The sequence below is a fragment of the Flavitalea antarctica genome, assembly GCF_054461535.1.
Genome location: NZ_JBTLQG010000015.1, coordinates 57672 through 115342 on the forward strand (window position 1 = coordinate 57672; position 57671 = coordinate 115342).

Sequence of the window (57671 nt, forward strand, 5' to 3'; positions counted from 1 at the left end):
TCTCCTCTTGAAATCCCAAATCCCGGAGGGAAGAAGCTTCGGCGGGTTCCCCGTAAGCGGACAGTGGCTGCGATGCACGAATGAGGAGGTTATCATGGGTCACTATGCAAAAGTTTATGGCAAGGCTTCTTTAGGCACCCCGCCAATGTCGGTTCCGCATCTTGACACCCGGATCATCAACGGCGAGCGGGCGTTACTTTTTGGCCCTTATGCCGGCTTTTCAACCAAATTTTTGAAAAACGGTTCTTTCCTGGATCTTTTCCGTTCATTGCGATGGAGTAACATCGTGCCAATGCTATCCGCCGGATTAGCCAATATCCCCTTAACCCGCTACCTGGTTAACCAGGTGACGCAAACGGAAGCGGAACGCCTGGAAGCATTGAGGGCTTTTGTACCAACAGCAAAAGAAGAAGACTGGCAGCTGGAAATAGCAGGACAAAGGGTGCAGGTAATAAAAAAAGATGAAGAGCAGGGCGGGATTCTTGAATTTGGAACCGAGGTGGTAAGTGCTGCTGACGGATCGCTGGCTGCACTACTGGGGGCCTCGCCCGGCGCTTCAACCGCCGTATCAATAATGCTGAATGTGATGAACGTCTGCTTCAGAGAAAAGATGCAAGACGATGCGTGGACCAGGAAAATACAGGAAATGATTCCTTCTTATGGCAAGCATTTGTCTGACGACGCCAGGCTTTGCAGAGAAACAAGATCGGCCACGGCGAGAATATTAAAACTCGAAAAACAAGAGTTCGCCGAACATCAGGCTTGAAAGATCATCCCATAAATCAAAAACATCACTCCATAGCTGATATGATATCAACTATGAAATGATGCTTTATTATCCCGGTTCCCGGGCGAGGACGTATTTGGATTATACGGTTACTTGAATTATACGGTTATCTTACCCTGGATGCCATCGTCCATAGTTTTACCGGTTACTGCACCAGCCAGGATTTTGAGCAAAGACACTGTTTTATTGTTCTTGGTATCCCAGTAATAGGCATCCGAAGGAACAACCTTAATAATGGTCAGTTCCGGATCATCGACTCCTTCCGGGAACCATGTTTTAACGATCGGGTTCCAAAGCTCTTTTGCAATGTCCCGGTCAACCATGATAGTGGCTTCTCCGTACACGCTTAAATATTCTGAACTTCCTTTATGTGAGTAAAATAACTGTACTCGTTTATCCATCTTGATTTCTTCATTATGAGCGCTTGATTTGCTGCTAAGAAACCAAAGGTTTCCTTCATCGTCCACTTTTTGCGTTGACATCGGACGGGCTGAGATAGGAAGATGGGTAAGGTTAGTTGCAAATAAACAGATATCAGCATCCCTGGCTATATCCTGGATCTTTTCTATCGCTTCTGTATTAGACAGGTCTTTTGTGTCTCCCATGATTAGTAAATTTAATTTTTGGCAATTTGATTTGAGATAAATGAATATCAATTGGTGTGCCTCCCGCAATTAAACCCTTAGCAAATTTTTAAGAAGCGGCAGAATGAAAACCATATTTTGATATCCGGTTTTTTACTAAATTTGTCACTCATCAAAGAAAAGGAGGTATTCATGAAATCTACAGATCATTCATGGAAACCTTCGGTTGGTATCGCCTAACCGGGTTTCTCCATCAAAATATCTGCTGACAAGAGTCAGGAACCATCCCGTATGTACGGGATGGTTTTTTTTTGATCGAACCAAACACCATGCTGTGATTCAATTTTTATCCTTCAACCTCCATTATACTGATCTTTTGATCCTTGGCCTTGTCGCGATGCTTACCGGCATGGCAAAAACAGGAGTTCATGGTGCAGGAATGCTGGCGGTACCCTTGCTCGTATTTGTATTTGGTGGGCAGGTTTCCAGTGGTGTTATGCTACCGATCCTTATTCTAGCGGATATCTTTGGAGTCTGGTATTACCATCGCCATGCGGAATGGAAGGTTCTGAAAATCCTGTTCCCATGGGCCGCCATTGGGGTACTGATCGGCACATTTACCGGTAATTATATTGATGATAAAATGTTCCGGTTCATAATGGCCTTTGTTATTGTGACCAGTATTATCATCATGCTTTGGCTGGAAAAAGCGAAACCAAAGGATATTTCGGCAAGCGTTGGATTCACCATAGCCATTGGGATAGCCGGGGGATTCACTTCCATGGTTGGTAACCTTGCGGGTACAGTGATGGCAGTGTACTTTCTCTCCATGCGCCTGCCAAAAAACAGCTATGTCGGCACCACTGCCTGGTTTTTTGCTGTGGTCAATTTCTTCAAAATACCATTTCACATTTTTGTCTGGAAGACGGTAAAGCCGGATGTTCTGTTGCTGGACCTGATGACGCTGCCGGCAATATTGCTCGGAGCTTATCTTGGCATTGTGATTGTCCGCAATCTATCGGAGAAGGTCTATCGAACATTCATTATTGCGACTACGCTACTCGCAGCATTAGTTATGTTATTGTGATGATTTTTCTATAAGGCTAGCGGTCTGCGAATCTGTTAGTTTGTACTACAGCGATCTATAGCCGCTTTGACTGTAAGGGTAGAATAATGGTAAAGGTCGCTCCCTGGTGCAGTTCCCCCCTTGCTGAAATTACGCCGCCATGATGGCCCACTATTTCGCGGCAAATGGCGAGGCCAATCCCGGTTCCTTTGTAAGTCGATTTATCGTGAAGTCTCTGAAAAATAGCAAAGATCTTCTCCGCATAATCGTTTTGGAACCCAATCCCATTATCGGTAAACCGGATCCGCAAATAGCGGCTTGAATTATCGAGCCCCGCTTCTGTAGTCTCGTTAATTGAAGGGAAATCAGAAGTTATAGATATGACGGGTGGAACATTGGGGCGTACAAATTTCAGGGAATTTGAGATAAGGTTTATAAATAGCTGGCGGATTTGTATAGGGTTTACAAACGCCTCTGGTAAGGGATCGTAACGTATCACAGCAGCACGCTCTTCAATCTGTGGTTCGATACTGGAAATCACATCCCGGAGTATATCAGTGAGGTTGGTCTGTTCAAAGTTCTCATCCGTATTTATCTTCGAAACCGAAAGTATTTCATCGATCATCTGTTGTAAGCGCAGAGATGATTGAATAATGGTTTTGAGTATGTTGCTGCTTTGCTCGTCAAGTTTGGATTCGTTTAACATGCGCAACCTGTCCCCGAATAAAGAGATCTTCCGCAGCGGCTCTTTGAGATCGTGACTGCTTATATAAGCGAATACCTTCAGGCTGGCGTTTGACTTCTGAAGTTGAATTGTGCGATCGTAAAGTGTTTTCTCCAGGGTCTTCTGAGCAGTTACATCCTGGCAGGTTCCGATCATTTTGTACGGCAAACCTTCTTCATTCCGGATCACCTCACTTTGACCATACAGAATTTTTTCCGCACCATCGGGTGTTTTGATCCGAAAATAATACTCCCGGTGCCCCGGGTTGCTGATCTGCTCCTGTATTCCAGCCTTTCGGGTTTCCCTGTCATCAGGATGAAGAAATGATAAATATCTGTCGAAGGTGATTTGCTCCGATTGAGCCGGTAAGCCATATATGTTGAACAACTCATCTGACCATTGTACCCTGTCTGAGTGGATGTTCCATGCCCAGTTGCCTATCCTGTTCAATGCCTGTGCCTGCTTGTATAACTCTTCACTATGCTGAAGTTTCCTGATCATGTGATGTTTCTCGGTAACATCCATAATCGTTGCGTTTAACTGCGACGCGTGGCCATCATTATATTTTACCTTGCCTTTTGACCAAAGAATTCTTTCGCGGTTTTTAATGGTACACCGGTATTCGCATTCATATTGGCGCACGCTGTTGATTGCTTTGTCGAACATTTGCATAACCTGCGTTTTATCCGCAGGGTGCACATTAGCCATGATTTCTGCGAATGAGTTTCCTGGTTGCAGGCCCAGGCGCTCAAGATCTTTAGAATAGGCTGTGATCCTGTTTTCCGTCAGATCCCAGGTAAAGGTTCCGAGGTTCGCGAGGTTCTGTGCTTCCAGCAGAGCCTCTTCTTTGGCCTGCAGTTGTTCGGCGTATAAACGTTCCTGTGTAATATCAAAGGCAACTCCAAGTAGTTGAGTGGGGTAACCGTTTGCATCCCTTTTATATGCCGTCTCGTAGTTTCGCATCCAGCGATAGTCACCTTTGCTGTTCCTCAGGCGATATTCAAAAAAGCGTACTTCGCCTTCCTGCATATTTGAAAGCGATTGAATGTAGCTGTCTGCATTCAAGAGATCCTCCGGATGGACGATCTGCCGGAAAAACTTGTTATTCCCCGCGAAATCATAGTGGTTATAACCAAGCTCAAGAAATAATTTTTCTGCCGGCAGAATCTGTGTGTCACCGGGTATGTCATGCACATAATAGTAGCCGGGAGACGTGGTGAACAGTTTATCCTTTATGGATTTCTCCTCAAGCATTTTTTCATTCAACAAGTCGATATAATTGTCTGCAGCAAGTACGTTGTACCTTGCGAAGATCAGATCAAGTTCATCAATAATTTGTAGAATAAGCGAAGTATCAGGGGTGTAACCAGGTAAAAAAGAGAGTAATGTTTTTTTTCGCGCCGCATGGGTCAACAGGATATCTTCCGGGGTAATCTGTGCGCTGTTTATATGAGTTAACAAATCCTGCCGGTATTGCCTGACCCACTTTGTCATATTATCCAGGATCGAATTATTTGCGACTCCTTCAAGAAATTCCGTATAATAATTTCTTGAATTCGTCACCACATCTTCAATCGGGGCATCTTTGAAATGTTCCCAAACCGGGATGTTCATCGACTTTGAAAAGGTAACTTCCCGGCGAAGATATTCTTCCAGGTGATTATCCAGTATGTACTTCGCAAATCCCGGGGCAACTGAAAAAATCATGTCACCTTTTTCATTTGCCATGTGTATATGTTTAAGGGGTTCTTACAATACTTAAACAAAAATAGAAATATTCTTCAACAATAGGTCATGGCTTAAATGATTTAAATGCCCTATGGTTGCGGATTTTATAGCTGGTTGCTGATTTTATAGCGTATACTTTATCGGTTTTTCCTGATGGTTTCTAAATACATAAAGCCGGGCATGCCCGGCTTTATAACATTTATGTCTCTTCGAATTTAAAGAAGGTGGAGTATTATGTTCTATTACAGTTCTATTACATTGGCCTGGTTGGCGCAGGCGTACTTGGCAGTATTTCGGGTTCCGGTTCATAAGGAAGATCCGGATCAATTTCAGGTTCTTCTTCCGGCTCGATGTCCGGGGTTTCCAATGGGCTTATTTCAGGCTCATCCAACGGATCATCTTCAATTTCTGATGGCTCTACCGGATCTATTTCTGCGGGTTGCCTGGTGTTTGGTATTTCTGCCGGCCCTGACGGGCGTTGTTTTTTTGACATAAGTTTTTTTATTAGACTGTTAGTTAAATACTAAAAAATGATGCCATCCGTCATAAACGGACAATATTAAAGATTGTGACCGGTGGATTGAAGTACTGATCTTCTTCACGCATATTATAAATCTTTCTGACAATGTCCAGGCCCTTAACTACACGGCCGAAGGCAGCATACCCCTGGCCATCAGGATTGTTTTCACCACCAAAATCGAAACCGGGCTGCTCTCCCACACAAATAAAAAATTCTGTATTTGCAGTCCCTGGTGTAAACCTGGCAAGGGAGATTGTTCCATCTTTATGCTGCAGGCCTGTTTTAGCTGTGGATTCGTGAGGTATACCTGGTGGATTTATCCCTCTCTTTGCCCTTGACCGGTATAAGCCGCCCTGGATCAGTTCTGCCTTTGGCGCATTTGAAGGTTGATTATATACATTTAATACGCGGTAAAAAGTTGAGTTCCTGTAGTATCCTGAATCTACATATGATAAAAAAGCAGTAGCAGTAGCCGGAGCCTTATCAGGATACAATTCGAGCTCGATGTTCCCAAAGTTTGTCCTGATTTCAATATGTGGTGTCTGATTTACAGGACCAGAACAAGCAACGGCTATAAAAAACCATAGTAAAGTCAAAAGTCTGAATGCAGTTTTCATCGCTCTTTTTTTATGGCTCACTCATTTTGCGATCAAGTTACAACTAGTATTTTATTGATCATGTTTGCCAGATTATCTATATCAGCCAGAGGTCTCAGCACTGTGGTCGTTCGTCTGAGATATAAGCCGTTTAACAATTATCATAGGCATTAAGGCACACGGGCATTATCTTGTATGCCTTTTATGAGACACGGACTTACTTTATTTTTCAGCTTTTGTTTCATGTTTATGAGCCTGTGTGCACAGGATACAAATGTGGGCCAGTTAAGCATTACCGTCACAACTGCTGATAACAAAAACCTGGAGGGGGCGAGCGTTGAATTGCATCGATCCGGAGATTCTGTACTGGTAAAAACAGATCTGACCGATAAAGATGGAAAGGTTGTTTTCCGCGGAATTGCACCCGACAAATATTTCGTGGCAATTTCTGCCGTCGGCTTTCTTACATATTACTCTGAAACGACCGGGGTTTTTAATAAAGAGGTAACAATGAAACCAGTTACTCTCAGGCAGGCGACAACAATCCTGGCAGAGGTAACAATTACCGGAAAGAAGCCATTTATTCAGTTGATGCCAGACAAAACTATTGTAAACGTGGAGGCTGGTATCTCCAACAGTGGTGCGACCATCCTGGAGGTGCTCGAGAAATCACCCGGGATCACCATTGATAAGGACGGAAATATTTCACTTAAAGGAAAACAAAACGTGCTTATCCTTATTGACGGAAAGCCGACTTATTTGCCTGCTTCAGAGATTGCTCAATTACTGGCAGGAATGAACGCTTCACAGGTTGAGCAACTCGAAATAATGGATAACCCGCCGGCAAAATATGATGCTTCGGGAAATGCCGGGGTAATTAATCTCCGCACCAAAAAATTAAAACAACGTGGATTCAACGGTAACCTGAGCACCTCATATGGGCAAGGACATTATTATAAAAACACAAATAGTCTTTCTCTCAACTACCGCCATGACAAATTCAACATCTTTTTCACCTACAGTTCGGGATTCAATAAAGGGTTTACAGATCTATATGCACTGAGAACATATTATGAAACCAATACTGATAAACCGGTTGCAGTGCTGAACCAGGATAACTGGTTAACATCAAGGCTACAAAATCATACAATGAGAATGGGTGCGGATTATTACCTGAACAAGTCGACCACTATCGGCTTTGCTGTCAACGGGATAAGAATGAATCGCAACAGCACGGGAGACGCACAAAGTTCCTGGTTGAACCCGGGAGGCCTTATTGATTCATTGGTAATAACAAAAAGTTCAGGTAGTAACGTTTTTCGCAATGCCGCCGGGAACCTTAATTTCAGACATGAATTTGCAAAAGGTAAGGAGCTCACAGCTGACCTGGACTACCTGGACTACACTATTCAAGGCAACCAGTATTTCGACAACGTCGTTAGCAAACCAACCGAATACACGGAATCCATAAAAGGAAACCTGCCTTCCACAATAAACATATTTTCAGCCAAGGCAGACTATCATCAGCAGGTAGGCAACACCGTTACCCTGGACGCAGGTTATAAATCCTCTTTTGTAAATACTGACAACCTGGCCCAGTACTACATCCTCGATAGCATTGGATGGATACCAGACTATGAAAAGACCAGTCATTTTCTTTACCGTGAAAGGATACATGCCCTTTACGTTTCTTCCGAAAAGAAATTTGAAGGGTTTACTGTTCAGGCGGGTCTGAGATATGAACACACTGAATACGATGCAGAACAAAAAGGAAACATTCAGCGCAAGGATTCTTTATTCAGCAGGAAATATAACGGATTGTTCCCTACTCTTTTCGCCCAGTACAAGGCAGACTCAAATCACAGCTTTTCAGTAACGGCCGGAAGGCGAATCGACAGACCCGCATATCAAAAGCTTAACCCTTTTGTTTTTGTAATAAATAAGTACACCTACCAGCAGGGCAATCCATTTTTCAGACCTCAATACACCTGGAACTTCCAGCTAAGTCACCAGTTTAAGCAGGTGCTGGTCACTACGCTTAATTATAGTGTCACAACTGACTATTTCTCGCAGATCTTTTTGTCTTTACCAGATGGTATTCTTGTTTATTCTGAGGGAAATCTTGGCAGGATGCGCAACGTCGGGATCTCGGTCAGCAGCCAGGTCGATGCAGCAAGTTGGTGGTCGATCAGTGCCGAGGCAAATCTTTACAACAAAAAGATTGAAGGTGTTGTATGGGACGAAAGACAAACTGCACTCACTCAATTCAACATGAACATTAATAACCAGTTTCGACTGGGTAAAGGGTGGTCCGGCGAGCTTTCAGGATTTTTTGTCACAAAGGAGCAGGAGCTCCAGGAAATAACCGATCCGACCGGCCAGGTTACGGCAGGCATTGCGAAACAGGTTTTGAAAAATAAGGGTTCCGTTAAGGTCACTCTCCGTGATATATTCTATACCCAGGCGATGAAAGGTGATACCGACTTTGAACAAGCGTCTGAATATTTCAAACTAACAAGGGATACGCGCGTGCTGACTGTGGCATTCTCGTACCGTTTTGGAAAATCATTCAAGGGACCAGCTAAGCGTACTGGCGCAACCGAAGAAGTGGAGCGCGTTGGTACAGGCGGATAAAAAAAACTGTGGGTAACCACAGTTTCAGTTTGATTCGTTATTGTAGTTCTGTTATTCCACAACAAGGATGCCCTTTGCAGTAAAGCGGATTTCTTTCTGTGGTTTTGTAATGGCCGCAATTTCTTCCTTAGATTTTTTTGCATCTTCTGCGTAATGCTGCAGTTCTTCAACCGAAGCAGTTTTCATCACCGCTTCGCCATCCAGTATCACTGTCTTTCCAATCAGATCTAGGGGTACAAAGAAGCCATAGTCTTTCATTTTCACAAATACCTTAGTACTGTCAGGCATTGCCAGCGATATCCAACAACCTTTTTTAGGGCAGACATCGGTTACTTTAGCTTTGATTTTCGTAGGGACAGCTTCTTCATTCACCAGCTTGCGTGGAAGTTCCGCTATCGCTATGGCGCCCTCCGGTTTAATAGCTTCACCGTAAGTATTGCCAACTTTGGCTTTCCCGGCAGGGGGTTGGGCCATTGCCAGAAAACCGGCAGATAATACTGTAATAAGAAGGAATATTTTCTTCATGGAATTTTATTGAGTGTAAATCAAAATTAACCTAAGTATTCAGAAATACAACCTATTTCGCGATATCGATTTTAACCTTTTTATTTTTGATTTTTTCGTTTTTTATAGCCATCAGGGTTCTGCCCACTTTAGATTTCCGGACCGCCACAAATGAAAAGAAATCTTTTACTTCTATGAGGCCGATATCCTCTTTCTTCAGCTCTCCCTTGTTGGCCAGGAAACCCACGATATCGACTTTGTTGACCTTGTCTTTTTTGCCGGCAGCAATAAACAGGGTGGACCACTTTGGTTTGTCCGGGATCACGGTTTGCTCGGGGAGTTCAAGCCTTTCCGGGACGCTATCAAGATATCCGGGCAATTTTTCCTCGGGACCCAGGATAAAAACGGCTGTACCACTCGCATCCATGCGCGCCGTGCGCCCGTTCCTGTGTGTAAACGTTTCTTCGTTGTTCGGTAAATGGTAATGAATGATGTACCTGATATTTGGTATGTCCAGGCCCCGTGAAGCCAGATCAGTGGTGACTAAAATGTCGGAAGTGCCGTTTCTGAATTTACATAAAGCGCTGTCACGCTCCTGTTGTTCCATCGCTCCGTGGTAAAATACATTCACTATACCCTTGTCGCTGAGCATAGCGGAGGTTCTTTCCACAGATTCACGGTGATTACAGAATATGACAGAAGAACGACTGCCATGAAAGCAGAGAAGCCGGAACAATGTATCCAGCTTGTCCTTATCCTCACTTTCTACATACTGCACGGCAAGTGCTTCTGTTTGCCCGGGTGTCAGGAAATTTATCTTCAACGGATCTGTAAGGCCAAGAAAAGCCGGTATCTCACTGGTATCTGTAGCCGAAGTTAATATTCGTTGTTTAACGCCTGGAAGAGAGCCGATAATAAAAGACATTTCTTCCTGGAAGCCAAGTTCCAGACTTTTGTCAAATTCATCCAGGATCAATATTTCTATACCTTTTGTTTGAATATTGCCGCGCCGGATATGATCAGCCAGTCGGCCCGGTGTGCCCACAATAAGCACCGGTGCCTCCAAAAGGTTGTTTTCCTCGGTCTCACGCTTGTGTCCCCCATAACAGCAGGTTATTTTCAAGCCTGTACCCATAGATTTGAAAACCTGCTCGATCTGTAATGCAAGTTCCCTTGAAGGCACGATTATCAACGCCTGGGTCGCGCTGGAGTTTGGATCAAGTTTTTCAATAATGGGCATCAGGAACGCCAGGGTTTTTCCGGAACCGGTTGCCGAGAGCAATATCACATCTTTGTTCTGCGCTATTGACTGGCTCGCAGCAATTTGCATGTCATTGAAGCTGTCAATGCCAAGGTTTGAAAGGATGGATTTATGAGAAATTACGTTTTTTTGCATTGCCGCAAATTTAAGATAGTTTCAGCCATTGCCCGGATTGATTTTGAACGGGTCCTCAGCTTAGAAACCAGCAACAATAAAGGGTCCGAATGATGGAAGATGAAAAACTCAAATTCAAAAGCACGCTGAAAGCATACTGTGTTCGTTTGTTGGAAGAACGCCTGGAGAATGTTGAGCAACTTATTCTTTCTGCGCAGGAATCCGCGAATAATGAAAGCAAGAGTTCTGCCGGGGATAAATATGAAACTAGCCGGGCGATGGGGCACCTGCAGAAGGAAATGTACCAGCAACAAGCACTGAAGATCCGGCATGAATTGCTAAAGGCGAACGCTACCGAACTCAAACTCCACCCGAACGTCGTAAAAAAAGGCACACTCATTATTGCAGGTGAACGTGGAGAACTCCGGATCTTTATTTGTGCAGGGCTTGGCAAAAAAGTGGTGGATGATCTGACAGTGCTGTTTGTATCGGACGAAGCTCCTTTATATAATCTCCTCTGTAAAAAAGCCGTTGGCGAATTACTGGTCATCGACAAACATGAAGAGCCGATCCGGGAAATATGGTAGTACCGTGTTATTGCTGCACTGAGCTTTTGTTATGAGCCGGAAAAGACTAAGTTTGACAATAAATTGGTGAGCTCAACTATTCACTTAAAGACAAAAAAATCAATCAATTAAGCAAAGATAATTATGAAAGTGAGGTCCAAAGTCCCGTTGAGATTAGGTTTAGCTGGCGGGGGAACAGATGTTAGTCCGTATTGTGATGTGTACGGGGGCTGCATATTGAATGCGACAATCGATCTTTTCGCATACTGCACGCTTGTTCCGGCTGACAATGGAATGATCAGGTTTCATGCACTGGACCGGGACGAGGTCTTTGAAGCACCTGTGACTGATCACCTGGTTACCGACGGGCTGCTTGATCTGCATAAAGGAGTTTACAACCGGGTCATCAAAGAATTCAGGATAGAGCCTTTTGCTTTTGATCTGAAGACTCATAGTGATGCACCTTCCGGATCGGGGTTGGGCTCGTCTTCTACTATGGTGGTATCGATATTACAGGCATTTGTGGAGTATCTGAATCTCCCCCTGGGTGAATATGATATCGCCCAACTGGCATATTCGATCGAACGAGAAGACCTGGCTTTAAGTGGTGGAAAACAGGACCAGTATGCGGCAACTTTCGGGGGTTTTAACTTCATGGAATTTTATGCTGAAAACAGGGTGATTGTTAACCCCCTCCGGATCCGTGAACAACATATTGAAGAACTGGAAGCTTCGATGATGTTATATTATACAGGGATGTCAAGGTCCTCAGCCAGGATCATAGAAGACCAGAAAAACAGCCTGCAAAGTTCAAATGAAAACAGGCTTAAGGCGATGCACCAGATAAAAAGTGATGCCTACCTGTTAAAAGAGTACCTGTTGAAAGGCGAATTCAATAAAATGTTTCTCGCAATGCAGGATTCATGGGCGGCCAAAAAAAGTACTTCTGATTCAATCTCAAATCCACATATTGATACTATTTATAACACCGCCCTGAGCGCTGGCGCGTACAGCGGGAAGATTTCGGGAGCAGGCGGCGGGGGGTTTATGATGTTTTTTGTGGATCCTTTGAAACGCCTGAGTATAAAGACAGCATTGGCCCCGTTTGAAGGAGAATTTGTGAATTTTCATTTCTTTAACAGGGGTGCTAATAGTTGGAAACTGTTGTAATAAGCCTCAATTCTGTAAGGGAGGAAGCCAATACTTCTGTGTTTTTGAAAGAGGACATTACAAGCGGATTCAACAACCAAGACATAAACATCTAAACACAGCCGCATAGATTTGCAGGGGCGTCCCCTGCGCTTCAAAATATCTTTATCCATAAAGTCTTGTTGTCCAATGGGATATGAGGTGGCGGCTGGTATTGTGGACAGTCAAAGCGGGAAATTTGGATGTTTACCCTGCTAAATGCTGTACATTCACTGTTTATCCGTCCCCGGAAAAAAAATGGTTGTCCTCATAGACGCCAGGCGACGGACTTCGTATTCTCTGGTTAACGTCTTCCTTTCAAGTTGGTAATGGTTAGTAGCAAGTATGCATTTGCCGGATTGGTTAACGCCACCCCGGAAAAGTGGCATGTATTTAGAATTAGGATATCACCCGGATCCGACCCCTGATACTATTGCTATTATTCGAATGAAAATTGGTCGTGGCAGTGGACTACAGATGGGGTTGAAAATTTTCACAGCAAAACAATCATTACAATTTCAGAGCATCAAAGATGACCAATGTTGCGTAAACTCAGAATTCATATTGCACTTCTGGACACTATTGTCCTGAATGTTGCAATTATTACCACTGAACAGATTTTTCAAAACAAGCTATCGCCGCTTACGGAATCGGTTTACCTGAGGTTTTACCTTTTCATGAACATTGCCTGGGTTACCATCAGCCTGATATTTTCTCTTTATAAAGATGCTTACAACTCGATTTTCGAGCAGTTTTGCCGGCGATCCATGAATGTTTATATCGCCTGGTCGATAACCATATTTGTTTACCTGTTTTTCTGGCGGCAGCTGGAACTTTCAAGATTATTTATCACCGTCAATATGGTTGGATTCGGATTGCTTGTTTTGTTCAACCGGTTTATCTTTCTCACCACCACGTACCCCAATGCAAACAGGCGACCGGTAAAAAATGTTATGATTCTCGGTTACAACGATGTCGCTAAAAAGCTGGCGGGTTATCTTGAACAGGAGGCGACGAATAAAGTGGTTGGTTTTTGTGATAAACAGGAGAATGTTAAAGAACTAAGCCATTATCCGATACTCAGCGATGTTTCAGGCGCTATGAAAATGTCAAGGCAGTATGACGTGAACGAAATTTATTCAACCATTGCTCCGGAGCATAATGACCATGTTTACCAGATCATGCAACAGGCCGACCGGGAATGTATTCGTTTTAAACTCATCCCGGACATGACTTTGTTCCGGAAAGAGCACGGACATCTGAACTATGTAAAGGACATGCCGGTACTTTCTTTCAGGAGCGAACCATTGGAAAGCTCACGGAGCCAATACCGCAAGAGAATCTTTGACGTATCGGTCAGTCTCCTGGTAACTATTTTTATACTTTCCTGGCTTATCCCTATAATAACATTACTTATATGGCTGGAATCCAGGGGTCCCATATTTTTTGTGCAGATGCGTAGTGGAAAAAATAATAAAGCCTTCCCTTGTATCAAGTTCCGCAGCATGAAGGTGGACAACGAACATGAATCCCGCCAGGTCACAAAGAATGATGACCGCCTGACGAGGGTTGGTAAAATTTTAAGGAAAACTAATCTGGATGAATTTCCGCAATTTATTAATGTGCTGCGTGGAGAGATGAGTATCGTAGGTCCGAGGCCCCATATGCTTGAGCACACCGAGAGTTATTCTAAAAAAATTGAGCAATACATGGTGCGGCAGTTTATGAAGCCGGGCATAACCGGATGGGCCCAGGTTAACGGATTCAGGGGAGAAACAAAATCGCTCGACCAGATGGAGAAAAGGGTTGAGCATGATCTCTGGTACATGGAGAATTGGAGTCTTTGGTTAGATGTCCGGATCATCTTCATGACCATATTTAATGCCATCCGCGGCGAAGAAAATGCTTTTTGAAATGGCTCAGACAGCGTCCCTGTCTTCTGTAAGCCGGAACCAGTTTCCGGAATCATCAGTAAAAGCTGCCTCATATTGACCTAGAAATCCTTCCCCGGGTTTCATCAAAAATTTTACGCCTTTTTTCCGCAGCTCCAGGTAAGTTTCATTAAGGTTACTGCACCGGAACACCCCGTAGCTGAACACCTCGTGCCTTATCAGGTCCTGTAAGTTTTCAACTTGCTGCTTTGTAAATATCGAACCTTCTTCAACGGGTATAAGCATCAGCTGGTTGCCGGGCTGATCAGGCATGCAGACAGAGGCCCATCGCTTGTCCGAATCGATCGCGATATCTGTATGTACCTGGAATCCAAGCTGATCAACGTAAAATCTCAGCGCGTTTTCGAGGTTTAGTACATAGATTGTTACACTAGCGAGGCCAGTTAGCATTATCGGATTTTGTTCTGAAAGCCGCTTTCCAAAACCATGGGCCAAAAATCAGGCAGCTGATTTTTGGGTTTTTCTTATATTCACTTTTGGTTTCGTTAATACCTTCAGCTTTTTGATGAACACAAATTTACTTTGCGTTCTGGTAAATGCATATGGGTGGTTACGACATTAAGCGGGGTTAATTCCGACGATTGTTTTTGGAGAAATTAGAAGCACCAATGAAACATATTTCCATATTGATACCGGAGGGGGATTGCAGCATCACCCATATAGAAGCAAGTCACCAGATTCTTTCTGAGGTCAATGTCTTTCTTGCCAGCCTGGACCGCGATCCGCTTTTTAACATTGAGTTGGTTGGTCTGAACAAAGAGGCAGCATTGAAGAAGCGCTTTTACAGCGTGCATCACGATAAGACAATTTCAGATGTTCATAAAACTGACCTCATAATTATTCCGGCCCTCCAGGGTGCTGACATGGAAAGGGCCGTAAGCATTAATCAGGGTTTCGTAAACTGGATGCTGGAGCAACACAAGGCAGGTGCAGAAATCGCCAGTCTTTGTCTTGGCTCGTTTTTACTTGCGTCAACCGGATTATTAAAACATAAACAGTGCACAACCCATTGGAGTGCAGCTAACGATTTCCGTAAAATGTTTCCCGACGTTGAGCTTGTACCCGAGAAAATACTTATAGATGTAAATGGGATCTACTCAAGCGGAGGTGCATTGTCATTTACAAACCTGCTGCTTTACCTGATCGAAAAGTATGCCGGCCGTGACATTGCAGTGCTGGCCTCAAAGACTTTCATGATAGATATTGACAGGGACAGGCAATCGCCTTTCATCATATTCAAAGCGCAAAAGGATCATGAAGATGAACCGATTCTGAAAGCGCAGAACTTCATCGAAAAAAACTATGCAGAAAAACTCACTGTAGATGAACTTGCTTCCATGTTCGCACTGGGCAGAAGGAACCTCGAAAGAAGATTTAAGAAAGCTACTTCCAATACAGTCGTCGAATATATTCAAAGGGTGAAAATAGAGGCCGCTAAATTCAGCCTTGAATCATCCTATGATAACGTGAACGAAGTGATGTACAAAGTTGGCTACAACGATACAAAGGCTTTCCGCACCACTTTCCGAAAAATAACCGGCTTATCACCTATACAATACCGCACAAAGTTCAAGCAGAAGGTAGGTTGATGTTACCTGCTTCTTCCCTCGGAACCCGGATAATAGCCAGGTATAGTATCGCTCTGCCATAACTCACCCGTAGTTACTTCCAGTGCACTCAGCTTGCCATCGAATCCTGCACCAGTGTCTACATTAACGATGTTCAGTGCCCTGATGGGAACACTCACATCATAAAATATCGTAGGGGTATGGCCGATATATATTTCTTCAAATAGTCTAAAGACAGGTGGATAATCCTCTGCTTTGGATCCAACTTTATCATGAAGTCTCAGGGCTTTCTGCCACAGGGAACGATCCCAGTTGTATTTGCCATCACGAAACTCAAAATCCGGCCCCTCCAATGTCGAGTAACCGGCGTGAATAAAAAGACGGTTTGAATCATGAACAAGGTAATTCTCCAGTTTCGCGAAAAATTCAATATGGTCATGTCTGTCTTTGTCCACGATCTCCTTATAGCTGTCGATGGTCGCATAACCACCATGCCGGAGCCAGATGGAATCTGGTTTGTTTCCTTCGAGCCAAAGCTGACACCATACATCGTGATTGCCTTTAATGAAGGTGCAATGATGATCCTTCGAAAAGTTTATGAGGAAAGTTATTACCTGTGCAGATTCCGGCCATCCATCAACATAGTCGCCAAGAAAAATAAATCTGTCATCGCGCGCCGGCCTGATAATTGTCAATAATTGGTGCAGGGCTTGTAAGGCGCCGTGTATATCCCCGATTGCGATTGTTCTTGCCATTACTAAAATTAAGATTGCACCAACACTGCTACAGGGAACTTCTGAAAGATCTTGTGCACATCTATGTTGCTGCCGGTAACTTCCTCATGGGTAAAAAGGTTTTTCCAGTTTGTTGGCGCTTCCGGTGGCAATTGGAGATGAAGTTCTTTTCCGGTATCATTTACTATCCCCATTGGCAGCACCACTAAAACGAATTGGTCTTCGTGTCTTCTCATAAAAGCCAGCACTTTGCGCTCGGAGCCATCTCCATACACAGGAATGTATGCTGCTTTGGTAAACAGATCCGGGTTTTGTTTCCGGAACCTCAATACCTCACGGGTCACAAACATTTTCTGGGTTCCTATCTCATAATTCTTTTCAGAATAATCCAGCAAAGCATCACGGCTTATCCTGTCCCTGGTTTTCATATCATGAATCAAACGTTTGCGCAGATCATAGTTAACATAACGCCTGTTATCCGGATCAACGTAACTAAGATCCCATAACTCGCACCCGCGATAGATATCAGGAATTCCCGGTGCCGTACACTTGATAATCACCTGGACCATTGTATAAGTATTGGCAAACCTGATTATCTTTTTTACAAAAGGCATTAATGAAGGCAGGAAACTATCTTTTGAATTCAGCAGGTGTTCTATAAAAGCTGTTGCCGCTGCCTCATAACTATAGTTTGGATTGATGTACTCGGAACGAAGTTTAGATTCACGCAATACCTTGATAAAAAATATTTTGGTCCTTTCTACAAATTCCCTGGTTACGTTGAGATCTTCCGGAAAGCCTCCGATGATTGCCTGGTACAAATAATATTCATCGTTTACAATCGGCGCTTTTTCTCCTGCGACAACCTGCCTGTAGGGTTCATTGATCTTTTGCCAATACGCTACAAGATCCTTCCATTCGTCTGCCAGCTCGCTGATAATATTTATCCGGACACGTGCATCTTCACCTCTTTTTGTATCATGTGTGGACGTGCAGTTAAACGAGTAGGGATTTTTTTCCTGTCTTTCAATCATCTTGTTATGAAACTGTTGAATGTCTATGCCGAGTACTCTTGGCTGATCACCAACTTCATTATGCGAGATCAATGGATTGTAGAGATAAAAAGCGGTGTCTTCAACACCTTTAGCTGCCAGTGGGCCGGTGAACTGAAAAAGCCGTTGAATAAAATTGAGCCTGTTATTGGTTTTTGTTGTGTCTTCATGTGGTTCAAACAGTGATTGAAGAACGGTCAGTTCGTAATCAAGATCAGGGAACAATTTGCGCGCTTTATCAAAGCCGGCTTTTACGAGTTCATCATCATTAGGATCAAGCGGCATCTTTTCTACATAAGCCCTGTACACCGGGAATGCCGCCATGAAAACACCTAACGCTTTTTTCAACGCAGGCATTTTGATCTCTTCATCTTCAATCAGGCTCAAGGATAAAAGCAGGCGAAGCAGGTTATCCCATTCACCGTTAAGATATGGTTCGAGGAATGACAGCTTCTTTTCAAAAACCATTTTATCATAATCATTGAACTCGGGCACATATGAGTTATAGATCTTAAGCAATTTTTCCGAACCCTTGTTATCAGTAATTACCTGGTTGATGTACGAAAGGAATTCATAGCCGCTTGTACCCTGTATCCGCATCTCCGGTAACTCTTCCTTATCGTCCAGGATTTTTTCAACTATAATGTAACAGTCTTCGCCAAAAAGTGTGCGCAACCGGTCGACATATTCTACCGGGTTACGAAGTCCGTCCACATGGTCAATTCTTAGTCCCTGTATATGGCCGAGTTCATAGAGTTTATGGATATATGCATGATAGGCATTAAACACTGCTTCATCTTCCATCCGGAGACAGATCAATCCATTGACATTAAAAAACCTGCGGTAGTTAATGCTTGTGTTTGACTCCATGTGATAGCAGAGGATATAGTGCTGCGAGTTCACTATGCTCAGGAGTAACTCGTTATCAGTGTTGATGTCTTTGATCTTTTCTTCAATGTTAAATGCGACCGTTTCATCATGCAGCTGCGCCATCAGCTCTGCCTTCATTGCGCAATGTTGCTCGTAGCTGAGACCATTGTTGGTGATAAGGGCATTTAGCAGGGAGTTAACATTATTGAACTCATCATTCAGACAGCCAGAAATCAGCAGGGGATATGTTTCCAGGCTTATCGGATAGTACAGCTCACGATAGGCGAGAAAGAAGCCGTCTTCCCTTAATCTCACATTCAGAATGTTTTGCCTCAGGCAATCCGACACGGGCGCCTCAAGGAAAGGAACCATCAGCTTACCTGTGTAAAAGGGATGTTCCCAATCGATATCAAAATATGTGGCGTATGAGGAATTCGTTCCTCGTTCGAGCACATCCTTCAGCCAAACATTGTTTGTGTCGAATGCCAGGTGATTAGGAACTATGTCCTGGATCCAACCTATACCTTTTTTTTTGAGACCCTGGGCGAGGCGTTTCATTTCGTCCACCGTGCCCAGCTCTTCATTTATCCGGGTTACATCTATTCCATCATAGCCGTGCTCACTTCCTTTTGCAGCCTGCAATACAGGCGAAGCATAAATGGTGGTTATTCCAAGGTCTTCAAGGTAGTCAAGTATATTAAAGAGATGATTGAAAGTAAAATTCCTGTTAAACTGAATGCGGTAGGTGGATGAGGGTATAATCATTTGTAAAATATTTTCAATTCTTATTTTACCATTTATCTGCCAAGAGTGCAAAAAATGAGGGAAAACCTAAAAATTTAAATGCTTTTTCAAAGGTCCCCCTTACCCAAAAGCTACTGGAATGCTTTTTTTAGCCTCCTTTCAACAAATTGAGAAAGATGGGGACAAGTGATAAAGGGCAGGCGGTGAAAAACAAATTGCAAAACAAAACCCTCATACAGTTTTTTGAATGGTATGTACCGGCGGATGGCAACCATTGGAATCGGTTCAGAGATGCCGTACCGGAACTGATTTCGATGGGGATTACTTCAGTGTGGCTTCCCCCGGCATACAAAGGCACCAGGGGCAACGAGTCGGAAGGTTATGATGTATATGATATCTATGACCTTGGTGAATTTAATCAGAAAGGTACCATACCGACAAAGTACGGGTCAAAGCAGGATTATATAAATGCGGTTGCAAGCGCAAGGGAAGCCGGCCTGGAGGTTTATGTTGATGTGGTATTAAATCATATGGGTGGCGCAGAAGAAACTGAGAAATTCCGGGCCAGAAAAGTGGACCCTGCAAACCGGACAAAGTTCATCAGCCCGGAGCTGGAGGTTGTGGCATATACGAAATTCAAATTCCCGGGACGTAAGGGAAAATATTCTGGCTTCCAGTGGGATCATCACTGTTTTACGGGGGTCGATCATAATGTTCATGACCCTGCGCCAGCTATATACAATATCATAAATGAATATGGTGACAAGTGGGAGCCACTTGTTGACAATGAGAAAGGAAATTTCGATTACCTCATCCTTAATGATATTGAAACGCGTAACCCCGGCGTCAGGGCAGAATTTAAAAAATGGATCAGCTGGTATTATGATACTGTTCCATTCGATGGTGTGCGCCTCGATGCGGTAAAACACATCAATCCTTCTTTTTTTATTGAATGGATAGATTACCTCCGCACCGAGGTGAATCCAGATCTCTTTGTAGTTGGAGAGTATTGGCTTTCTGATGACTTACCCGTACTTCTTAAATATCTTGAAGCTATAGGAAATCGAATGCATCTGTTCGATGCGCCCCTGCAGCATAACCTGACTATTGCATCTGAAGAAAAAGAAAAATTTGATCTGAGACGTATATTCAATGAGACGCTGGTATCGGTATATCCGGACCTGGCAGTGACCTTTGTAGATAACCATGATACTCAACCCCTGCAGTCCCTGGAAGAGTACACACTTGCGTGGTTCCGTCCACATGGGTATGCGCTTATCCTCCTGAGGGAGAGCGGTTATCCATGTGTTTTTTATCCGGACATTTATGGCTCCGGTTATTCGGGCAAAAATAAGTTTGATGAAACAGTGCAGGTGGAATTACCAAAACTGGATGTGTTGCCGGCATTGTTGAAACTGCGTACCGAATATGCTTACGGAAAACAAACGGATTACTTTGATGAACCCGATTGCATAGGTTGGACCAGGTCCGGCGATGGGAATCATCCTGGTTCAGGGCTGGCAGTGCTGATAAGAAACCGTGAAGATGGTTCGGCAACAAAGGAAATGAGCGTGGGCCGGCAGTTCGCGGGCGCAACATTTATTAATTTTCTTGACCCTGATGATGCTCCTGTAATCATCAATGAAGACGGATGTGGCGAATTCAGTGTTAAGGGTGCGGGTGTGGCAGCTTATGTAAAGTCCGCCTGATCTATTTCCCTGCCACGAGCATCAACTGGCCCAGGTGATATGACAAATGATTGGTTCTGTTCAGGAGAACACTGAGTTTATTTCTACCAGGGTCGTTGATCAGGTCCTGATCCGTCATGGAGTTATGGCGGGTGAACCAGTCATCAGCAGTCATCTTTTCAAAAAAAGCAGAAAGCATGTCGTTGGATTTCCGCCATTCCCGTTTCAGGGTTGCAGCATCTGGCATTGGAAGGCCGGATTTATCCGGATTCTTTACGAATGCCTCATCAAGGTATGCATATTGCCTTTCGCCAAGTCCGAACAAACTGATCATGCCGTCGTTCACCGCAATAAGGTGCCCCAGCAGATACAGAATGGTATTTTTGCCGGGAGCTACCTCCCGGCTTAATGATGCATCGTCTATGGAATCAAAAAATGCGTTGGCATTCTTCACCTGGAGGTTCCAGGATTTCAGTGCCATGCGGACGAAGATCTCTTTAGTCATATAGCTGATTGTTCAACAAAAATACGCGTTCAGGATTTAGTTCCAATCACCTGTTCACATGGCCGGTAACACATATGGCTTTCTGTATACAGGCTTCAACAAGTCATTTGCAGCTTTATTGTTCCCGAAGTTTTGCAACTTGTCATTCCATACGAGGGATGATCCTGACCTCAAGGCGATATTACCCATATGGCAGTAAACCGCGGCGAGCCTGCCGGTTTCTATTGGGCATAAAGGCTCTTGCCCCGACCGCATACAATCAATCCAGTTTTTGAGATGAATGCCATGGGAATCAGTTCCTTTTTGAGTTGGCATCTCAGGAACCTTCAGTTTATCCTTTTCTTTCTCCGGAATGAGGTCCCATGATCCACGATCAATGACAATGGTGCCATTATTCCCTACAAATGAAAGCCCATAACTTTTTCCGTAAGGCCCGGTTTGAATGCCTGCAGAATGTTCGTAGCTTATGTTATAACCAGGCATGGCATATTGAACACTCATGGTATCAAAGGTTTCATGAGCATGGTCGGGGAAGGCAAAATTGCCGCCGACAGCAGATACTTTAAGAGGAAGTGCACTGGTGTCTTTTGCCCATAGCGCCATGTCCATAAGATGCACTCCCCAGTCGGTCATCAATCCACCACCATAGTTCCAGAACATCCGCCATGAGCCGTGAAAACGATTTTTATTGAAACTCCTTGCAGGAGCGGGCCCCAGCCATTTATCGAAATCAAGTCCGGCAGGAATGGGTGAATCCGGCATCTTCGGTTGTCCCACACCGTAATTGAAGTTTGCCCACACATTTATTTTTCTAAGATCACCTAACTTCCCTTCTTTGATAAAATCCATAGCTGTCTTCCAATGATCTCCACTTCTTTGCTGTTGACCAACCTGGACGATCTTTTTATAACGCCTGACTGCTTTAACCATCTGGTCGCATTCATAAATGCTATTGGCGATTGGTTTTTCAACATAAACATGTTTCCCGGCCATAACACTGTCTACTAACTGAAGGCAATGCCAGTGATCAGGAGTTCCAATGATGACCGCATCAATGTCTTTACTTTCAAGCATCTTGCGGTAGTCATTGTATGAAACTGGTTTTTTACCCTGTATTTTTGAGATTTCATCTATTCGCTTAGCCAGTACCGCTTCATCAATATCGCAGATGCCTGCGCATTCCACATCAGGCTGTTTGAGTGCCTGCACGAGGTTCCAGTTACCCTGGCTGTTAGCACCGATCAGCCCCACGCGGATTTTGTCGTTAACTCCCGGCACTGCGAATCCCCGTTGCGGAAAAACGTTTGCAATGGCACCTGTTGCAAGCAGCCTGGAAGAATCTGCCAAAAATTTTCTCCTTGAGTTTTTCATAATGAATGATTAAAACAATATCTATGAAGAAGACACTATGAAACTAAGGGATAATCCTCAATTTATTGTTTCCTGTTATGCGTATCCCTGTTGCTGCAGCTGTCTAAAATGCCCGCTGAGGTTGTGGTGCATTCAGCAAAAACTCTTTAGGTGGTTCCAGCCCCTTAAGGTGCTTTACAAAATAATCCCAGCGGCGACGCATCATATATGGTGAATATGGACCGAAGCCATGAGCGCTGTTAGGGAATATAACCAGGTCATAATCTTTGTTCGCTTTATTAAGCGCTTCAACTACCAGCAATGTGTTGTAAGGTGGTACATTGTTATCAAGCATGCCATGTGCAAGCATCAACTTTCCCTTAAGATTTTTTGCATAGTTCTGGTTAGCCTGCCCTTCGTAATCTGAATTCTCAACAAGGCCATTGTATCTTTCGCCCCAGTCGTCTTCATAGTTCCTGTTATCATGATTACCCGATTCAGAAATGCCCACTTTGAAAAAATCAGGATAGCGGAACATAGCCGCTGCAGTTGCAAAACCACCACCGGAGTGCCCCCAGATTCCTACCTTGTTTGTGTCAATTGGGAACTGCGCGGATAACTGCCTGATTGCAGCTATCTGGTCAGGCAAGGTGTTCTCGGCCATGTTGCCATAACTCATGTCGTGAAAACTTTTTGAACGATATGGATTGCTGGTACCTTCAATCAGGACTACAATAAAACCCAACTCGGCCAAAGCCTGCTGATCGCCCCTGGAGGCAGTAAAAGACCAGTTTCCGACACTACCGCCTTGTGGCCCCGGATAGATATAATCAATAACCGGGTATTTGGTCCCGGCTTTCATTGCTGACGGAGTGAAGACCAGTCCATATATGTCTGTTTTACCATCCCCGGCTTTTACCTTAACCGGTTTCGGAGCTTTCCATCCCTTTGCAACCAGTCTGGAGATATCCGTCTTTTCCAGTTCAACCAAAAGCTTACCGTTTAGATCTCTGAGTACGGTTACCGCAGGGGTATCCGGTTGGGAATAAGTATCAATGAGATATTTTTTTGATGGAGAAAGCGAAACGGTATGATTGCCGTTCACCGGGGTAAGATGTTTCAGATTTTTCCCGTCAAGGCCTATGCTGTATAGATGTTGGAAATAAGGATTGCCTGGTTCACGGCCCACTGCTGTGAAAATGATCTCGCGTTTCTTTTCATCAACATTCATCAGGCGGGCAACTACAAATTCACCTTTTGTAACCTGGTTTTTCAGCTTGCCTGTTTTTGCATCGTACAGGTACATATGTCCCCAGTTGTCACGCTCAGAATACCAGAGTATTTCGTCGCTTGCAGGCAGGTAACGCCAGTTGATTGCACCCCGGCCGGATTCATACTGGGTCTCCACGACTTCTTCAAACACTTCCCGCACTAGCCCGGTATTTGCGTCGGCAATTCTGAGCCGCTCGTGTTTATGGTCTCTTGACGTTGATAAAAATGCGAGCTCTGAACCGTCCTCCTTCCAATCGATATCATCGAAGGTTCCGCTGCTTGAAATATCATCGCTCAATGAAGCTCTGTGTGGATCCGGTGGGATCTGCAGCCGGATCACCTTTGGGTTCGCGACATCAATCACCACGCGGTGAATCATCACGATCTCCTTATCACCCGGTAGAGGATATTTCCAGGCCCTCAGTTTTGGCTCTCCAACATTGGTAGTAACCAGGTACATATCACTGGCTTTTCGCTGATCCTGCTGAAATGTTGCTACTTTTTTTGAATCAGGCGACCATCTGACCACTGGTCTGTCACTCATCGACCAACCTGCATTGTCAGTGGCATATCCAAAATTTTCGATACCATCGGTTGTTAGCTGAGTTTCTTTTTTTGAACTGACATCGCGTACCCATAGGTTCCAGTCTTTGATAAAAACCGCTTTCTTTCCATCAGGTGAATAAACATCATTGCCACCTGCTCGTCTTCCGGCAATCATTGTTTGTGCAGGTATGATTGTATTGGATGAATCGAGAGTGAGCTCATTTGTTTTGAGATTAAATTTCCATTTTTTGTTATCGGCGGAAAAGAGAATGCTTTTCCCATCCGCTGAAGGAACGATCACCTGGAAAGGCAATTTGTACGCACCATATGTCTTAGTAGTTGCCTTAGAAAGTGCAGCTGCTAATTTGACCTGGTCAAAGGCCGAAGCTTTTGTCTTCTTAACCGGATCTACCATTACAAATTCATTGCCTTTATCGGTTGTAACCAGGTACCAGAGTTTGTCACCGGCAATCCAGTTGGGCCGCAGGTTATTCCGGGTAACAAGAGAATCGGTTCTGTAAGCGAGAAAATTTTCGGCCTGTTGATAATCTGTTGCTGTGAGCGCTGATGATGTTTGTGCCGAAATGAAAATCGGAAGGGCGAGGATACCCGCCATAGTCAGGAATTTGTTCATCGAATATGTGACTGTTTAAATGGCGAAAAGACGCCAATAGAAATTGAAAATGCTAAGAATGAAAGGTAAGAAATAAGCGGCAAAGGGCTATATTTCTAAATTACTCCATATGACACAAAGTATTAAATAAGGCAGTACATTCATGACTCTGAATATTGCTCACCAATAATAACTCATCATTCATAACTTTTTTCATGTTTCTTTCCAAGCTTAAACTAACTGCACTATTGCTTTCAGGGATTCTTATGTCTGCTGCTGTGGCTCAACAGCAACCCGCGGAAAAAGCAAATTACCAACTGGCCTCAAGATTTTCAACAGGTAAACTGGAACGGATGGTCTTCAGTACCTCTGTTGATCCACATTGGCTGAAAGGTTCCGACCGCTTCTGGTATTCATATGAAACCACCGAAGGGAAAAAATGGTACATCGTTGACGCCGCGCTCGGTCAGAAAAAACAAATGTTCGACAACGATAAGATGGCGGCTGAACTAACAAAGATTGTCAGAGATCCATTTGATGCGCAACATCTGTTAATTGATAGTATCCTTTTTATAAAAAATGAAAACAGTATCCAGTTCCAGGTCAAAAGTTCACTTGAAGTGGAAATAAAAGATTCAACTGTAAAACAGGATACCGCATCAAAGAAAAAATCGCCAGGAAAAAAGGAAATCAAAACTTTCTATTTCGAGTATGAACTTGCCACAGGTAAATTAACTGAACTGACAGATTACAAGAAGCCCAAAAGAAACCACCGATGGGCCTCAGTATCGCCAGACAAAAAGACAATAGTATTCACAAAGAATCATAATCTATACTTCATGGATCAGGCTAATTATGAAAAGGCCATGAAAAATGAAGATGATACCACCATAGTAGAAACAAAACTTACGACAGACGGTGTGGAATTCTATTCTTATGGCGGTGGAGGTATGGGCAATGAAAACAACGTTGAAAAGATAAAGAACAGGAACAAACGTAAACCTTCCGGTATCCTGTGGTCCCCGGATTCAAAACATTTTGTGATCAATCGTGTGGATCAGCGCAGCGTGAAAGAACTATGGGTAATAAACAGTGTTGCGGAACCGAGGCCAACCCTGGAGACCTATAAATACCAGATGCCAGGTGAAAAAGAGGCTCCGGTTGAACACCTGCTGGTATTTGATGTCGCCGCGAAGACGAGCAAGGAACTCGATGTTAAACAATTCAAAGACCAGAATATTGGCCTGTGGTCAGCGCCGGCTTTAAAAAACAGCAGGGACGATGACTGGCGACCCTCGTTATGGCACGGCAACAACGAAAAACTTTATTTCAATCGTACCAGCCGTGACCTTAAGCGCATAGATATTTGCCTGGTTGATGTAAATACAGGCAGTGTCAAACCACTGATTGAAGAAAGAATGAATACCTATGTTGAATTGAGAAGATTAGGGCTGGTAAATGAAGGGTCTGAGTTGATCGAGTGGAGTGAAAGAGACGGATGGGCTCATTTTTATTTGTATGATGGTAATGGTAAACTTAAAAACCAGATCACCAGCGGACCATTTCATTGTGAAGACATACTTGGAATAGATGAAAAGAAAAGGGTCCTGTATTTTGAAGCGAATGGCAGGGAACTAAATGAGGATCCTTACTATGTACATACCTACCGGATCAACTTTGATGGTACGGATCTCCGGCTACTTGATAAAGGTGAGTTCGAACATTCAGTAAGTCTGAATGATAATAACCGGTTTTTTGTAAATAATTTTTCAAGGGTTAATACAGTACCGCAGTCAGCACTGTACAACGTAGAAGGGAAAAAGATTCTTGATCTTGAAACCGCCGACCTGAGATCGCTGATGGCTTCCGGTTATAAGTTTCCTGAAATTTTCAAGGTCAAGGCAGATGATGGTATCACTGACCTTTATGGTGTACTTTATAAACCTTTTAATTTTGACAGCACAAAAAAATACCCCGTTGTTGAATATGTTTATCCCGGTCCTCAAACGGAAGCCGTGAATAAAGCCTTTACACAGCCAGCTGCCAGGACGGACCGGATAGCGCAACTTGGAATATTGGTAGTAACGGTGGGTAACCGTGGTGGCAACCCTGGCCGTTCAAAATGGTACCACAACTATGGATATGGCAACCTGAGAGATTACGGACTCGCCGATAAAAAAGCAGCTATCGAGCAACTCGCAGACAGGCACTCTTACGTGGATATCGACCGGGTTGGAATCCACGGGCATTCCGGTGGAGGATTTATGAGTACTGCCGCAATGCTTGTGTATCCTGACTTTTTCAAGGTAGGTGTATCATCTTCCGGTAATCACGACAACAGTATTTATAATCGTTGGTGGAGTGAAAAACATCATGGCGTAAAGGAACAGATCACGGAGAATGGGGATACTTCTTTTGTATACAATATTGACAAAAATCCGGACCTCGCTAAAAATCTGAAAGGTCACCTGATGTTAACCACCGGGGATATCGATAATAACGTACACCCGGCGAACACAATTCGGGTAGCCAACGCATTGATCAAGGCAAATAAACGGTTTGATCTTGTGATCCTTCCCGGGCAGCGTCACGGTTACGCGGATATGACGGAATATTTTTTCTATGTACTTGCTGACTACTACGCAAAGTGGCTGCTTGGAGATTTTTCGCAGACCGTTGACATCAATGAAATGAACAGGGAGACACAACAAAGGGGTCAGAGAAAGTTATGAGTTTAACTCATAACTTTCTTATAGCTGACTCATGACCGATCACCAGGTTCACCATCCTCCACCCAGTGATCTGTACAATTCCACCTTTGCTCCCAGGTGTTCCCGCGTTAATGCAGCAAGTTCAAGTTCGCTTTGAAGAACATTGCCTTGTGCTGTTATCACTTCAAGGTAATTTGCCATTCCTGAACTAAAAAGCTGTCGCGCGTTGCTGGTGGCTTTTTGTAATAATAGAACCCTGTCCCTGACGATCCGTTGTTCGGCGCCAAGTTTTTCGATCCTTACCAGGGCATCAGAAACTTCTCCTACAGCGAGCAATACAGATTGGCGGAATTCGATAACCGATTGTTCACGACGAACCTTTGCAATCTCAAGATCCGTTTTGAGTTGCTTTTTCTGAATGAGCGGTTGCACTAATCCCCCGGTCACTGCGCCAAAAAGCGAGGCTGGTATATTGAACCAGTTGCTCGCTTTGAAAGCGTTGAGTCCGCCAGCTGCGGTTATTCTCAGGGCCGGATACATATTCGCCCTTGCAATGCCCACCTCTGCGTTAGCAATATTTAATTCAAGTTCCTGTCTTTTGACATCTGGTCTGCGGCTAAGCAATTCAGTGGGTACGCCGGCAGTTAAACTATCGGAAATGTTTGCCTCTGCCAATGTTGCCTGGCGCAAAACAGCTGAAGGCAACTCGGCTGATAATACACGCAGGGCGTTTTCCTGCAACACGATATCTTTCTCTATTTGCGGAAGAAGAGCCGTGGCTGTGTTTTGTTGTGCTTCTGCCTGCTGTACAGCCAGTGCCGTAACCTGTCCGGCATTGTATTGGAACCTCAAAATTCTCAAGGTGCTATCTCTTAGTGTTATGTTTTTCTTCGAAATTAACAACTGTTCATCGAGCATTAAGAGGTTATAATAAGCCTGCGATATACTTGCAACCAGGTTTGTCTGAACAGCCTTCCTCACTTCTTCGGATTGCAGATAGCCTGCGAGGGCCGCAGCTTTGCGGTTCTTGACTTTTCCCCAGATATCTGCTTCCCATGATAAAGAAACACTGGCACTGAAATCCTCGATATGCGTCGTTTTAAGAAACTGGCTGGCGCTGAGTCCGTTCAGGCTGTTATCTGAAGGCCGGTTCGATCCGGCAGCAATCTGGAGGGCGAGGTCGGGAACATAACCCCAGCGACTTTGTTTTAACAGTAACTGTGCTGTCTCGATATTTTTTATTGCCAGCTGCATGTCATAGTTCTTTGCGATCGCTGTATCGATGAGACGCTGAAGTACCGGATCGGTAAAGAAATTTTTCCAGGATAAATTCCCGATGCTCCTGTTCCGGGTAGTGTCATCAACCCTTGTTGAATTGTCCCCTACTGAAATGTCCTTTGCTGAAATCTCCCTTGCGGAACTGTCCCGTTTTGAAATGTCTCTTGCTGAGCTGTCGGCAACGATAGCCCCGGAATTATCAGCACCGGGCTTAGCTGAATCCTGATTCCTGAATTTCACAGGCAGTTCTGCATCGGGCTTCACATTGTCTTTCGACACATTACATGCAGTGACAACTGCAATTAAGATTGGCACAATAATCTGCGATATATAATTTTTCATTTCCTTGTTATTGTTAATTATCATCATTAAGCTATTACCGGCTGATGGTTCTTTTCGTGTTCTCTCAGTTTGCTGTCAGATCTTATTACCGGTTTACCTGTCACTTTTTCCTGCAGGTGTTGGAACACTATGAATAGTACTGGTATAATCAGAACACCCAATATCACCCCGGTAATCATTCCTCCCGCTGCCCCTATACTGATCGAGTGATTACCCTGCGCTGAAGGCCCGGAAGCTGTCATCATTGGAACCAGGCCCGCAACGAATGCAAGAGAGGTCATGACAATGGGACGTAACCTTAGTTTAGCAGCTTCGAGTGCTGAAGCAAGCAGTGTTTTTCCTGCCCTTCTTCTTTGAACCGCATATTCTACAATCAGTATCGCGTTTTTTGCAAGCAGACCGATTAGCATCACCAATGCCACCTGCACATAAATATTATTCTCGATCCCGGTCAATCCAATCGCAGCAAACACACCGAATACACCTACAGGTATTGACAGAATAACTGATAGCGGCAGGATGTAACTCTCATATTGTGCAGACAACAAAAAGTAAACAAACAGCAGACAGAGTGCAAATATGATAACTGATTGCCCGCCTGATGAAATCTCCTCGCGGGTAAGACCCGAAAATTCGAAAGCATAACCTTCAGGCAATTTCTCTGCTGCCACTTCTTCAACAGCCCTGATGGCATCACCAGAGCTATAGCCTGGTTTTGTAATAGCATTGATGCCGATCGAATTGAAAAGATTATAACGTGAAACCGTCTCCGGTCCGAAAACTCTTTTCAGTTTCACCAGGGTATTGATTGGAACCATTTCTCCATTCCTGTTTTTTACAAACACGCCTTCTACAGAAGATGGCTCAGCCCTCGAAACCGTTTCGGCCTGTACAACCACCCGGTAGTATTTACCGAACCGATTAAAATCCGAAGCCTGTGTGCTGCCATAATAAGCCTGCATGGTTCTTAATATGTCCTTTATATTCACACCTAGTTGTTCTGCTTTAACTTCATCGATCTCGAGATCAAGTTGCGGATAGTCCGATTTGAAAGAAGTGAAAGCCATAGCAATCTCCTTCCGTTTCATCAGCTCGCCAATAAAGTTTTGAGCAACACCACTGAACTTGTCCAGCTTTCCCCCGGTCTTATCCTGTAACACAAGATCCAATCCATCGATATTGCTGAAACCGGGAACGGTTGGAAAAGTAAACACAAAGAAGTTACCGTCTTTTACACCGGCAAGTCTTTGCCTGATCTCATTCATGATCTCATTGATGTCTTTTATTTTACCTCTTTCCTTTGCATCTTTCAGGAGAACAAATACCACGGCAGCCGATGGGCTTGAAGACTGGGTAAGCATATTGAAACCAGACAGGCCCATCAGTGTCCGGCTCGCCTCAAGATCTCCAAGTGCGATTTCGGTCTTTTTCACAGCTTCGGTTGTTCGTTGCAGTGAGGCTCCGGCTGGCATGGAAAGTGAAATGGCTATAAAGCCCTGGTCTTCGGAAGGGATAAAGCCCGTTTTCGTTTTTGATACCATCCAGGCCGTAGATAACAGCACTATTGCAAGCCCGGCGAATCCCACCCACTTATATCTTACCAGGAACCTGATACTACCGAGGTATTTATCGGATAAGGAATTGAATCCGGTATTAAAGCCGTCGAAGAACTTTTCTTTAAAGCTGCGTTTCCTTGTGCCTGCGCTTTTGCCATGCTTGTCTTTCAATAACAGTGCTGTTAAGGCAGGACTGAGTGTCAACGCATTTACTGCTGATATTACAATGGCGATGGCCAGTGTAAATGCAAACTGGCGGTAGAACACACCTGTAGAGCCTTCCATGAATCCTACGGGGAGAAACACGGCACTCATCACCAGGGTTATGGATATAATAGCGCCGGTGATTTCCCGCATAGCAGAAACCGTGGCGGCTTTTGGAGGAAGATGTTCATTCTCCATTTTAGCATGTACCGCTTCCACTACCACGATGGCATCATCGACCACGATACCTATTGCAAGCACAAGCGCGAACAGGGTAAGGAGGTTGATCGAGAATCCAAACAGGTTCATGAAAAAGAAGGTCCCGATAATCGCCACCGGCACAGCTATAGCAGGAATCAGGGTGGACCGGAAATCCTGCAGGAATAAAAACACAACCAGGAACACCAGGATAAATGCTTCTATCAATGTGTGTATGACCTGGCTTATAGATTGATCAAGCGAGTTTTTGGTGTTATAAAGGATGAGATGTTTTACACCTTTCGGAAAACTCTTTGATGCCTTTTCCATGAACTCAGCGATAGCGATCTGTATCTCGTTGCTGTTGGAACCTGAAAGCTGAAAAGACGCAATGTTTATACCTGGCTTACCATTTACACGGGTATAGTTTCCATAGGTGTACGAACCAAATTCAATTTTTGCGACGTCTTTTAGTCGCAGCATTGAGCCATCGGGGTTGGATCTGATTATTATGTTTTCATAGTCGAGTGGTTGATTGAGCTTTCCTTTGTATTTGATCACATATTCAAACGCTTCACCACTGCTTTCGCCGAATTTTCCCGGTGCTGCTTCAAGGTTTTTGTCCTGGATCGAAGCCAGTATTTCGGAAGGGGTAAGGTTATAAGCGGCCATCTGTGAAGGATTTAACCAAACACGCATGGAGTAATCCTTACTTCCACCGAATATCAACGCCTGCCCGACTCCCTGGATCCTTTTTATTTCAGGGATGATATTTATCTGGGCATAGTTTGCAAGAAAGGTCTGATCATAATTTTTCTCGTCTTCAGCATACAGGTCAACTACCATCAACAAGCTGTTCTGCTGTTTGGATGTCGTGATTCCTGCCTGTACTACTTCTGCCGGTAACTGGCTGGTGGCCTGTGCTACACGATTCTGCACGTTAACCGCTGCCTGGTCGGGATTGGTTCCAAGCTTGAAGTAAATGGTTATGATGAGTGATCCGTCATTACTGGCGGTCGAACTCATGTAACTCATATTTTCCACACCATTGATGCTTTCTTCAAGTGATGGGGCAACGGATCTTAATACAGTTTCTGCATTTGCACCCGGATAAAATGCTGCAACCTGTACAGCTGGTGGCGCAATGTCGGGGAACTGTTCCAGTGGAAGTTTGAAGAGGCCGAGTACTCCAAGCATTACCAGGAGAATGGAGATAACGGTTGCCATAACCGGCCTTTCGATGAATTTTTTAAACATGATGGTTGTGTTGATACTTGTTGAATGATGAACATAGTTTGCCTCTACCGTAGTCAGCTGATTACAGTTCGTTAATGATTGCAGGCACCTGTATGGTTTGTGTTAGTCCGGGAAGTAGTGTTGAATTGTCTGGTGGTATTTAGGTCGGTAACAATTTATTTAATGAACCCTGAGACTGAAGGATGTGATATCAAGTAACGCGTCCGCATGCAACATGCGTCGCAACTTTGTCCTTCAGTTTTTCTTTGCGGCCATTGAAAGCTGGGTGTTAATCTTTGGACTTTCCGGCTTTATCACGAGGTCTTCGCTGAGATTTTCGAGACCATTGATCACTATCCTGTCGCCGGCCTTTACACCGTCTTTCACAATATAATCCGTTCCGCTTTTGCCCGTGATCTGTAATGGCTGTTTGCTTACTTTATTGCTGTCGCCGACGGCATAAACAAATATCTTATCCTGCACTTCAACTGTGGCTGACTGCGGTACCAGTATAGCATCTGGATGTTGTTGCTGTAATCGTATTTTGCCGGTATTACCAGATCGCAATAAGTTGTTGGGATTTGGAAATATTGCCCGCAATGTGATTGCACCGGTTGTTTTATCGAATCTTCCGTCTACCATATCAATTTTTCCGGTAACAGGGTAAACCGAATTGTCTGGCAGGATCAGTGAAACAGCAGGAAGATGTTTAAGTTTATCACTGATGCTCGCCCCTTCGTGTTGTGACTTGAAGTTGATAAAATCTGTTTCACCCAACGAGAAGTAGGCATAAACTTCATGCACATCTGAAAGATTGGTCAGCGCTTCGGGATCAGCGGGGGAAACCAGTGATCCCTGTTTTTTCGGAAGCCGGCCAATATAGCCGCTGACAGGTGCTGTTACATTGGTATACCCTAGCTTTATTTTGGCTGAAGCAACCAGGGCTTTCGCCTGTTCAACATTAGCTGCAGCGCCACTGTGAGCCGACTTTGCAACCTTCAGTTGATAATCCGAGATGATCTTATTTTCTACCAGCGGTGTTAGTTTTTCTATTTCTATTGCTGCATTATTCAGCTGTGCTTCTGCTGACTTAAGGTTCGCAACCGCATTGTTTAGTTGTTCGCGGTATGGCTGATCGTTGATCTTAAACAGCAACTGACCAGCTTTCACAAATGCACCCTCATCAACAAGTACCTTGTCGAGAAATCCATCGACCTGTGGCCTGATTTCAACATCAACTTTTCCTTGTATGGCTGCGGTATAGTCGTGCCCCGTAGTGGCCGGTGACGAACTTATTGTGATTACTTCTGCAACTGGTGGTTGAGCAGGTGGTTGTGGATTATCGTTTGAACATGCTGCTGCAAGCACAAGGATAAGACTTAAAATGATTGGAGTTCTCATAACTACATTAAACGATTTAACACTGTTAAGAATAAAGTTTAAAAAAAACGGTTTTTTCAACCGGCTTGCATCGTTATTGGGGGACGAACTTATTGAACTGATCCTTAGGCCGTGATGGCTTTGGTTATTCCCCGGATCGCGTCCTGGAGAATCCTTCGGTTCAGCTTGTCTGAAGTTCCGCGGTTTGTAAGATTAATAGAAATAAGGCCGTGAACGATGGACCAGTAGGTGTAATACCACCGGCAGATTTCTGATTCCTCATCTTCATTATCCTTTGTCAACTGACTGATCAGGCCGTTAACAAGGTTAGTGGGACCGGCAATCTCCGGACCTTTTTGCTGTGTACAGCAGTTCATCGAAACGCCAAACATGAGTTGATAGAATTCCTTTTCAGCAAAGGCGAAGTTCCAGTAAGCCATCCAGGCAGCTTCAATTTTATCTGCTGGTGTTTCGGCTTTATCACTTGCCTCCTGCATCTGTTTCGTCAGCAGAATAAAGCCCTTTTTACTTAAAGCCTCCAGTATAGCTTCCTTATTGGCAAAATATTCATAGATGATCGGCGCGGTATATTCAATCTCCTCTGCGATTTTGCGCATGCTTAACGCCTGCCATCCTTCTTTCTTGACAATATGAAAAGCTGCATCCAGGATATTAAGCCTGGTCTCTTCCTTCAACCTCAGAATTCTGTCCTTACTTGCCATTTGTTTTACGGCTGTAAATAATCTAACACCGTTAGGTAAAGGTACAGCCAGATCACAAACGTTTCCAAATTTATTTTCTGATTCGTTAACTCTTTTTGCATTCTGCTAACAAATGCCAAAACGAATAAAAGATATTCCGCTTTGCTAATTTCTTGACTTAGAACGAAATGTATGTGGAATACCGGGTCTCCAAAATCAAAATATCATGAATTCAGGAAATGGGATAAGGATATTTTTAAAGCCTCAGGCAAGTAGACAGGAATAGTTAAGCCTCGCTCCGAATTGCGTCCACGGGATTTGCCAGCGCTGCTCTCACAGACTGCATACTGATCGCGAGGATCGCCATCATGCTGGCGGATGCTGCTGCAAATAATATTATTCCTCCCCCGATGTCGATACGATAAGCGAAATTTTCGAGCCATTTGTTCATGATGATCCACGCAATAGGAACTGCAATGATAATAGCAAGGACGACAAGTTTCAGAAAACGTGATGAAATCAAAGCCACTACCTGCATGGCTGTTGCTCCAAGCACCTTTCTTATACCAATCTCTTTCTGTCTTTGATGTGCAGATATATGTGCCAGGCCAAAGAGGCCAAGACAACAAATGATCATTGATAAGATTGCAGCTACCGTGATGATCTTCTGCCAGCGTTTCTCGTTTTGGTAGTTTTCCAAATTCATTTCATCAAGAAACTTATAGGAATAAACTGCCCCGGGAACCGCTTTTCGGTATATCTTCTCGAACGCCACAAGACCTTGTTTTAAGTTGGTCTTTTCGAGCTTTGCGTAGATACCTCCACCGTACCAGTTGTTCATAAACATTACCTGTGGTTTGATAGGTTCACGTAACGATCTCAGGTGATAATCCTTAACTACCCCTATTATTGTTTTTGGTTCTTTATCAAAATACTCATCAGTTTTTATCTGTGTGCCCAACGGGTTTTCAAGTTTTGCTGCTCTCACAAAAGCTTCATTTACTATTACAGATTTCAGGCTGTCTGCCGGGTATGTCCGTGGGTCGAGATTACGTCCGATCAACAGCGGTATATTCATAACCCCTAAATAGTTTTCATCGATCACGAGGTAATCCGCATCCAGTTTTTGTGCCCCCACTTTAACCTCATATACATTGCCATCGCCAAAAAAAGCAATCTTTTGAATGGAAGGTTCTGAAGCAGCTTCAATTTTTATTGCTCTTATGGCAGGAGGCAGGGGCCGGTTACCGCTTATATAGCTGAACACAACCTGGTAGGGATCATAACCAAGGTCCTTGGACCTGATGAAACGCATCTGGTGATAATATACCAATGTGGCAATCATCAGGAACACTGCCAGTGAAACCTGCAGCACGACCAGGCTGCGGCCGAATATGTTTTTCCCGGTAACTACCAACTTGTTGTAAAGTACCTGGGTGGGAGTATATCTTGATAACGTATAAGCCGGATAAAAGCCGGTAAATAAGATAATAAATACAAACACTACCAATAACGAACCCAGGAGCCTGAATTCAAAAATGCCTTCAAAACCAATTTGTTTGTTGGTAAGAAGATTGAAAAAAGGTAGACAGAATTTTAAGCCGGCCATGGCTATAATAAATGAAATTAAACATAGCACTGAAGACTCTGCAAGAAACTGTGTTATGATTTGCAGCCTGCTGCCACCGGTGATCTTCCGGATCCCAACTTCCTTTGCCCGTTTTAATGAATTTGCTATGGTGATGTTTACAAAATTGATACAGCTCATGGCAAGTATAAAACCCGCGATGCCGAGGAACAGGTACGAATACAAAGGGTTACTGGTATTCGATATTCCGCTTTCTGAGCTTTGATTTGGATGTTTTAACGGTTGCAGGTGCATATCACGCAAGGGCTGCAGGCCATAATGGATTTTTGGGTCATGATTATAGGTTTTGATACTTTCTGTAAGTTGCTGATGACCATGAATTTTATAAACATCATTGAACTTCCTGATCACCTGCTTATGGTCTGCATTCGGATTCAACAGCACATAAGTTCCCAGGTATGCATTGAGCCAGTTATCATCAGTGAATGATAGTTGAAGGAACTTCATTGGTAGAAGCAGATCAAAATTGATTGACGAGTTAGAAGGAATATCTTTTATGACTGCGGTAATTTGCATAGGTTTTCCTAACTTCTGCGCAGAAGGGTCGGAATCCAGTGAAAGCGTTTTCCCAATAACGTCTATAGAGTTGAAAAATTTCCTGGCAACAGTTTCAGTGATAACTACCGACGATATATCGGTAAGCGCAGTGTTGGCATTCCCGCGTAAAACCGGGAAAGAAAAGATGCGGAAAAAGTTATCATCGGCAAAAACTGTGCTGAAGCGCAATGCCTTATCATTTGCAATCACATCTGCAGATATCTCGCCTCCTAAAATCCTTACGTATTCCTGTAATTCGGGTACCGCATTCTTAAATGCCGGTCCCTGGACCTGGCCCGTGCCGCCTGTGGTTCTTACTTCACCGGTTTTAACATCGGTTGATGTAGTGGTCACCCGGTAGATATGCGGGTTATTGGAATGAAAATCATCAAAACTTCGTTCGTCAAACCAAAACATCATCGCGAACAATACACAAACAATACTTGCACCCAGTCCAAAAACATTGATGGCTGAATACAACCTGTTATTCCAGAGATGCCGGCGCGTAAGTCTGAGGTAGCTCATGAGCATGATAATTTCAGGGACGTAGAAGATAAAGTAGCTCATCTCTAATATCGTGAAAACATTTGAATCTGCCGTTTTAACATTTGCTCCGCAATCAACCGTTTATTCCAGGCTTTTGAATCTGCCGCTTAACGTTTTTTAACAAAACAACTTTTCCATTTCGGGACATCTCAATCTGCCGCTGTAACACTCGTCAGCAATAGACTTTTCCCTTTGGGGGTTTTCAAGCGCAATATTTTTTACAGCCGGTGCTTCGTTTTTGACAGTTAATTCATCAGGGGCATTGTTATGTTGGTTAATGCATTCAATTTACAACATGATCATTCAGGCGTTTTCGGTTGTGCATACAAGATAGTCACCTGCATACTTTGCAACCGTGAACAATGATGGCGTTGTCCATGAGTACAATCGCATAAATCCGCGATAAGCGCCTAAACCTTGTAAAGCGCAATATTTCGCAAAAACAAAATGTAGAACTATGAAGCAGATAGTGATGATAATAACTGCAATGATGATTTTTCTTGGAACATCCTGTACCAAAGAAAAAGTGATCTCTGATGATGGGGGCCGTAAGCCGCCTGATCCGGAATGGCAATTTTTTACCACTACCAATTCGAAACTTCCCGACAACCAGGTGAACACCCTTGCGATCGGAGATAATAATGTTAAGTGGGTTGGGACTTCCAAAGGATTGGTCCGGATCATTGATGATGTATGGACCGTTTTTACGAGTGAGAACTCAGTGCTGCCCTCGTCTTTTATCCAGGCCCTCGCGGTTGAGCCAGGCGGCACAGTATGGGTGGGCACTGATAAAGGACTGGCCCGATATGCTGGTTCAACATGGCAGGTTTACAGGACAGATAACAGCATGCTTCCTGAAAATGCAATCATGAGCCTTACACACGATTCAAAATTTGGAAGAACCTGGGTCGGAACTTCTAAAGGGTTGATAAGAATTGATAATGCCAATAACTGGAAATTGTATGATGAAACAAGTGATGACCTCCTGTTGTCGATGGCAACCGATCAACAGGGCAATCTTTGGATAGGTGCTTTCAATCATTTCCAGTTCCAGGGCAGGATAAGAAAACTGGAACAGGACAACTGGACCGTTTACAAACTTAACGATGCAGGTTACACTTCAACATTCCCATATTCCATAGCCGTTGACAAAAACAATGTTGTTGTTGCCTTGCTTACCGGAACTGCTGTTTCAGCGGTTGTCCGATTGAATGGTAGCGCGTTAGAAGAAATTCCCGGACCGGATGATGCCAAAGGGCTGAAAACTTTGCTGCTTGAGGATGAGAAGGTTTGGGTGGGAGGTAAGGATCTTTCCATATTCGGAAATTCAACAGCACCTGTCATCAAAATTCCTGGCGGGGATAACCTGGTTCTTGCGCTTGCCCGCGATAGGGCCGGAAAAAAATGGATAGGCACCCTTGCCGGCGGCCTGGCTGTGTACAGTAACAAATAAAGGAGGGGAAGATGTTTAATCTTCCCGGCTTCCGTCATTTGCCATGCGGACAATGCGAGGAACAAATTTCGCAACCACGTCCACCAGGTCAGTTTGTGCTGCCATTACCTTATGTATATCCTTATAAGCCATTGGTGCCTCGTCAAGGCCGGCACCGATCAGTGTTACCTCATGTTCTTCCAGAATTTTGTTTAACTCCGTTCGTGAGATATTCTGCATAGCCTTTGTCCGGCTCATTTGTCTCCCGGCTCCGTGTGAAGCCGAATTAATAGATTTTTCTTCTCCCCGACCCCTGACCAGGAAACCAGGAGCGGTCATACTTCCGGGGATGATGCCCATCACTCCGGCTCCCGCAGGTGTTGCTCCTTTCCGGTGAACCAACACTTCTTCCCCATTCCAGGTTTCTTTCCAGGCAAAATTGTGATGGTTCTCAATTTTTGTGATGAGGGCCCCTCCGATCGCCTTTGCAATCCGGCTATGAATAACATCGTGACAGGCAGAGGCATAGTCGCCAGCCAGGTTCATGGCCAGCCAGTATTCATTGCCGGCCTCGCTTTTTAAATCAAGGTATGCCAGGTTGGCCGCTTCTTTTGGCAAAGGGCACAGTTGCCTGGCCAGCTTTGTATAGTGACCCGCTATGGTTGCGCCCATGCCACGGGAACCGGAATGTGATAACAGTGCGAGATACTTTCCGCTTCCGATATTTAGTTTTTCGTCACGCGTTGAGAATTCAATCATTCCCCATTCAACAAAATGATTTCCGCCCCCTGATGTACCCAACTGGCTATGTGCCTTATCCTGTAATTGCCGGATAAAATGATTAAGCCTGAAAACCGGGTTGTCCAGTACTTCATGATCGGCCCTGTTTTTCCCGGTGTAGGCCGCGCCTGCACCAAACTTTGTGTGGGCAACAAGTTCCCGCCTGAACTTTGACTCGTTTGATAAAAAATGACTTTCGGGAATGTCGAATATGGACAGAGCCATCCGGCAACCGATGTCAACGCCAACGCCATACGGAATTATTGAATTTTTTGTTGCAAGCACTCCACCTATGGGTAGTCCATAACCCTGGTGAGCGTCTGGCATGAGGGCGCCACCGACAGTTACCGGCAGTCGCATGGCAATCGCCATTTGATCCCTGGCACCTTCCTCGATAAACTCGCCGCCATACATTTTGTATCCTGGCGGGTTTTGATTTAAGGCTATACCAGCGCTTATCGGGATGTTCTTTTCTTCCACCAGTGCAACTGCCAGGGGCTTCAGCGCATCGTCTTCCAGGAAAAGCTCGGGATAGGCGATCGCTTTCTTCAGCAATGCCAGTACCTTTGGTTTATCCAGACCGGCCAAACTTGTTTCTATCAACCCGATCGCAATACCAAGAATTTTACCTTCCCGGTAGCCAATCTGGATAAGATCTTTACCTGTAATCGTTTTTTTCATGGCAATGTAATAAGTATAATGCCCGGGCATTACACTCCATCACCGTAATATGCAAATTCTATGCTCCCGTTGATTTTCTACTTGAAAAATCCGGGATTTAAACTGCCATGTGCTCCCGCAAGAAAGTTACCGGTATGCGCATGCTTTTGTAACTCATTCAAAGTTGCTTTCGCGGCCTCCGTGCGCGGATAAGATTGCGGACCGGCGATGAGTTCCGGTTCGGTATCCTGCATATCGAGCGAGGCAAGAATCACGTTGGCTGTTGTTGCATTTGACGCGACCATAATATCCTGTTCGGTAGCAAGTGCTATCAGGTCAGTGATTCCCGTCTGGAAATTATTTCCCCTGTCCGTTGACCCCATACATATCAGGAAATCAATTTCCTTATTTTCGATCATTGTCGCCAGCTGCCGGTAGCCTCCAAAGGTACCATGGGGCAAAGAAGTCACCGGAACGGTGAGTGTACCCGTCAATATCAGCGCTATATCATCATTGGCAACAATATTATGCTGTCGCAACAGGGCCTTGTTGAAATAGGACCATTCAATCAATTTATTTCTGTTTTCGTCATCAACTACGATGGCGACTGTTTTAGGTATTCTGTTAAGTTGTTGTTTCATTATTATTCTTTTAGGGTTACGTGTAATCGCAAAAACCTGCTCAATGGCAGGCAAGTATCGTTATGACATAAGTTTGGATGGATGTTTTGCAACACCAGATCTGAGGGATGTTTTTTCAACATCGGCAAAAAGAAGATCAGCGAAAATCAGGCGGTTCCTTATAGGACCCTTACCTGTTTGCCTGCACCCAGAGCCTGGGCTACAACACCAAGGTCTCCATTGGTTGATCCGGCGATTATCACCAATTCGATGTTTGAGTCATTTATTATCGAGCTGCTATCGTTCACCATCTCGGCGTCCGGATAATGATCTTTTACTAAATTATTAGTTGCCTTCTTGCTGGGAAGAATCTTTGTTACCTGGTAGCCATTCGAAATTGTTACGTCTTGTGCCAGTGATGGAATGCTTGAATTTCCGCATTCGATCAATCCAACATATTTCATCGTCGTTTCCATATTCACGTGTTTTAATGTGTATAAACACCACAAAGGTATCCAAAATTGTTTAATCGTTTAAACAAATCTTCTTAATTTTACCCACACGAACATTCCAGAGCGGTATTTTTAGTCAAACCGAACTTGCCAGGTAGGGCAACCTGTTCGTTTTAACAGTGTTACACAACTTGCCAATGAAAAAAAAGACTTCGTTAAAAGATATAGCTTCAGCTGTCGGGGTGTCCACCGCCCTTGTTTCTTATGTACTTAACAACAAAAAAGAGGGTAGGATCCGCAAGGAAGTGGCAGAAAAAATCCGGGCGATGGCCGTTAAACTAAGTTACAGGCCCAACCAGATCGCTAAAAGTCTGAAGACAAACAGAACAAATACTATAGGGTTGATAGTCGCCGATATTTCTAACCCGTTTTCTTCCGGGCTCGCCCGCATTATCGAAGATGAGGCGGACAGGCAGGGATATACCGTGATTTTCGGAAGCTCAGATGAAAAGGCTGAACGTTGCGAAAAACTGATTGAGACGCTGGTTAACCGACAGGTTGATGGCCTTATCATAGCCCCGCCGGCGGACTCTGCCGGACAGATCATCCAACTCAAAAAACAACAGGTTCCATTTGTGTTGGTGGATCGTTATTTTCCCGAGATCGAAGCGAACCAGGTGACCCTGGATAATTACCAGGCGACTTTTGATGCGATCCAACACATGGTAAAAAATGGTCGCACCCGGATCGGTATGTTGACTTACAGGACGTCGATGGTGCATCTGAACGACAGGATCAGAGGTTATTGGACGGCACTAAAATCCGCACAGATAAAACCGATGAAAAGTTGGTTACAACAAGTGGATATTAAGAATGATCCAAAGGAAATAAGAGGGGCAATTGATGACATGTTATCGGGCGGTGTTGCGATTGATTCCATCCTGCTGGCCTCTAACCGGATTGCCGCCATTGCATTAAAATATATTGACGAACTCGGCATCAAAGTGCCCGGGCAATTAGCCCTGGTGGGTTTTGATGAGACTGAGATCTTCGATTTCTTTCATGTACCCATCACCTATGTCAGTCAACCACTCGCACAAATCGGCCAGGCTGCAACCCGTATCCTCCTGAATAATATTGATGCAGGCAAAAAAACCGAGCAGGTTCGGCTTTCGGCTAAACTGGTGATCAGGGAAAGTTCGGGCAGCTGGTGAAAAGAAAAATATATCCAGGCCACGGGAGATGATCGATTGGAGGAAAAACCAACCCGGAAAGAACGTAACCCCGAAAGAAGCGCAGGGAGAAACGCCCCCGGCAAAAAAGCAAGCCGCATTTTGATAAGCTTAATGAAAAGCAGGAGACCAAAAAAAATGCGTGCGAAATAAAAGCATGTAAAAAAGAAAAGCAGGCAAAAAGATTAGGGCCGGTGCTGATGATTGAAGCCAGAAAAAAGATTAAATTCAGTAACAACTGCGCACTTTGTCATTTCTAAATCAAATTATCGGGGAAATAGAGATCCATTCTGTAGAGGGGATACAAACCTGTTTCAGCAATGGAGTGAGCCCGAATGATCTGTACAATAACAAGCCTCTTATCTACGAGCTGATCAATGAATACAGTCGCGGTCCCTCATTCAGCAAATGTATACAGGTGTTTATCGATCACGGGCTCAGGTTTGATGACCAGGTATTGCTGGCGGTACTGGCTAATAATCCGGGTGAGTTAAAGCGATACCTGGAAAAGGACCCTGGTATCATTAACAGGCGGTACGACCTCGATTGTGCATTCACCCCTTTATACCAGTCAACGCTTCTGCATATCTGCGCCGAATACAATCATGTGGCATGCGCTGAACTGTTGCTGGATGCCGGCGCTGATCCCAATGTGAGGGCAGGGGAGGATGAAAATGGCTTTGGTGGTCATACTCCTGTTTTCCACACTGTGAATCAGAACGGTAATAAATGCATTGACATGATGCGGCTTTTAATAGCTCATCGTGCCGATCTGTCGATCACGGTGAAAGGCCTGATCTGGGGTAAGGGATATCAGTGGGAAACCTTTATTCCGGCGGTGAATCCAATCAGTTATGCTATGATGGGTTTGCTTCGCCAGTTCCAAAGAAGCGAAGAGAACATTTATGCGGTTGTCGGCGAACTTATGAAAGAAGCTTACGGGACAGCGTACACACCTTCCAACGTACCGAACGCTTACCTCAAAAGTTGAAAAGAATGGTCCCCCGATGTGATGATCATTTCGCTTTTCGCGGGGTTTTTAATTCGGCAGTTGCCTGGCTTTCCTGTACACGAAACTTAACAATGCGGGTAATTAAGGCCGCGGGAAGAGGTTCATCCAGGGGGAACTGAACGGCACCCTTCGAGCTTTTATATTTTGACAGTTCTTTTTTAAAAGATTCAATACCCGAAGGGGCAGGGTAGAACCCTATGTGATTTTTATAACCTGCAAAATGAACAAGATTGCCATGAAGCGTGAAAGTAGGTATGGCGTATTTCATAGCTTCCCCTGCTTCCGGAGCAGCCTTCCGTATTATTTCTCTCATTTGCTTGAGAAGCTTCTGAACATCTTGCGGAAACCCCGCGATGTACTCATCGATTGATTCAACCTGGGTTTTTCCCATTGAACTGGCCATCGTATTAAATTTAGGTCTTTGAAACTTACATAATTAAAAAGCAACATATCGGAAGAGAACTCCAAAATGTATTGAGGGTACGATAAACGTCCTTTTTCTGCGGCCTGTACGTACCCTTGTTCAGAATTTCCAGGATAGCATTTTTAATTTCATCAGGGTCAGCCGTTTTTGCCAGGGAACCGTGCGCACCAGCGCGGATCATATCCTCCGGACTTTCCCTCAACGGATCCATGAACATGACCAGGATCTTTATACCAGGGTAATATTGCTGCAGCCATTCCACGCTTTCCAAACCGTTCATACCATCCAGGCTCGCTGAAATCAATACGATGTCGGGCAAATTCTTTGATTTCAGAAAGTCGATCATCTCAAAGGTATTGGAAGCTTCAAACCTGACCTCAAACCCAGCCCGGGTGAGGACCATGCTTATCCCCTTCCTGAAGAAGCTTGTTTTGTCAACAACGGCAACACCTCCGGGGAAGTGACCAGTACTCGTACTCCTGGGTATGTACACAAATCTTGTCAGCACTTTCACCAGCGCAGCAAAAAGCAAAATGACGATCAGGGGATATAATACTTCATATGGCATGTCCAGGCTTTGAATGATTCGCATTGCTGCGTAAGGATGGAAGAATAGATCAGGGATGAACTTCTATTAAGTTAATCAATATTTTTATAAATTTCCCGCTCCTTCAAAAACCTCTTTTTTCCTACAGGAATGACCAGACCTGAACTCAAAATTTGTTAGTTTGTTCATTAATCATTTCGGGACTAAACGCTTTTAATGCCAGGTCATGGGTTGGGATCCTTCAACATATAACAAGTTTAAAACTGAGCGCATGCAGCCTTTTTATGACTGCATGCAATTGATTGAGCCCCGGTCCTCCATGACAATTATTGACCTGGGTTGCGGCACCGGTGAATTGACTGTTAAACTGGCTGAACATTTCAGCGGTGCCGAAACGATAGTGGGAATTGACTCTTCACGGGAAATGCTCCAGGAATCAACCCGGTTTGAACATAGTAAATTATCGTTCCGGCAGACCAGTATCGAGGACCAATTAGAAACGGAAACGTGTTGGGATCTTAAATTTTCCAATGCAGCAATACAGTGGATAGGGGAACATCACAAACTGATACCCTCGATCATCTCCCGCTTGAAACCAGGGGGACAGCTGGCGATTCAACTACCTTCGCAGCATCACAATGTGACCAACACGCTACTCAGGGAACTTGCCGCGACCACACCGTATAGAGACGAACTAAAAGACTGGACCGGGGGTTCCCCGGTACTTGATAGTAGTGAATATGCAGAGATCCTGTTCCGGCAGGGTGGTCAGCAGATCCAGGTATTTGAAAAGATTTACCCGGTTATCGTGGAGGATACCGATGCCTTGTTTGACTGGGTTTCAGGCACAGCGTTAATTCCTTACCTGGAAAGATTACGCGATGATATCACCCCCGCTTTTATCGCTGAATACAAAGGCAAGTTAAGACAGCAATTCAGGCAAGGGCCTGTATTTTACCCGTTTAAGCGGATCATCATGTACGCCAGCTTTTAACTTCAATTCCTCTTTTAACTTCAAGTCTTATTTTAACTTCAAGTGTACATTATACCATTCCAGGCCATTATATCATTCCAAAGCCAGGCTAGGCAGTCCTCGCCAACCTGGTGGTCATTCCCCTGGCAATTTCTTCCAGGATACCAGGCATCTCTTTTTGCCAATTCCGCACTTCCGCGCTCAGCCGGGCCCGGCGTGAATTTGCCCGCTGTTCAATACATGACGCAACAAGATGTTGAAGCGTCGATGCTTCCTGGGTATGGTCCAGTCGTGTTGCCAGCCCCAGCCTTTGAAAAGCAGAGAGATTCCACTCCTGCTCGCAATGATTGGTGCTGACCAGGATCGGAGCGTTATAATAAAGCGCCTGGTACAGTGTGCCATTTCCGCCATGACAAATCAGCAGATCAATGTTTGGAAAGATCTCATGCATCCCGGCAAAAGACAAATGCTGAATATGGCTGGCTTCAAGCCTGCGGGCGGTATCGCCCACCGCAATCACGTTGTACCTGTTGTAAAAGGGGTCGATAAGAAATGCAACATTTTCCCAACTGCCCGAGCTGCCCATAGATACAAGAATTGTCTTTTTTGTTGGATCACAAGTAAGGCCGGTATTATGTGTGGTATTGCCCGCGTCATAGTAAACAGGGCCAATCACATAGTAACTGGATGGTAAAGCGTGTTGCGGAAACAGGATGGGTAGATCACAGACCAGCGTCAGATCTCCCTCCAGTTCCTCCAGGTAAGAAGTGGTCCCTGTTAATTTATATGTTTGCCTGAGCTCACGGAATGGCAAATGCAGTTTTTGAAAGGCAAGCCCTTCCCCAATCCTGGTCAGCTTTGCCCCGATCGAACCTGGCAGGAGTCGGATAAATTTATGTGCGGGATGTGTTTTTGATATGTCTCTTGTACCGGCGTAGTATCTGCTCATGTAGCCGTTGAGTAGCGAAACAAACTTAACGCCGGTGGCGGCGGCTGCCATTTTAAGTGTTGGCGAAAAATCGCCCAATACCAGCGCAGGTTCCAAACGCTCAATTACGTTTACCTGGTTATTAAAAAGCCGCCGGAGTTCTTCTTTTTCAAGCCATGAGAAATCAAACCGCCTGACCCCTTCTATGGCTTTCAAGGGGTCGAGATAACTGCAGGTAAAGGTGTCAAAATTTTCCTGGCGGATAAAATCGCGATAGTCCGGATTATCAAGGAATTTTATGGTGAAATACTTTTTCAGCCCTCTTGATAACATAAGGCATCTCAGGTAATGCGACATCAATCCAAAGGGAAAAACAAGCAGGAGAGGTTTTTCAGACTTTGCCAGGGCTTTTGCAATTAACATGAATCAGTTTTTCAATTGTCCGAAAAACCAATCATCAATAAATATTCCCTGAAGTACATAAACCCGGGATGACTCTAAACTCCACATCTCCCTGGATGTCGCCGGGGCAACGGCATAATTTTTTATGGTAATATAAAAAATGCTATCATGAAAAAAGAAGAATCACAAACGGAGACCCGCAGAACTGACAATGCACAAGGTGATCGCGAGAGGAATATTAACAGCGCAAATCCGGACCGCGGAAATGATACGGAAGATCTAAGCACGATTATAAAAGAGGATACCAGCAGGAATTCAACCGGCGCCACAATTAACACCCAAAGACTGGCCCAGGACGACAGCTATACCATCATCAGCCAGACCACAGAAGGGAAAAGGAATGAAGAGTTATTAAACGAAGCTTATGTTGGCGAAGCCGATAAAAGTAAACAAACTGCACCTTCGGAGGTAGTCACCATGGGTGAAAACTCGATCGAGGACCAGGATGATCTGGGTATCGTGATGGGGACTGAGGCAGATGTGACAGAGGAAGATTTGCTGGTCTTGGGCGAAAAGGACCAGGACATGGACGGTGGTGATGATGAGATGTTTTCCAAAGCCGGGCTTGACGATACAGATTTTGACGGTGAACCCCTGAACGAGGCCGCTACGGACATGTCCTCTACCGGTGAAGACCTTGATCTACCAGAAGAAACACCAAACAATCCTAAGGAAGATGCGATGGGCCAGGGTGATGAAGAGAACGACTACTATAGCCTTGGCAGTGATAATAATGACGAGGTCGTGGAAGGCACTCCATAAAGGATTTTATTATAACGTGTCATACTCCAGTAGAAGCTTTTTCTTATGTGAAAGCTTCTATTTTTTTGTATGGTCCTATTCGACTAAGTTGTGTATGTCCAGTTCCAAAACATCACTTCTGTGTAAGCTTTTGTAACAGTGATCTTAATGTTTGATAATCCTTATCACCGAGTTTTTCCTGCCACAGCTTTTCAAATTCCCTGTTAATTTGCTGCCCGGCGTCTTTCATTTTTTTTCCTTTGCTGGTCAGTACAAACAATGTGGCCCTCCTGTCGGTGGGATCGGGCTTACGTTTAATATACCCCGCTTCTTCCATCTGCGCAGAAAGTGCACTCATACTTTGTTTCGTGATCTTCGCCATGGCGGCAAGTTCGGTGATACGACTTCCTGTGTCTTTGATATTGTATAGTACCCACCCGTGTGAAGGGGATATGTCCCGGTAACCTCGTTCATTCAGCTGAAGTTCCATATTATAACGCAATTCATCCCACAGTATCCGCAGATAAACGCCGGTATTTACATATTCATCCATAAATATTCCGTTTCATTAAAATTTTGTTTTGTAAATATAGTAAGTTAAACTTACTTTGTAGTCAGTTTAACTTACTAAATTAACAACAATGAAACAGATTCCTTTTATGAGTAACCCCAGTCCAGGAAACACCAGGGCAATACCCGGGGCCGTTTTCAATTTTCTTGCAACCGGCGGGCAAACCGGTAATGCTTTTTCCTTAATAAAAATAGAAGTGCTGAAGGGTGCTGAGCCACCTGAGCACACGCATGCAAATGAGGACGAAGCCTATTTTATTATGGAAGGTGAGATGAGGTTCTGGATCGGTGGTAAGGTGTTTGATGCAAAGGCAGGCGATTTTATCTTTTTACCCAAGGGCATATCTCACCGGTTCCAGGTGCAGACCGAACGTGTGATCGAGCTGATGTGGATCGCGCCCGCGGGACTGGATCAATGGTTCTGGGATAATAGCCAGCCTGCACCGGATGGCCTGGCAATGCCATTACTACAGGGCCCGCCACCGCCGGAGATGGTTGATCATTTTGTGGCCTCGTTGCGCAAGTATGGAGTGGAGATGTAATTACACCTGTAATTACTCTGTCCTTAAATTTTTTACAGGATTGGCTAAAGCTGCTTTTATTGTTTGAAAAGAGATAGTAAGGAATGCCACCAGGATAGCCAGCACCGCCGCTACCAGGTAGATCCACCATCTCACTTCAACCCGGTAAGCGAAATTCTGCAGCCATTGCGTTACAGCATACCATCCAACAGGTAAAGCTATCACGAAAGAAATCAGTACCAGCTTAAGAAAGTCTTTAGACAGGAGGCCAACCACGCCGGCAACTGAGGCACCCAGTACTTTACGAATGCCAATTTCCTTGACCCTTTGTTGAGCAGCAAACGTTGCCAGGCCAAGTAATCCGAGGCACGCTATCACGATACCCAGCACAACAAGGCTTATAAATACCTTTTGAAAACGGGTCTCTGACTGGTAGAGCTTTGAGAAAGTGTCATCCAGGAAGCTGTATTGCATCGGCCTTTCTGGTGAGAAAGTTTTCCATCTCTGCTGGATGGCGGCCAGTGTACCCGAGATGTTGTTGCCAGACAGTTTAACGATTATTGTTCCATTGGCTTTTGGGTTCACGAGGAAACCAAAAGGCTTTATGGTATTCCTTAGAGAAGTAAAGTGAAAATCTTTCGTTACGCCAACTATGTTCAGATAGTAACTGGTGTCTGCATCGCGTGACCATAGTATTTGTTTGCCAATCACCGGTGATGGGATTGACAACTCCTTAACAGCTGCTTCATTTAATATAATGCTGCCGAAGGTTTGCTCCAGCGGTCCTCCGGGAATGCCGTTAGTGACGCTGTCTGCGAGGAAATCAGTAGAGAATTTCCGGCCCTCTTTCATTTTGATATCCATAACGTCAAGGAAATTGTATCCCACATAAATGAAATTCAATTGTTGTTCGGTTGACGATCCCTTCACACTTACCCTGCCGGTGTTGAACTGGTTCGGCAACATACCGTTTGATGCAGAGACCTGCTTCACACCGGGGATCCTGCCGATCTCGTTGCGAAGGGCATTCCTGGTGGAGGCAGGAAGAGCGCCGGCATTAGTGACAGTAACGATCTGCTCTTTATCAAAACCAAGGTTAGCCGACATAAGATGATTCATCTGCTGTGAGATAACCAGTGCCCCGATAATCAGGATTATGGATATGCTGAACTGAACTACCACCAGTACGCGACGCAGATACAGGGCTCCTCTTTCATTTAGTTTAAATCCCTTAAGGACAGCTGCCGGCTTGAAAGATGAAAGATAAATAGCCGGGAAAAAGCCTGCCAGTAAGCCAAGAAGGAGCGTCCCGATCAATATATAGAAGATCAGCATCGGGTTTCCGGAAAAATCAAGTATTGTACCGGTCAGTTTATTAACGGTTGGCAACAGTAGCCAGGCGAAGATCACAGCGAGTAAAGAGGCCATCAGGCAGGTTAATATTGACTCAACAAGAAATTGATTTATCAACGTAGTTTTTACTGCACCAATCACTTTTCTTACACCAACCTCTTTTGCTCTTGCTGATGCTTTTGCGGTCGCCAGGTTGATATAATTGATCGCGGCAATGATAACAATGAAGATCCCGATCAACATAAAAATATTTACATACTGCTTGCTTCCGTTTTGTTCAAGCTCCCATTTAAGGTTTGATTGAAGGTGGATTTCACTGACCGGTTGGATAAAGAACTCACTGATCTTCTCCTCGACACTTTTATCATAAAGCGCCTGGATTTTCCGAGTAAACGTAGTGCGGTTTACTCGGGGCTTTGTTTTCACATATGTATAATCATTATAACCGGTCCAGTTATTGTCTATGTCAACATTGCCTGGTTGACGGCGAAAGGAAACGAGCAAATCAAAATGAAAATGCGCATTTGGCGGTACATCCTTTATAACCCCGGTTACCAGCACATCTCCGAACGCATCTACATTCAGGGTTTTTCCGATGGCATTTTCCTTACCAAAATATCTTTTAGCAGCTGTTTCCGTCAGTACAATTGAATTGATATCCCTGAATGCATCGCGTGCGTTGCCAACAATGAAGGGAAACGTGAACACATCAAAAAAACTACTGTCGACGCCATATATTTTCTCTTCACTTATTCTTTTGTCCTTGTATTTTACAAAATAACTTCTTCCCCAGTTTGGTCTTATCCTGGTGATCGATTTCACCTCCGGAAGTTCCCTGTTCATAGCCGGGGCCAATGCAGCGGGCGTAGTGGCATCAGGGATCCTGCTTCCGTCATCATTCACAAAGTCTTTCGCAATACGATACACGTCATCACCATCTTTGTGAAACCTGTCGTAGCTAAGTTCGTTTTGGACGAAAAGAAAGATGAGTAAGCTGCAGGTTATCCCAATGGCCAGGCCTAAAATATTTATCAGCGAAAATCCCTGGTTGCGGCGAAAGCTTCTGAAAGCAATTTTGATATGGTTTTTGATCATTGCAGTGGTTTTAGCGCATTGATAAGACGAGGGTCAGTAGTTCTGACCACCATTTGTAAGAAGCGCAGCCCTAATCACGTACAATGATGCCAGACACACTATTTTTTGACTATCAGGAATTTGGGTATTGCCATTTGTACGAACGTGTTCGGATACGGACACCTGATTGTCCGCTTCTGACTTAATTACCTCTGCTTCAAAGCGATTTGCAGGTTTTGTTAACCCTATGGTAATACTGGCTCTATATTGTCTTAACATAGCGCTGATACTTTTGCTGCTTTAAGCCACAAAATAACTGTATGTCAAAAACACTCTTCCTCGCGATGTTGTTTGCTATTGGACTATTCGCAGCAAAATCGTCATCGGCTCAAACCACGCAGGCCTCCATCTCCGGTAAAGCATCAGACAATGAAAACAAATCACAGGCGGGCGCTACCGTTACTGTGAAAAATGAATCAACCGGTTTCAATACCAGTACCATCACAAATGCACAGGGTGAATTTACGTTTAAGGAATTACCGTTAGGGGGTCCTTATACAGTAACGGTATCCTATTCGGGTTTTGGAACACAGAAACGCAGTGGATATCGCCTGAACCAGGGCGATGCGGTGAGAGTAGAGGTCATTATGCAGGTTGAAGCAAGTGACCTTGCCGTGGTTGAGGTAGTCGGTTCGGGTCTGAAGAATAAAATAGAGAATATCGGTGCCGCAACTGCGATATCTGCAAGAACAATGACACAGCTTCCGGTGAATGGCCGGAACTTCGCTACATTAATGGATCTTTCGCCATTAACAAGGGGCGGGACCATTGCCGGTCAACTTGGTTCATCAACCAATTATACGATTGATGGGATGAACGCAAAAAATCCAACTTCTGCAGGTGCCACCACAAGCAGGAGCGGTGCGCCATATTCGATATCTATAGAAGCCGTCCGCGAGTTCAAGGTGGTGACGAATCAATATGATGTCACCTATGGCCGGGCCGGGGGCGGAACAGTGAGTGCTGTAACAAAGGCGGGCACGAACACACTGAGCGGCAGTGTATTTGGGTATGGAAGAGCAAACGAGCTCGCCAGCAACTATGATATTCGTGGTAATAAGCGTGACAATAATTATTCTACTTACCAGTATGGCTTTTCCCTCGGAGGTCCGATCATAAAAGATAAGCTCCATTTCTTTATTGCATGGGATCACCAGCTGGATAATCGCTCACTGGTCATCGCCGACGTCCGCTCTCCCGCAGATGAGAACAGGTTTAATGTTACCAAAGCAACCCTTGATAACTTCGTCGGAATAGCAAGGAGCAAATATGGAGTTTCAGATCATCCACAATACGGATCCTTTGACAAACAACGTGGATCGGATGCCGCATTTTTGCGACTTGACTGGCAGATCAATTCCAGGAACCTCTTAACTATACGGAACAATTTTACAAACGATAAAAACAAACTGGGTCTCACGGACAATACTTCCATTAATCTATATGAATCAACCGGTGATGATTATAACCGGGACAATAGTTTGCTGGCAACGTTGAGGACATCGATAAATCCAAAGCTTACCAACGAACTTAAAGTTCAACATCTGTATACTTACCAGTCAAGTGAACCGGGTGATGAGTTACCGGATGCAAATATTCCAAGAGCAATTGTAGAGAATGTTCCTTCTGTTATTGACGGCGTAACCCGGACAACAAATATCCAGCTTGGTGGTCATCGCTTTGCCCAGGAGAATTTTGACAATCACGTTGTACAGATCGTCGACAACCTTTACTACAACACGGATAAAATTAAATATACATTCGGCGTTGATGCCATGTATACCCGTTCTCATTCAAAATACGGAAGTGAAGTGAATGGGCGTTTTCATTACAATGGTATGACTGCTTTTCAGAATAACCAGCCATACAGGTACTACCGTGAAGTGCCACTGCTCGAGGATCCAAGTGTTGTAGGAAAGATTTTTAATTTCGGGCTTTATGGTCAGCTGCAGACAAATCTTTCACCCGGACTCAATCTGACAGCAGGGTTAAGGGTTGACTACGCGCACTATCCTTCATCACCGCTTAACCAGGTGGTGCTTGATGAGCTTAACCTGAGGACAGATAATAAGTTGAAATCTTTTGTGATTCAACCGCGTTTCCAGTTTACATGGGATGTTAATCAACAGCGCACTGACTTTATACGATTCGGTGCAGGTGTGTTTGCTTCTGATATCAACAACTACGTTCTTATTAATAACCTGGTGTTTGACGGTAAACATTCTGCCACAGTAGATACCAGGTCCCCAAATATTCCACCAGTAGATTTTGTAGCTTATCGAAATGATCCTTCGGTTACCCCGACCCTTCCGGCTTATCAGCTTCCGACAATTAATACCAATGGGACCGATGCCAGGGTTCCCGTAACATATAAGGCGAACGTATCATACACACATTACTTCACATCAAAATTAAAGGTCAGTCTCTCGGGTTACGCCAGCCTTGGTAGAAACAATTACATGTATGTTGACAGGAACATGGTCGAGACTCCATTTTTCACACTGGCTGAAGAGGGCAACCGCGGTGTATATGTGCCACTCAACACTATGCCCGCAAACGGAGCGGGAGACTGGCTCCAGGGTCGGATCAGCAACAAACTTGGCCGGGTTCTGGAGTTAAACAGCCAGGGTAAAGTAAACCAGTTTGCCATTGTGATTGATGGAACCTACCAGTACTGGAAGGATGGTGAGATTTCTGCAAGTTATACATGGAACGATACAAAGGATAATACATCGTTTAACGGTAATGTGGCAAATACTGCTACCCTGGTTTTGCCGGTGAGAGACGATCCAAGGGATCTCAGTAAGATCAGCTATTCTGACAACCAGTTCCGTCACAAGGTGGTGATTTACGGTACCCTCCCAACTTTCCTCGGAATTACAGTTGGGTTACGCTACTCAGGAATCGGGGGAACCAGGTATAGCCTGTGGTCAGGGGCAAACAGCAATGCTGACTTTGTTTCAGTAAACAATGACCTGGCCTTTGTTTTCGATCGTACCAAATCCAACGTTCCCCAGAATGTGCGGGATGGCCTGGAAGCGATCATCAACAACCCAAATGCGAGTAAGAGTATCAAAGAGTATATCAATAAGTACTCGGGGCAGATTGCAGAACGTAATGGTGGCATTAATGAATTTTACGGGCTGATAGATCTTAGGATTGCAAAAAAATTCTTCCTGAACAAAACGCATAATATCGAGATATCGGGCGATATCTTCAACGTCGCAAATATGTTGAATAAAAAATGGGGAGCTAACAAATCACTGGGGAACCAGTCGTTGTATGGCACGGGAATCCCTGCAGCGAACGGGCAACCAGCAAAACCCAATTTCGACATAGCTAATGCGAGGTACAACTACCGTGTGAATACGGCTGGTATTGCGAACCCGTCAGGCGACCCGTTCCAGGTGCAGCTTGGCCTGCGATATAACTTTTAACCGACCGGAACAACAAACATACAAATGGGTCTTCCTGAAAGGGAGGACCCTTTTGCTGTGTAATAACGGGCCGGATAGTAGACGAAAAATCGCTTTTCGTCGCATTCACAGCGGAAAGCAATGATATTGTTCGGTATTTTGCAGCGATGGATACGCAATGGTATACAAAGAAATGGGTTGGTATCAGCCTCCATGTCCTGTTTTGGATATTGTTTTTTATATCACCCTTATTGTTGCGGCCTGTTATGGACAATAAGGTCGGAGTCGCTCCCGGGGAATACAGGAATTTTTTCTTCCTGCATTTCCTGAATAACCTGATGCGCGTTGCGTTGTTTTATAGCAATGCTTATATCCTGATCCCCAGATTCATTTATAAGAAAAAGTATGGTCAGTACATCCTGGTGCTGCTGATTGCATTGTTGATTTTATTCTTCTGGGACCGATTAATATTCAGCTTATTAATTACCAGTCACGAACACACGATCTGGAACTTCTTTGTTTTCAATTTATACCCGTTTTTCTTCCTGATCATTGCCAGTGGGGCATTTCGTATGGGCAGGGACAAGCTTGTCGAAGACCGGAACAAAAAAGAACGGGAAACTGAACACTTGAAAACCGAATTGTCTTTCCTGCGTTCCCAGGTTAGCCCGCATTTCATGTTTAACGTTTTAAATAACATGGTTGCTCTTGCCAGGAAGAAGTCGGATGAACTCGAACCCTCGTTGATAAAACTTTCTTCGTTGCTTCGTTATATGCTTTATGAAACAGATGAGGATAAAGTGTTGCTCGAAAGAGAAGTTGAGTATCTTCAGAGTTATATTGATCTTCAAAAACAACGTTTCGGAAGAAATATCAAGATCAATATCTGTTTCAGGGAACTGGAAGGCAGTTATACGATTGAACCAATGTTATTGATCCCTTTTGTAGAGAATGCCTTTAAACATGGTAGCGGAATGATCACCAATGCGGAGATCGATATCAGTCTTGCAGTAAAGGAAGGCATCCTGCAATTCAAGGTAAAAAATAAATATAATGACTCGGTAGCCGAAACCAGGGACAAAACTTCCGGAATAGGGCTTGCCAATGTGAAACGCAGGCTTGAGCTTCTTTATAAAAAGGCGTATTCTTTGAATATTGAGAAGAAAGATGAATGGTTCACCGTTTTACTGGAGATAAACCTGCACTAATGTTACGTTGTATAGCCATAGATGATGAGGAACTGGGACTCGAACTGCTGGAAGATAATATCAGGAAAGTGCCTTTCCTCGAATTAGTTGCCACTTGCAGCAATCCGCTTGAGGCCATTAAGGTGATGCAGTCGGAATCCATAGAGCTGGTGTTTCTTGACATCCAGATGCCCGGACTTACCGGTCTCCAGTTTATTCAAAGCAGTTTGCAGAACTCAATGTTTATTCTCGTTACGGCGTATGAGAAGTATGCACTCGAAAGCTACAATCTCAATGTTGTCGATTATCTCGTTAAGCCCGTAGAGTTCAACCGCTTCATCAAGGCCTGCAACAAGGCTCTTGAGCTTCATAAATTAAAGAACAAAGCCGTAGATCAGCAGCAACAGGAGCCGGCACAGGATTACTTCTTTGTCAATGTTGACTACAGCCTTCTTAAAATTATGTATTCAGATATAATCTGGATAGAAGGTCTGAAAGACTATGTCAGGATACATCTGAAAAGTACTGATAAGCCAGTTATAGCACGGTTAAGTATGAAATCGCTCGAAGAAGAGCTTCCCCCGTCTGTTTTCCTGCGGATACATAAATCCTATATCGTCTCCAAGTCATTCGTTACAGCCATCCGCAAAAACAGCGTCTTTATCAGGGACCTGGAGCTTCCGATCGGCGAAAACTACAAAGAGGCAATCGAAGCCTTTGTGAAAAAGTAATTGTCCCGCACCTTTCGTCGCAGAATTTGCGGCATACGTCTCAATTTCTCGCGCTCCGTTTTTGATTTTAATAGATTCGCCGCGGTTGAAAATTCCACTTAATTATTCTTCAAATCAAAAAAGAAACAACATGAAAAAACTATTTTTTCCCATCGCGGGGCTGGCCATCATTGGTGCCTCGGCTTTTACAATTGTAGCAGTGCCTTCATGGAAAATAACCGATGATTACGAGGTAAAGTTTTCGAGCAAGGATCCGAACGGCGTATTTAAAGGGTTAAAAGGCCAAATAAGCTTTGATGAAAAGGATCTGAAAAATTCGCTGATGGATGTTTCAATTGACGTAAACACGATCAATACCGGGAACGGCATGCAAAACACACATGCAAAAGGAGAACAGTGGTTCGATGCAGCAAAATACCCCGTCATAAAATTTACTTCCAGTGAAATCACAAAAACTGGATCAGGATATCTCGTTACAGGGGTGCTTGAAATGCGTGGTGTCAAGAAGCAGATTGGTGTTCCATTTACATTTGATCAGAATAAATTCAACGGCAGCTTTGAAGTGAACCGTAATGATTTCGGCATCGGAGATCCAAAACACGAAAAGGTACCGCCTACTATTAAGATCGACCTTTCAGTACCCGTTTCAAAGGCTTAATTATGTATAGACGCATATTCTTCCTGGCCTTGGTTGCAGGCATCATGGCATCCCTTGCTGCCGTCATTTTTCAACGAATACACCAGTTCGCAACCTATACTGACTTCTCCGGAATTGTGAGCATCCCGGTTCTGCTGGCCATCAATGTCGGGGTATGTATGATAGCCTCGCTGTTGTATTTTCTTTTACAGAAATTGTTGCCCGGGCGCAGGGGCAGGGTTGCCTTTAACCTGTTTTTTGTGCTCAGTTCTTTTGTCAGTATTACCTGGTCATTTGCGGTAACCCTACCGCTTAATGTTGAGTTCCCTGAACTGTTTCCGGGGCTGACAGTTCCC

General features: G+C 44.4%; 45 protein-coding genes (2 of these 45 cut by a window edge). 20 read left to right on the forward strand and 25 right to left on the reverse strand.

All coding sequences use genetic code 11. The annotated features are described in order from the left end of the window. Positions 1 to 766 carry the final stretch of a malate dehydrogenase (quinone) gene (gene mqo / locus ACX0G7_RS14945; protein WP_458924348.1) on the forward strand. Its footprint begins 770 nt before the window's first position, so only the last 766 of its 1536 coding nucleotides appear in the window; its start codon lies off the left edge, out of view; its stop codon occupies positions 764 to 766. 119 nt (positions 767 to 885) lie between these two features. Here mqo and ACX0G7_RS14950 read toward each other — a convergent pair whose 3' ends face one another. Continuing rightward, complete coding sequence (locus ACX0G7_RS14950; protein WP_458924300.1) at positions 886 to 1392, reverse strand: pyridoxamine 5'-phosphate oxidase family protein; 507 nt, start codon at positions 1390 to 1392, stop codon at positions 886 to 888. Positions 1393 to 1705: 313 nt separating this feature from the next. Between ACX0G7_RS14950 and ACX0G7_RS14955 the strand changes: the two genes are divergently transcribed. Next, a complete protein-coding gene (locus ACX0G7_RS14955; RefSeq protein WP_458924301.1) occupies positions 1706 to 2458 on the forward strand; it encodes a sulfite exporter TauE/SafE family protein in 753 nt (250 codons plus the stop codon). Between the two features lie 55 nt (positions 2459 to 2513). Here ACX0G7_RS14955 and ACX0G7_RS14960 read toward each other — a convergent pair whose 3' ends face one another. The 3 genes from ACX0G7_RS14960 to ACX0G7_RS14970 form a co-directional block, all read right to left on the reverse strand. Then, positions 2514 to 4889, reverse strand: coding sequence for a PAS domain-containing sensor histidine kinase (locus ACX0G7_RS14960; RefSeq protein ID WP_458924302.1), 2376 nt, complete (start codon positions 4887 to 4889; stop codon positions 2514 to 2516). A 253-nt stretch (positions 4890 to 5142) separates the two neighbouring features. Continuing rightward, positions 5143 to 5382 carry a hypothetical protein gene (locus ACX0G7_RS14965; RefSeq protein ID WP_458924303.1) on the reverse strand — a complete coding sequence of 80 codons (240 nt, stop codon included), beginning with the start codon at positions 5380 to 5382 and terminating at the stop codon, positions 5143 to 5145. A 50-nt stretch (positions 5383 to 5432) separates the two neighbouring features. Then, positions 5433 to 6026 (reverse strand): peptidylprolyl isomerase, encoded by a 594-nt coding sequence (locus ACX0G7_RS14970; RefSeq protein ID WP_458924304.1) that lies wholly within the window; start codon positions 6024 to 6026, stop codon positions 5433 to 5435. A gap of 228 nt (positions 6027 to 6254) precedes the next feature. On the opposite strand from ACX0G7_RS14970, the gene ACX0G7_RS14975 reads away from it, so the two are divergent. Continuing rightward, positions 6255 to 8639 carry an outer membrane beta-barrel protein gene (locus ACX0G7_RS14975; RefSeq protein WP_458924305.1) on the forward strand — a complete coding sequence of 795 codons (2385 nt, stop codon included), beginning with the start codon at positions 6255 to 6257 and terminating at the stop codon, positions 8637 to 8639. 51 nt (positions 8640 to 8690) lie between these two features. On the opposite strand, the gene ACX0G7_RS14980 is transcribed toward ACX0G7_RS14975, so the two are convergent. Further along, the gene (locus ACX0G7_RS14980) at positions 8691 to 9164 is read right to left on the reverse strand and encodes a DUF4920 domain-containing protein (protein ID WP_458924306.1); all 474 of its coding nucleotides are present in this window, start codon (positions 9162 to 9164) and stop codon (positions 8691 to 8693) included. A 52-nt stretch (positions 9165 to 9216) separates the two neighbouring features. Continuing rightward, on the reverse strand, positions 9217 to 10539 hold the full coding sequence (locus ACX0G7_RS14985) for a DEAD/DEAH box helicase (protein WP_458924307.1): 1323 nt from the start codon (positions 10537 to 10539) through the stop codon (positions 9217 to 9219). Positions 10540 to 10628: 89 nt separating this feature from the next. On the opposite strand from ACX0G7_RS14985, the gene ACX0G7_RS14990 reads away from it, so the two are divergent. The 3 genes from ACX0G7_RS14990 (at position 10629) to ACX0G7_RS15000 (ending at position 14185) form a co-directional block, all read left to right on the forward strand. Further along, on the forward strand, positions 10629 to 11105 hold the full coding sequence (locus ACX0G7_RS14990) for a hypothetical protein (RefSeq protein WP_458924308.1): 477 nt from the start codon (positions 10629 to 10631) through the stop codon (positions 11103 to 11105). A gap of 123 nt (positions 11106 to 11228) precedes the next feature. Beyond that, complete coding sequence (locus tag ACX0G7_RS14995) at positions 11229 to 12254, forward strand: GHMP family kinase ATP-binding protein (protein ID WP_458924309.1); 1026 nt, start codon at positions 11229 to 11231, stop codon at positions 12252 to 12254. Positions 12255 to 12811: 557 nt separating this feature from the next. Continuing rightward, positions 12812 to 14185, forward strand: coding sequence for an undecaprenyl-phosphate glucose phosphotransferase (locus tag ACX0G7_RS15000; RefSeq protein WP_458924310.1), 1374 nt, complete (start codon positions 12812 to 12814; stop codon positions 14183 to 14185). A gap of 6 nt (positions 14186 to 14191) precedes the next feature. Here ACX0G7_RS15000 and ACX0G7_RS15005 read toward each other — a convergent pair whose 3' ends face one another. Next, positions 14192 to 14614, reverse strand: coding sequence for a VOC family protein (locus ACX0G7_RS15005; RefSeq protein WP_458924311.1), 423 nt, complete (start codon positions 14612 to 14614; stop codon positions 14192 to 14194). Between the two features lie 218 nt (positions 14615 to 14832). Here ACX0G7_RS15005 and ACX0G7_RS15010 point away from each other — a divergent pair, with 218 nt between their 5' ends. Next, complete coding sequence (locus ACX0G7_RS15010) at positions 14833 to 15813, forward strand: GlxA family transcriptional regulator (RefSeq protein ID WP_458924312.1); 981 nt, start codon at positions 14833 to 14835, stop codon at positions 15811 to 15813. A gap of 2 nt (positions 15814 to 15815) precedes the next feature. Here the strand turns inward: ACX0G7_RS15010 and ACX0G7_RS15015 are convergent, their stop codons facing one another. After that, positions 15816 to 16547, reverse strand: a complete 732-nt coding sequence (locus ACX0G7_RS15015; RefSeq protein WP_458924313.1) for a metallophosphoesterase — start codon at positions 16545 to 16547, stop codon at positions 15816 to 15818. 8 nt (positions 16548 to 16555) lie between these two features. Further along, positions 16556 to 19213, reverse strand: a complete 2658-nt coding sequence (gene treY, locus ACX0G7_RS15020; RefSeq protein ID WP_458924314.1) for a malto-oligosyltrehalose synthase — start codon at positions 19211 to 19213, stop codon at positions 16556 to 16558. A 155-nt stretch (positions 19214 to 19368) separates the two neighbouring features. Between treY and ACX0G7_RS15025 the strand changes: the two genes are divergently transcribed. Further along, the gene (locus ACX0G7_RS15025; protein WP_458924315.1) at positions 19369 to 20901 is read left to right on the forward strand and encodes an alpha-amylase; all 1533 of its coding nucleotides are present in this window, start codon (positions 19369 to 19371) and stop codon (positions 20899 to 20901) included. Position 20902: 1 nt separating this feature from the next. Here the strand turns inward: ACX0G7_RS15025 and ACX0G7_RS15030 are convergent, their stop codons facing one another. The 3 genes from ACX0G7_RS15030 to ACX0G7_RS15040 all read right to left on the reverse strand — a co-directional run bounded on the left by ACX0G7_RS15030 (position 20903) and on the right by ACX0G7_RS15040 (position 25187). After that, positions 20903 to 21385 (reverse strand): DinB family protein, encoded by a 483-nt coding sequence (locus ACX0G7_RS15030; protein WP_458924316.1) that lies wholly within the window; start codon positions 21383 to 21385, stop codon positions 20903 to 20905. A gap of 54 nt (positions 21386 to 21439) precedes the next feature. Continuing rightward, entirely contained in the window at positions 21440 to 22756 is a 1317-nt protein-coding gene (locus ACX0G7_RS15035) for a Gfo/Idh/MocA family protein (RefSeq protein ID WP_458924317.1), read from the reverse strand. Positions 22757 to 22859: 103 nt separating this feature from the next. Beyond that, the gene (locus ACX0G7_RS15040) at positions 22860 to 25187 is read right to left on the reverse strand and encodes a S9 family peptidase (protein ID WP_458924318.1); all 2328 of its coding nucleotides are present in this window, start codon (positions 25185 to 25187) and stop codon (positions 22860 to 22862) included. 194 nt (positions 25188 to 25381) lie between these two features. Between ACX0G7_RS15040 and ACX0G7_RS15045 the strand changes: the two genes are divergently transcribed. Continuing rightward, positions 25382 to 27898, forward strand: coding sequence for a S9 family peptidase (locus ACX0G7_RS15045; protein ID WP_458924319.1), 2517 nt, complete (start codon positions 25382 to 25384; stop codon positions 27896 to 27898). A 48-nt stretch (positions 27899 to 27946) separates the two neighbouring features. Here ACX0G7_RS15045 and ACX0G7_RS15050 read toward each other — a convergent pair whose 3' ends face one another. The 5 genes from ACX0G7_RS15050 to ACX0G7_RS15070 form a co-directional block, all read right to left on the reverse strand. Then, entirely contained in the window at positions 27947 to 29497 is a 1551-nt protein-coding gene (locus ACX0G7_RS15050; protein WP_458924320.1) for an efflux transporter outer membrane subunit, read from the reverse strand. 26 nt (positions 29498 to 29523) lie between these two features. Further along, the gene (locus tag ACX0G7_RS15055; protein WP_458924321.1) at positions 29524 to 32712 is read right to left on the reverse strand and encodes an efflux RND transporter permease subunit; all 3189 of its coding nucleotides are present in this window, start codon (positions 32710 to 32712) and stop codon (positions 29524 to 29526) included. A gap of 234 nt (positions 32713 to 32946) precedes the next feature. Continuing rightward, complete coding sequence (locus ACX0G7_RS15060) at positions 32947 to 34092, reverse strand: efflux RND transporter periplasmic adaptor subunit (protein WP_458924322.1); 1146 nt, start codon at positions 34090 to 34092, stop codon at positions 32947 to 32949. 104 nt (positions 34093 to 34196) lie between these two features. Then, complete coding sequence (locus tag ACX0G7_RS15065; protein WP_458924323.1) at positions 34197 to 34793, reverse strand: TetR/AcrR family transcriptional regulator; 597 nt, start codon at positions 34791 to 34793, stop codon at positions 34197 to 34199. A 265-nt stretch (positions 34794 to 35058) separates the two neighbouring features. Further along, positions 35059 to 37482: an ABC transporter permease gene (locus tag ACX0G7_RS15070; protein WP_458924324.1), complete on the reverse strand. Its 2424-nt coding sequence runs from the start codon at positions 37480 to 37482 to the stop codon at positions 35059 to 35061. A gap of 478 nt (positions 37483 to 37960) precedes the next feature. Between ACX0G7_RS15070 and ACX0G7_RS15075 the strand changes: the two genes are divergently transcribed. Next, positions 37961 to 38956: a ligand-binding sensor domain-containing protein gene (locus ACX0G7_RS15075; protein ID WP_458924325.1), complete on the forward strand. Its 996-nt coding sequence runs from the start codon at positions 37961 to 37963 to the stop codon at positions 38954 to 38956. A gap of 15 nt (positions 38957 to 38971) precedes the next feature. Here ACX0G7_RS15075 and ACX0G7_RS15080 read toward each other — a convergent pair whose 3' ends face one another. From ACX0G7_RS15080 to ACX0G7_RS15090, 3 genes are all read right to left on the reverse strand, one after another. Then, positions 38972 to 40396, reverse strand: a complete 1425-nt coding sequence (locus ACX0G7_RS15080) for an RtcB family protein (protein WP_458924326.1) — start codon at positions 40394 to 40396, stop codon at positions 38972 to 38974. Between the two features lie 77 nt (positions 40397 to 40473). Beyond that, complete coding sequence (locus ACX0G7_RS15085) at positions 40474 to 41016, reverse strand: hypothetical protein (RefSeq protein ID WP_458924327.1); 543 nt, start codon at positions 41014 to 41016, stop codon at positions 40474 to 40476. Between the two features lie 158 nt (positions 41017 to 41174). Further along, entirely contained in the window at positions 41175 to 41471 is a 297-nt protein-coding gene (locus tag ACX0G7_RS15090; protein ID WP_458924328.1) for a hypothetical protein, read from the reverse strand. A gap of 173 nt (positions 41472 to 41644) precedes the next feature. On the opposite strand from ACX0G7_RS15090, the gene ACX0G7_RS15095 reads away from it, so the two are divergent. Together ACX0G7_RS15095 and ACX0G7_RS15100 are read left to right on the forward strand one after the other, a co-directional pair. Beyond that, positions 41645 to 42661: a LacI family DNA-binding transcriptional regulator gene (locus tag ACX0G7_RS15095; RefSeq protein WP_458924329.1), complete on the forward strand. Its 1017-nt coding sequence runs from the start codon at positions 41645 to 41647 to the stop codon at positions 42659 to 42661. 265 nt (positions 42662 to 42926) lie between these two features. Beyond that, the gene (locus ACX0G7_RS15100) at positions 42927 to 43670 is read left to right on the forward strand and encodes an ankyrin repeat domain-containing protein (RefSeq protein ID WP_458924330.1); all 744 of its coding nucleotides are present in this window, start codon (positions 42927 to 42929) and stop codon (positions 43668 to 43670) included. Between the two features lie 25 nt (positions 43671 to 43695). On the opposite strand, the gene ACX0G7_RS15105 is transcribed toward ACX0G7_RS15100, so the two are convergent. Together ACX0G7_RS15105 and ACX0G7_RS15110 are read right to left on the reverse strand one after the other, a co-directional pair. After that, positions 43696 to 44094, reverse strand: a complete 399-nt coding sequence (locus ACX0G7_RS15105; protein ID WP_458924331.1) for an iron chaperone — start codon at positions 44092 to 44094, stop codon at positions 43696 to 43698. A 25-nt stretch (positions 44095 to 44119) separates the two neighbouring features. Next, positions 44120 to 44707: a response regulator gene (locus ACX0G7_RS15110; RefSeq protein ID WP_458924332.1), complete on the reverse strand. Its 588-nt coding sequence runs from the start codon at positions 44705 to 44707 to the stop codon at positions 44120 to 44122. Between the two features lie 226 nt (positions 44708 to 44933). On the opposite strand from ACX0G7_RS15110, the gene ACX0G7_RS15115 reads away from it, so the two are divergent. Continuing rightward, positions 44934 to 45656, forward strand: coding sequence for a methyltransferase domain-containing protein (locus tag ACX0G7_RS15115; protein ID WP_458924333.1), 723 nt, complete (start codon positions 44934 to 44936; stop codon positions 45654 to 45656). Positions 45657 to 45744: 88 nt separating this feature from the next. Here ACX0G7_RS15115 and ACX0G7_RS15120 read toward each other — a convergent pair whose 3' ends face one another. Next, entirely contained in the window at positions 45745 to 46986 is a 1242-nt protein-coding gene (locus ACX0G7_RS15120) for a glycosyltransferase (protein ID WP_458924334.1), read from the reverse strand. 147 nt (positions 46987 to 47133) lie between these two features. Between ACX0G7_RS15120 and ACX0G7_RS15125 the strand changes: the two genes are divergently transcribed. After that, positions 47134 to 47787, forward strand: a complete 654-nt coding sequence (locus ACX0G7_RS15125; RefSeq protein ID WP_458924335.1) for a hypothetical protein — start codon at positions 47134 to 47136, stop codon at positions 47785 to 47787. A gap of 112 nt (positions 47788 to 47899) precedes the next feature. Here ACX0G7_RS15125 and ACX0G7_RS15130 read toward each other — a convergent pair whose 3' ends face one another. Further along, positions 47900 to 48319, reverse strand: a complete 420-nt coding sequence (locus tag ACX0G7_RS15130) for a MarR family winged helix-turn-helix transcriptional regulator (RefSeq protein WP_458924336.1) — start codon at positions 48317 to 48319, stop codon at positions 47900 to 47902. Between the two features lie 88 nt (positions 48320 to 48407). Here ACX0G7_RS15130 and ACX0G7_RS15135 point away from each other — a divergent pair, with 88 nt between their 5' ends. Next, positions 48408 to 48878 carry a cupin domain-containing protein gene (locus tag ACX0G7_RS15135; protein WP_458924337.1) on the forward strand — a complete coding sequence of 157 codons (471 nt, stop codon included), beginning with the start codon at positions 48408 to 48410 and terminating at the stop codon, positions 48876 to 48878. Positions 48879 to 48890: 12 nt separating this feature from the next. Here ACX0G7_RS15135 and ACX0G7_RS15140 read toward each other — a convergent pair whose 3' ends face one another. Continuing rightward, complete coding sequence (locus ACX0G7_RS15140; RefSeq protein ID WP_458924338.1) at positions 48891 to 51305, reverse strand: ABC transporter permease; 2415 nt, start codon at positions 51303 to 51305, stop codon at positions 48891 to 48893. Positions 51306 to 51604: 299 nt separating this feature from the next. Here ACX0G7_RS15140 and ACX0G7_RS15145 point away from each other — a divergent pair, with 299 nt between their 5' ends. From ACX0G7_RS15145 to ACX0G7_RS15165, 5 genes are all read left to right on the forward strand, one after another. Continuing rightward, entirely contained in the window at positions 51605 to 54781 is a 3177-nt protein-coding gene (locus ACX0G7_RS15145) for a TonB-dependent receptor (RefSeq protein WP_458924339.1), read from the forward strand. A gap of 146 nt (positions 54782 to 54927) precedes the next feature. Then, on the forward strand, positions 54928 to 55968 hold the full coding sequence (locus ACX0G7_RS15150; protein WP_458924340.1) for a sensor histidine kinase: 1041 nt from the start codon (positions 54928 to 54930) through the stop codon (positions 55966 to 55968). Beyond that, on the forward strand, positions 55968 to 56678 hold the full coding sequence (locus ACX0G7_RS15155; RefSeq protein WP_458924341.1) for a LytR/AlgR family response regulator transcription factor: 711 nt from the start codon (positions 55968 to 55970) through the stop codon (positions 56676 to 56678). Before ACX0G7_RS15150 ends, ACX0G7_RS15155 begins: the two co-directional genes overlap by 1 nt. A gap of 130 nt (positions 56679 to 56808) precedes the next feature. After that, complete coding sequence (locus tag ACX0G7_RS15160; RefSeq protein WP_458924342.1) at positions 56809 to 57336, forward strand: YceI family protein; 528 nt, start codon at positions 56809 to 56811, stop codon at positions 57334 to 57336. A 2-nt stretch (positions 57337 to 57338) separates the two neighbouring features. Continuing rightward, positions 57339 to 57671 carry the 5' portion of a hypothetical protein gene (locus ACX0G7_RS15165; RefSeq protein ID WP_458924343.1) on the forward strand. 129 nt of this gene lie beyond the right edge of the window, so only the first 333 of its 462 coding nucleotides appear in the window; it begins with the start codon at positions 57339 to 57341; the stop codon falls past the right edge of the window.

Coding starts and splice junctions, on each gene's coding strand:
- ACX0G7_RS15115 (WP_458924333.1), top strand. CDS start 44,934: ATGCAGCCTTTTTATGACTGCATGCAATTGATTGAGCCCCGGTCCTCC.
- ACX0G7_RS15120 (WP_458924334.1), bottom strand. CDS start 46,986: ATGTTAATTGCAAAAGCCCTGGCAAAGTCTGAAAAACCTCTCCTGCTT.
- ACX0G7_RS15085 (WP_458924327.1), bottom strand. CDS start 41,016: ATGAAACAACAACTTAACAGAATACCTAAAACAGTCGCCATCGTAGTT.
- treY (WP_458924314.1), bottom strand. CDS start 19,213: ATGATTATACCCTCATCCACCTACCGCATTCAGTTTAACAGGAATTTT.
- ACX0G7_RS15140 (WP_458924338.1), bottom strand. CDS start 51,305: ATGATCAAAAACCATATCAAAATTGCTTTCAGAAGCTTTCGCCGCAAC.
- ACX0G7_RS15070 (WP_458924324.1), bottom strand. CDS start 37,482: ATGAGCTACCTCAGACTTACGCGCCGGCATCTCTGGAATAACAGGTTG.
- ACX0G7_RS15135 (WP_458924337.1), top strand. CDS start 48,408: ATGAAACAGATTCCTTTTATGAGTAACCCCAGTCCAGGAAACACCAGG.
- ACX0G7_RS15005 (WP_458924311.1), bottom strand. CDS start 14,614: ATGCTAACTGGCCTCGCTAGTGTAACAATCTATGTACTAAACCTCGAA.
- ACX0G7_RS15110 (WP_458924332.1), bottom strand. CDS start 44,707: ATGCGAATCATTCAAAGCCTGGACATGCCATATGAAGTATTATATCCC.
- ACX0G7_RS15010 (WP_458924312.1), top strand. CDS start 14,833: ATGAAACATATTTCCATATTGATACCGGAGGGGGATTGCAGCATCACC.
- ACX0G7_RS15145 (WP_458924339.1), top strand. CDS start 51,605: ATGTCAAAAACACTCTTCCTCGCGATGTTGTTTGCTATTGGACTATTC.
- ACX0G7_RS14950 (WP_458924300.1), bottom strand. CDS start 1,392: ATGGGAGACACAAAAGACCTGTCTAATACAGAAGCGATAGAAAAGATC.
- ACX0G7_RS15055 (WP_458924321.1), bottom strand. CDS start 32,712: ATGTTTAAAAAATTCATCGAAAGGCCGGTTATGGCAACCGTTATCTCC.
- ACX0G7_RS15065 (WP_458924323.1), bottom strand. CDS start 34,793: ATGGCAAGTAAGGACAGAATTCTGAGGTTGAAGGAAGAGACCAGGCTT.
- ACX0G7_RS15155 (WP_458924341.1), top strand. CDS start 55,968: ATGTTACGTTGTATAGCCATAGATGATGAGGAACTGGGACTCGAACTG.
- ACX0G7_RS15035 (WP_458924317.1), bottom strand. CDS start 22,756: ATGAAAAACTCAAGGAGAAAATTTTTGGCAGATTCTTCCAGGCTGCTT.
- ACX0G7_RS15095 (WP_458924329.1), top strand. CDS start 41,645: ATGAAAAAAAAGACTTCGTTAAAAGATATAGCTTCAGCTGTCGGGGTG.
- ACX0G7_RS15075 (WP_458924325.1), top strand. CDS start 37,961: ATGAAGCAGATAGTGATGATAATAACTGCAATGATGATTTTTCTTGGA.
- ACX0G7_RS15130 (WP_458924336.1), bottom strand. CDS start 48,319: ATGGATGAATATGTAAATACCGGCGTTTATCTGCGGATACTGTGGGAT.
- ACX0G7_RS15080 (WP_458924326.1), bottom strand. CDS start 40,396: ATGAAAAAAACGATTACAGGTAAAGATCTTATCCAGATTGGCTACCGG.
- ACX0G7_RS15050 (WP_458924320.1), bottom strand. CDS start 29,497: ATGAAAAATTATATATCGCAGATTATTGTGCCAATCTTAATTGCAGTT.
- ACX0G7_RS15090 (WP_458924328.1), bottom strand. CDS start 41,471: ATGGAAACGACGATGAAATATGTTGGATTGATCGAATGCGGAAATTCA.
- ACX0G7_RS15125 (WP_458924335.1), top strand. CDS start 47,134: ATGAAAAAAGAAGAATCACAAACGGAGACCCGCAGAACTGACAATGCA.
- ACX0G7_RS15150 (WP_458924340.1), top strand. CDS start 54,928: ATGGATACGCAATGGTATACAAAGAAATGGGTTGGTATCAGCCTCCAT.
- ACX0G7_RS15160 (WP_458924342.1), top strand. CDS start 56,809: ATGAAAAAACTATTTTTTCCCATCGCGGGGCTGGCCATCATTGGTGCC.
- ACX0G7_RS14995 (WP_458924309.1), top strand. CDS start 11,229: ATGAAAGTGAGGTCCAAAGTCCCGTTGAGATTAGGTTTAGCTGGCGGG.
- ACX0G7_RS15030 (WP_458924316.1), bottom strand. CDS start 21,385: ATGACTAAAGAGATCTTCGTCCGCATGGCACTGAAATCCTGGAACCTC.
- ACX0G7_RS14985 (WP_458924307.1), bottom strand. CDS start 10,539: ATGCAAAAAAACGTAATTTCTCATAAATCCATCCTTTCAAACCTTGGC.
- ACX0G7_RS15105 (WP_458924331.1), bottom strand. CDS start 44,094: ATGGCCAGTTCAATGGGAAAAACCCAGGTTGAATCAATCGATGAGTAC.
- ACX0G7_RS14990 (WP_458924308.1), top strand. CDS start 10,629: ATGATGGAAGATGAAAAACTCAAATTCAAAAGCACGCTGAAAGCATAC.
- ACX0G7_RS15025 (WP_458924315.1), top strand. CDS start 19,369: ATGGGGACAAGTGATAAAGGGCAGGCGGTGAAAAACAAATTGCAAAAC.
- ACX0G7_RS15060 (WP_458924322.1), bottom strand. CDS start 34,092: ATGAGAACTCCAATCATTTTAAGTCTTATCCTTGTGCTTGCAGCAGCA.
- ACX0G7_RS15045 (WP_458924319.1), top strand. CDS start 25,382: ATGTTTCTTTCCAAGCTTAAACTAACTGCACTATTGCTTTCAGGGATT.
- ACX0G7_RS14965 (WP_458924303.1), bottom strand. CDS start 5,382: ATGTCAAAAAAACAACGCCCGTCAGGGCCGGCAGAAATACCAAACACC.
- ACX0G7_RS15015 (WP_458924313.1), bottom strand. CDS start 16,547: ATGGCAAGAACAATCGCAATCGGGGATATACACGGCGCCTTACAAGCC.
- ACX0G7_RS15000 (WP_458924310.1), top strand. CDS start 12,812: ATGTTGCGTAAACTCAGAATTCATATTGCACTTCTGGACACTATTGTC.
- ACX0G7_RS14975 (WP_458924305.1), top strand. CDS start 6,255: ATGAGCCTGTGTGCACAGGATACAAATGTGGGCCAGTTAAGCATTACC.
- ACX0G7_RS14970 (WP_458924304.1), bottom strand. CDS start 6,026: ATGAAAACTGCATTCAGACTTTTGACTTTACTATGGTTTTTTATAGCC.
- ACX0G7_RS14980 (WP_458924306.1), bottom strand. CDS start 9,164: ATGAAGAAAATATTCCTTCTTATTACAGTATTATCTGCCGGTTTTCTG.
- ACX0G7_RS14960 (WP_458924302.1), bottom strand. CDS start 4,889: ATGGCAAATGAAAAAGGTGACATGATTTTTTCAGTTGCCCCGGGATTT.
- ACX0G7_RS15040 (WP_458924318.1), bottom strand. CDS start 25,187: ATGAACAAATTCCTGACTATGGCGGGTATCCTCGCCCTTCCGATTTTC.